The organism is Streptomyces sp. NPDC001848 (genome assembly GCF_042891915.1).
Taxonomy (GTDB): domain Bacteria; phylum Actinomycetota; class Actinomycetes; order Streptomycetales; family Streptomycetaceae; genus Streptomyces.
Window position 1 is genome coordinate 376,524 of sequence record NZ_JBIATP010000004.1, and the last position, 41,826, is coordinate 418,349.

32 protein-coding genes and 8 pseudogenes (1 of these 40 cut by a window edge) are annotated in these 41,826 nt (G+C 70.8%); 20 read left to right on the plus strand and 20 right to left on the minus strand.

Annotated elements, in window-relative coordinates; translation table 11 throughout:
• Window positions 1–98 (plus strand): annotated as a pseudogene (locus ACFYZJ_RS10705) (hypothetical protein); its annotated part reaches 163 nt to the left of the window's first position; the annotation flags it as partial.
• A 33-nt stretch (window positions 99–131) separates the two neighbouring features.
• Here ACFYZJ_RS10705 and ACFYZJ_RS10710 read toward each other — a convergent pair.
• Entirely contained in the window at window positions 132–1,394 is a 1,263-nt protein-coding gene (locus ACFYZJ_RS10710; protein ID WP_388565331.1) for a SpoIIE family protein phosphatase, read from the minus strand.
• Window positions 1,395–1,545: 151 nt separating this feature from the next.
• On the opposite strand from ACFYZJ_RS10710, the pseudogene ACFYZJ_RS10715 reads away from it, so the two are divergent.
• Window positions 1,546–2,183 (plus strand): annotated as a pseudogene (locus ACFYZJ_RS10715) (carbonic anhydrase).
• Window positions 2,184–2,207: 24 nt separating this feature from the next.
• Here the strand turns inward: ACFYZJ_RS10715 and ACFYZJ_RS10720 are convergent.
• Window positions 2,208–2,657: pseudogene (locus tag ACFYZJ_RS10720) on the minus strand (Sua5 family C-terminal domain-containing protein); the annotation flags it as partial.
• Window positions 2,658–2,724: 67 nt separating this feature from the next.
• Between ACFYZJ_RS10720 and ACFYZJ_RS10725 the strand changes: the two are divergent.
• Window positions 2,725–3,068: pseudogene (locus tag ACFYZJ_RS10725) on the plus strand (hypothetical protein); the annotation flags it as partial.
• Here ACFYZJ_RS10725 and ACFYZJ_RS10730 read toward each other — a convergent pair.
• On the minus strand, window positions 3,058–4,377 hold the full coding sequence (locus tag ACFYZJ_RS10730; protein WP_388565334.1) for a hypothetical protein: 1,320 nt from the start codon (window positions 4,375–4,377) through the stop codon (window positions 3,058–3,060). The pseudogene ACFYZJ_RS10725 and the gene ACFYZJ_RS10730 sit on opposite strands and share 11 nt — an antisense overlap.
• 475 nt (window positions 4,378–4,852) lie before the next feature.
• Between ACFYZJ_RS10730 and ACFYZJ_RS10735 the strand changes: the two are divergent.
• Window positions 4,853–5,099, plus strand: a pseudogene (locus ACFYZJ_RS10735) (transposase); the annotation flags it as partial.
• Window positions 5,100–5,174: 75 nt separating this feature from the next.
• Here the strand turns inward: ACFYZJ_RS10735 and ACFYZJ_RS10740 are convergent.
• Together ACFYZJ_RS10740 and ACFYZJ_RS10745 are read right to left on the minus strand one after the other, a co-directional pair.
• Window positions 5,175–5,459, minus strand: coding sequence for a DUF6233 domain-containing protein (locus ACFYZJ_RS10740; protein ID WP_388565590.1), 285 nt, complete (start codon window positions 5,457–5,459; stop codon window positions 5,175–5,177).
• Entirely contained in the window at window positions 5,369–7,075 is a 1,707-nt protein-coding gene (locus ACFYZJ_RS10745; protein WP_388565337.1) for a serine/threonine protein kinase, read from the minus strand. The genes ACFYZJ_RS10740 and ACFYZJ_RS10745 overlap by 91 nt, the downstream gene beginning before the upstream one ends.
• A 95-nt stretch (window positions 7,076–7,170) precedes the next feature.
• Here ACFYZJ_RS10745 and ACFYZJ_RS10750 point away from each other — a divergent pair, with 95 nt between their 5' ends.
• The 7 genes from ACFYZJ_RS10750 (at window position 7,171) to ACFYZJ_RS10780 (ending at window position 16,863) form a co-directional block, all read left to right on the plus strand.
• Window positions 7,171–7,809, plus strand: a complete 639-nt coding sequence (locus tag ACFYZJ_RS10750; protein WP_388565340.1) for a LuxR C-terminal-related transcriptional regulator — start codon at window positions 7,171–7,173, stop codon at window positions 7,807–7,809.
• 26 nt (window positions 7,810–7,835) lie between these two features.
• On the plus strand, window positions 7,836–8,672 hold the full coding sequence (locus ACFYZJ_RS10755) for a sensor histidine kinase (RefSeq protein WP_388565342.1): 837 nt from the start codon (window positions 7,836–7,838) through the stop codon (window positions 8,670–8,672).
• 14 nt (window positions 8,673–8,686) lie between these two features.
• Window positions 8,687–12,901 carry an FtsK/SpoIIIE domain-containing protein gene (locus ACFYZJ_RS10760; RefSeq protein WP_388565345.1) on the plus strand — a complete coding sequence of 1,405 codons (4,215 nt, stop codon included), beginning with the start codon at window positions 8,687–8,689 and terminating at the stop codon, window positions 12,899–12,901.
• Between the two features lie 170 nt (window positions 12,902–13,071).
• Window positions 13,072–13,377 carry a WXG100 family type VII secretion target gene (locus ACFYZJ_RS10765; RefSeq protein WP_388565348.1) on the plus strand — a complete coding sequence of 102 codons (306 nt, stop codon included), beginning with the start codon at window positions 13,072–13,074 and terminating at the stop codon, window positions 13,375–13,377.
• 82 nt (window positions 13,378–13,459) lie between these two features.
• Window positions 13,460–15,085, plus strand: coding sequence for a protein kinase (locus ACFYZJ_RS10770; protein WP_388565351.1), 1,626 nt, complete (start codon window positions 13,460–13,462; stop codon window positions 15,083–15,085).
• Window positions 15,086–15,286: 201 nt separating this feature from the next.
• On the plus strand, window positions 15,287–16,414 hold the full coding sequence (locus tag ACFYZJ_RS10775; RefSeq protein ID WP_388565354.1) for a hypothetical protein: 1,128 nt from the start codon (window positions 15,287–15,289) through the stop codon (window positions 16,412–16,414).
• 50 nt (window positions 16,415–16,464) lie between these two features.
• Window positions 16,465–16,863: a hypothetical protein gene (locus ACFYZJ_RS10780; protein ID WP_388565356.1), complete on the plus strand. Its 399-nt coding sequence runs from the start codon at window positions 16,465–16,467 to the stop codon at window positions 16,861–16,863.
• 110 nt (window positions 16,864–16,973) lie between these two features.
• Here the strand turns inward: ACFYZJ_RS10780 and ACFYZJ_RS10785 are convergent.
• The 5 genes and pseudogenes from ACFYZJ_RS10785 to ACFYZJ_RS10805 all read right to left on the minus strand — a co-directional run.
• A pseudogene (locus tag ACFYZJ_RS10785) lies at window positions 16,974–17,381 on the minus strand (fumarylacetoacetate hydrolase family protein); the annotation flags it as partial.
• Between the two features lie 379 nt (window positions 17,382–17,760).
• Complete coding sequence (locus tag ACFYZJ_RS10790; RefSeq protein ID WP_388565358.1) at window positions 17,761–18,636, minus strand: alpha/beta fold hydrolase; 876 nt, start codon at window positions 18,634–18,636, stop codon at window positions 17,761–17,763.
• Window positions 18,633–19,505 carry an alpha/beta fold hydrolase gene (locus ACFYZJ_RS10795; protein ID WP_388565361.1) on the minus strand — a complete coding sequence of 291 codons (873 nt, stop codon included), beginning with the start codon at window positions 19,503–19,505 and terminating at the stop codon, window positions 18,633–18,635. The genes ACFYZJ_RS10790 and ACFYZJ_RS10795 overlap by 4 nt, the downstream gene beginning before the upstream one ends.
• A gap of 36 nt (window positions 19,506–19,541) precedes the next feature.
• Complete coding sequence (locus ACFYZJ_RS10800; RefSeq protein ID WP_388565364.1) at window positions 19,542–20,267, minus strand: alpha/beta fold hydrolase; 726 nt, start codon at window positions 20,265–20,267, stop codon at window positions 19,542–19,544.
• 492 nt (window positions 20,268–20,759) lie between these two features.
• Complete coding sequence (locus ACFYZJ_RS10805; protein WP_388565367.1) at window positions 20,760–21,470, minus strand: AraC family transcriptional regulator; 711 nt, start codon at window positions 21,468–21,470, stop codon at window positions 20,760–20,762.
• Window positions 21,471–21,830: 360 nt separating this feature from the next.
• On the opposite strand from ACFYZJ_RS10805, the gene ACFYZJ_RS10810 reads away from it, so the two are divergent.
• Both ACFYZJ_RS10810 and ACFYZJ_RS10815 read left to right on the plus strand, forming a co-directional pair.
• Window positions 21,831–22,292, plus strand: a complete 462-nt coding sequence (locus ACFYZJ_RS10810; protein ID WP_388565370.1) for a PP2C family protein-serine/threonine phosphatase — start codon at window positions 21,831–21,833, stop codon at window positions 22,290–22,292.
• 95 nt (window positions 22,293–22,387) lie between these two features.
• Entirely contained in the window at window positions 22,388–22,885 is a 498-nt protein-coding gene (locus tag ACFYZJ_RS10815; protein WP_388565372.1) for an MgtC/SapB family protein, read from the plus strand.
• A 223-nt stretch (window positions 22,886–23,108) separates the two neighbouring features.
• On the opposite strand, the gene ACFYZJ_RS10820 is transcribed toward ACFYZJ_RS10815, so the two are convergent.
• Window positions 23,109–23,393: a DUF2855 family protein gene (locus ACFYZJ_RS10820; protein ID WP_388565375.1), complete on the minus strand. Its 285-nt coding sequence runs from the start codon at window positions 23,391–23,393 to the stop codon at window positions 23,109–23,111.
• Here ACFYZJ_RS10820 and ACFYZJ_RS10825 point away from each other — a divergent pair.
• The 3 genes from ACFYZJ_RS10825 (at window position 23,373) to ACFYZJ_RS10835 (ending at window position 25,788) form a co-directional block, all read left to right on the plus strand.
• On the plus strand, window positions 23,373–23,615 hold the full coding sequence (locus ACFYZJ_RS10825; RefSeq protein ID WP_388565377.1) for an acyl-CoA dehydrogenase family protein: 243 nt from the start codon (window positions 23,373–23,375) through the stop codon (window positions 23,613–23,615). The two genes, ACFYZJ_RS10820 and ACFYZJ_RS10825, sit on opposite strands and share 21 nt — an antisense overlap.
• Before the next feature lie 465 nt (window positions 23,616–24,080).
• Window positions 24,081–25,214: a site-2 protease family protein gene (locus ACFYZJ_RS10830; RefSeq protein WP_388565380.1), complete on the plus strand. Its 1,134-nt coding sequence runs from the start codon at window positions 24,081–24,083 to the stop codon at window positions 25,212–25,214.
• A 73-nt stretch (window positions 25,215–25,287) separates the two neighbouring features.
• Window positions 25,288–25,788, plus strand: coding sequence for a DUF6328 family protein (locus tag ACFYZJ_RS10835; protein WP_388565382.1), 501 nt, complete (start codon window positions 25,288–25,290; stop codon window positions 25,786–25,788).
• 99 nt (window positions 25,789–25,887) lie between these two features.
• On the opposite strand, the gene ACFYZJ_RS10840 is transcribed toward ACFYZJ_RS10835, so the two are convergent.
• The 4 genes from ACFYZJ_RS10840 to ACFYZJ_RS10855 form a co-directional block, all read right to left on the minus strand.
• Window positions 25,888–26,772, minus strand: a complete 885-nt coding sequence (locus tag ACFYZJ_RS10840) for a universal stress protein (protein ID WP_388565385.1) — start codon at window positions 26,770–26,772, stop codon at window positions 25,888–25,890.
• Between the two features lie 200 nt (window positions 26,773–26,972).
• Window positions 26,973–27,647 (minus strand): CBS domain-containing protein, encoded by a 675-nt coding sequence (locus ACFYZJ_RS10845; protein ID WP_388565388.1) that lies wholly within the window; start codon window positions 27,645–27,647, stop codon window positions 26,973–26,975.
• A 310-nt stretch (window positions 27,648–27,957) separates the two neighbouring features.
• Complete coding sequence (mgtA, locus tag ACFYZJ_RS10850) at window positions 27,958–30,684, minus strand: magnesium-translocating P-type ATPase (protein WP_388565391.1); 2,727 nt, start codon at window positions 30,682–30,684, stop codon at window positions 27,958–27,960.
• 201 nt (window positions 30,685–30,885) lie between these two features.
• Window positions 30,886–31,896, minus strand: coding sequence for a diacylglycerol/lipid kinase family protein (locus ACFYZJ_RS10855; protein WP_388565394.1), 1,011 nt, complete (start codon window positions 31,894–31,896; stop codon window positions 30,886–30,888).
• A gap of 1,090 nt (window positions 31,897–32,986) precedes the next feature.
• Between ACFYZJ_RS10855 and ACFYZJ_RS10860 the strand changes: the two genes are divergently transcribed.
• Both ACFYZJ_RS10860 and ACFYZJ_RS10865 read left to right on the plus strand, forming a co-directional pair.
• Window positions 32,987–33,412 carry a hypothetical protein gene (locus ACFYZJ_RS10860; RefSeq protein ID WP_388565396.1) on the plus strand — a complete coding sequence of 142 codons (426 nt, stop codon included), beginning with the start codon at window positions 32,987–32,989 and terminating at the stop codon, window positions 33,410–33,412.
• Between the two features lie 1,486 nt (window positions 33,413–34,898).
• Window positions 34,899–35,405, plus strand: a complete 507-nt coding sequence (locus tag ACFYZJ_RS10865) for a cytochrome c oxidase assembly protein (protein WP_388565592.1) — start codon at window positions 34,899–34,901, stop codon at window positions 35,403–35,405.
• Here the strand turns inward: ACFYZJ_RS10865 and ACFYZJ_RS10870 are convergent.
• Window positions 35,306–35,719, minus strand: a pseudogene (locus tag ACFYZJ_RS10870) (polysaccharide deacetylase family protein); the annotation flags it as partial. The gene ACFYZJ_RS10865 and the pseudogene ACFYZJ_RS10870 overlap by 100 nt on opposite strands.
• Window positions 35,720–36,161: 442 nt before the next feature.
• Here ACFYZJ_RS10870 and ACFYZJ_RS10875 point away from each other — a divergent pair.
• Window positions 36,162–37,334 (plus strand): alkaline phosphatase family protein, encoded by a 1,173-nt coding sequence (locus ACFYZJ_RS10875; protein WP_388565399.1) that lies wholly within the window; start codon window positions 36,162–36,164, stop codon window positions 37,332–37,334.
• A 70-nt stretch (window positions 37,335–37,404) separates the two neighbouring features.
• On the opposite strand, the pseudogene ACFYZJ_RS10880 reads toward ACFYZJ_RS10875, so the two are convergent.
• The 3 genes and pseudogenes from ACFYZJ_RS10880 to ACFYZJ_RS10890 all read right to left on the minus strand — a co-directional run.
• A pseudogene (locus tag ACFYZJ_RS10880) lies at window positions 37,405–37,530 on the minus strand (IS5/IS1182 family transposase); the annotation flags it as partial.
• Window positions 37,521–38,558, minus strand: coding sequence for a hypothetical protein (locus tag ACFYZJ_RS10885; RefSeq protein WP_388565402.1), 1,038 nt, complete (start codon window positions 38,556–38,558; stop codon window positions 37,521–37,523). The gene ACFYZJ_RS10885 and the pseudogene ACFYZJ_RS10880, both read right to left, overlap by 10 nt.
• Before the next feature lie 29 nt (window positions 38,559–38,587).
• Window positions 38,588–39,463 carry a patatin-like phospholipase family protein gene (locus ACFYZJ_RS10890; RefSeq protein WP_388565405.1) on the minus strand — a complete coding sequence of 292 codons (876 nt, stop codon included), beginning with the start codon at window positions 39,461–39,463 and terminating at the stop codon, window positions 38,588–38,590.
• Between the two features lie 294 nt (window positions 39,464–39,757).
• On the opposite strand from ACFYZJ_RS10890, the gene ACFYZJ_RS10895 reads away from it, so the two are divergent.
• Window positions 39,758–40,684 carry a YihY/virulence factor BrkB family protein gene (locus tag ACFYZJ_RS10895; protein ID WP_388565408.1) on the plus strand — a complete coding sequence of 309 codons (927 nt, stop codon included), beginning with the start codon at window positions 39,758–39,760 and terminating at the stop codon, window positions 40,682–40,684.
• A gap of 85 nt (window positions 40,685–40,769) precedes the next feature.
• Here the strand turns inward: ACFYZJ_RS10895 and ACFYZJ_RS10900 are convergent, their stop codons facing one another.
• Window positions 40,770–41,714, minus strand: coding sequence for a PfkB family carbohydrate kinase (locus ACFYZJ_RS10900; protein WP_388565411.1), 945 nt, complete (start codon window positions 41,712–41,714; stop codon window positions 40,770–40,772).
• Window positions 41,715–41,826: the final 112 nt, after the last annotated feature.

The following is a 41,826-nucleotide window of genomic DNA, read 5'->3' on the forward strand; positions in this document are numbered from 1 at the left end:
CCGACCCGCCCCGACGACGTGATCCGCCGCTGCTTCAAGGCCGTCGCCGGAGGCGATCGCCGAGGTCACAGTCTCGCCCTGGCAGCAGCAGGCGCTGACCACACGTTGATTCGGTCTCCATACCGTCCCGGTCAGGGCGGTCGGGTCATTGAGCCCAGGTGGACGACGACCATGGCGATGTCGTCGCCCGCGCCGCTGGTGACGTTCAGCCCGGCCAGCAGGGCGTCGGCGAGGTGTTCCGCGCCGAACCCGGTGCAGGTGGCGAGCATGTCGGTCAGGCGGGCAAGGCCGGTGTCGATGTCCTCGCCGCGGCGTTCGATCAGGCCGTCGGTGTACAGGATCAGGGTGTCGCCCGAGGTATAGGTCGTGTTGGCCTGGGGGCGGGGGACGTGTTCGGGGCGGGCACCCAGCGGCGGGTCGGTGGCCTGGTCGAGCAGGTCGCACGTGCCGCTGCGGTGCAGCAGGACGGGCGGGGGGTGGCCGGCGCTGCTGTAGATGAGCAGATGGCTGGGGCAGTCGACCAGGACCTGGACGGCGGTGGCGGCCAGTGCTCCCTCGACCGAGCGCGCGTACAGCCCCAGGACCTCCAGGGCCTGGGCAGGGCCGTGGACGGTGCGGGTGGCGGCGCTCAGCGCGCTGCGCAGCCTGCCCATGACGGTGGCGGCCATCAGCCCGTGGCCGACCACGTCACCGACCGCAACGGCGAAGCGGCCCCCGGTCAGGTCGACCGCGTCGTACCAGTCGCCGCACACGTTCAGCGATCCGGCCGCGGGCAGGTAGCGCACGGCGACGTCCGGGTGCCGGGCCAGGTCCGGGGACTCCAGCATGGCCTCTTGGAGGGCAACGGCGATGCGTCGTTCACGGGCGTGGGCCTGCCGCAGTTCCTCGTTCAGCCGCTGCAGTTGCCGCGCCCGGGCGTACAGCTCGGCTTCCATGGCCGCTTCCCGGCCGGGGCGGACCGACGGCAGGTGCGCGGTGCGGCGGGCGCGGACGACGTCGGTCATGTCCTCCGACCGGTGGAGGATCCAGGCGGCCTTGCCGTCCGGGCCGAGGACGGGCACGTTGATCGCGGTCCACCACCGCTCCTTGAACACCTCGGGGTTGCCGGCGACGGGGATGTCGTACTTCTGCAGCGCCATGTGATCGGTCTGGCCGGAGGACAGCACCCGGTGCAGGGAGGCTTTCAGCGTCTCCATCCCGTCGGCCCCCGGGTCGGCGGGGTTGTCCGGGAAGGCGTCGAAGAGGTACTGCCCGACCAACTCGGCCCGGCTGCGTCCGGTCACCTCGCAGAACGCCGGATTGGCATTGGCTATCACCAGGTCCGTGCCCAGCATCAGGCACGGGCTCGGAAGGACGGCGAACACCGCCGTGTAGTCGATCTCCGGTGCCGTCACACGTGTGCCCTTGCGAGGTGCTCCCTCTCCAATCTACGAGCTGCCCCGTCCCCACGCCCGCCGAGCTTCCTTACGCCCCTGCCCTGGGGCCCCGTCGGCAGCCATCCGTGGACCCGGCCGCGATATCGAGGGCCGGCCGTAGCCTTCCGCCATGACCGAGACCCAGGCGCCGACTCCCGATGGCGCCTTCGAGATGCTGCTGGCCGGCAACCACCGGTTGGTGGCCGGCTTCCCCGAACACCCAACCAGGACGCCGCACGCCGCGCCGAAACCGCCCCGGCCCAGAATCCCTTCGCGGTGCTCTTCGGCTGTTCCGACTCCCGGCTGGCCGCCGAGATCATCTTCGACCAGGGGCTCGGGGATCTGTTCGTCGTGCGCAACGCCGGGCATGTCGTCGGTGCGGAGGCGTTGGGAAGCATCGAGTACGGCGTGAGTGTGCTCGACTGCCCGCTGGTCGTGGTGCTGGGCCATGACTCGTGCGGGGCCATCGCGGCTGCCCGCGCCGCCGCCGACGGCGGCCAGGTGCCCGCCGGCTTTGTCCGTGACGTTGTCCAGCGGGTGGCTCCGAGTGTGCTGGCGGCCCGCGCCGCCGGACGCGACCAGCCCGAAGAGATCCTGGCCGAGCGCATCCGGCACACCGTCGACCTGCTGGAACGCTCCCGCGTCCTGGCCGAGCGCGTGGCCGCCGGCCGGCTCGCCGTAGTGGGCCTGTCCTACCGCCTGGCCGACGGCAGTGCACAACTGATCGCCACCCACGGCCTGACCGGGGCTGCTGCCCTCACACGGTGAAACCCGCTGCCGGCCGCCCGGTGTTCAGTGCTGCTGGAGGCCGGGGACCGAGGAGGGCCGGGGCCCTGCGGCGCGGCGGAGCCGGTTGGCGATCGCCAGTCCCAGGCCCTCTTCCGCCGGCAAGGACGCGACGATGAGATCGCACCCTTGCTGATCGAGTTCGCGCAGGAACCCGTACAGCCCGCGCGCATAGGCGGCCGGCGAACCGGGGAGCGCCACAACGGCGTGCACCTTGACCGCAGCGTCGGTGAAGGAGGCAGGCAGAAGGACCCCCACCTGGTGCCCCAGCTCCTGCGCGAGCTCCGCTTCGGCGATCACCTTCTCCGGCTCGACGAGGACAACCCGCGCACGCGGAGCGTAGTGGGACGGATACTGGCCCGGCACCCGGACAGGGCTCGTCGAAGGGACCGCAAGCCGATAACCCAGCACTGCTTCGATGTCCTCGCGCGTCACCCCGCCGGGCCGAAGGATGCTCAGGGTCTGGCGCCCGAGACCACGGTTTGCCCTTCGGTAGTTCGTCCGGGTGCTCGCCCGTGACTAGAGATTCCGGCTGCGCGAGCACGACCGGCCCGGAGCGGCGAACATCGGCCTGATCGACCTGACCGCCCGCTACGCCACGCCAGACCTTCAGGTGCTCAACGGAACCGTTCGCCCAGTCCACAAGGCGGACGTCGTGGTCATGGTGACCAAAGGCAGGATTACCAGCCCGGCCTCGCCTTCGCCCAGCACCAGCGTTTCCACCTCGTGGATCACCGATTGCTGGGGGAGTGGGCTGCAGGATCACGCCCTGTGGGAGTTCTGCCGCACCTGTCCCGTGCACCTCCCTTCATGTGGGCCGCGGCGATCGCGGGTCGGCGCGCCGGCACCTGGGCGTTCAGCCTGTGACCAGCGTCCAGTGCATGTCATGCAGGGTCTGCCCGATCGGCACGTAATACACGCCGGCCACGCACCACGGCGTCCTGCGGTGACCGTCGAGCACGGTGTCCCGGTTGTATGCGGGCGGGCAGGTGACCGTCCGATCGAGGGCTGTGATCATTCCGCGCGCCTCATCGGCCGTCTGGTTGCGGACGCTGGCGAAGACCGGTCCGCCGCTGTCGCCGTTGATCGCTGCGACACCGCCCGGAGTCGCAGAGGTGGCGTAGGCGAGGTCGACATCGGGGCGGTAGACGTGGTTCGGTCCGGTGACGCCGATGTCGGTCTGAGCGATCCGCACACCGCAGTGCACGCCGCCGTTGGCGCCGTCGGTGCACACGTAGTCGCCGACGTTGTTGTGGCCCCAGCCGACGACGGGCTTGGCGTAACCATCGGTGCGGCTCGCAGGGCCGTCGTAGAGCCAGCCGCGGGCCCGCTGCGACGCCGGCTTGATCCCCACCACGTCGTCCTGTGCGGACCGCTGGGAGGCGTCGGTGGTGCCGACCAGGTCGCCGCCCCACCAGGTGGTCCACCGGCCGCCGGCGGCCGAGCCACAATGGTAGGCGGACGTCAGCATGTACTGACCTTGGGCGTTCTTCACGCTGAAGGAGCCGGAACAGATGCCGCCGGTGGGGTTGCTCAGCGCCGAGGCTCCCGTCCAGGGCGAGCGGTCGTGCTGCCGGGAGGCCAGGTCCACGCTCTGCAGCCGGTGTATCGCGACGGTGTGCACCCCCGCCAGCCGGTCGGCGGCCGCGGCGACCCGCCGCGAGACGCTTTCCTCCGTGACCGCCATGGGGCTGTTCGCCCGACCAGTTGTGCTGTCATAGCCGACCTCCAGGCCGCTGCCGTCCACCGCGGGCGCGATGCTGGTGATGTGAACGGGGGCCGATACCCCTGAGATCCGCAGGTTCATCGAGGTGCGGCCGCGCAGCAACTTCGTTCGGGCCGCGTGGAGTTCGGCCTTGGAGTAGCGGGCGGGTGTGACCTCGGCGGTCACCCCGGAGGGCAGATGGGCGAGGATGCGCCGCACTCGCTGGGGCGGGGTGCCCTTCCAGTGCAGGCGCAGGTGGTTGTGGTCGGGGTCGACCTCGATGTCGGCGAAGCCGGGTATTCGCGCCCGGTCGGACTCGGAGAGTCCTTGAGTGATCTGATCGGCGACGGCGTCGAGTATCTGCTGGCGGTCGTCGACCCGCGCGGCTGCACGTGCGGCCGGCGCAGGTGAGGCGCCTGCCAGAGCCGGGACGACGAACGGCGCGGCGGCTGCGAAGGCAGCGGCGGGCACAAGGATTGCCATCCATCTGTGGCGTGCAGCGTGTTTCATGTACCGGTGTCTTTCTGATCAAACCCAACGTGACGGAAACATGTTCGTACGCTGCAGGTGCGGCAGGCAAAGCGGAAGTGACAGCTCCTACTCGGTACTTACTCATCCGGGTTGTCGTCGTGTTCTGCGCGCAGGTCGGGAACGCCCGCGAGCCGTACGCTGTCAGCCGCGGGTCGTACAGGCGCCGGCGATGGCGAACCCAGGAGAGGCGGACAGACGCTGTGGGAAGCGGCAATCGCTGTGTGCTCTGCGCCGTGCTCATGTGCTCTGTGCGGCCGAGCCGTGGAGTCACTCCGCCTGCTGGTCCACAACGACCCACCACAGCGGGCCTGTGGCACGTATTGCGCTGGGTGTTTCGCTGGACATTGGAGCACCACGCATTCCTCGTGCGGATGCACGGGGAAAGGTACTGGTCACCGACCTGAGCCGTCGGCGGCTCTGCGACGGCCTGAAGGGCCTGCCCGACGCGGTGGAGACGGTCTGGCCCAAGACGATCGTGCAGACCTGCGTGGTGTACCTGCTGCGGAACTCCTTCCGCTATGCCGCCCGCCAGGACTGGGACAGGATCGTCAAGCTCCTCAAGCCCGTCTACACGGCGCCGACCGAAGAAGCCGCTCTGGACCCGGTTCGCCGAGTTCGCCGACGCGTGGGGCAGGAAGTATCCGGCGATCGTGAAGCTGTGGGAGGCGACCGCCCTTCACGATCACACCCCCTTGCGGGTTCAGCCCGGCCTGTACGCCGGCCGGGGCTTTCCTGTCTCACTCGAGGATGCCGAAGGCTGTGTCGGGCCGGCAGTGGACGCATGGCGGTACCTGCTGGCGCAGGGCATCGATTGCCTGCTGCCGGGTCGCCGGACGGCACCGGCCGCTCCTGGCCGCCGCCCAGCAGTCACCGGCGTGCACCGCGTCCTGGCCGCTGTGAGTCGGCGGGCGGTCAGGTCTGGTCGCACCTGTCAGGCCGCGTGATAGGTGCCGTTCTGTACGTAGTACTTGCCGCCGCAGTTGTTCTGTTTGTAGTAGCCGTCCCGCCACACGCACACCCATGTGTACACGCCGGGGCCGTCCCAGTAGAAGTCCGTCGTGAGCGTGCCGGTGCCGTTTTGCTGCCGGGAGTCCTTGAACTGCTGGGTCGGGCCGCGGAAGTAGTTCATCTTGCAGTTGTTGCCCCAGGATTCCAGCAGGGCCTGGGTGTAGCCGTCACTGCGGTAGTTCATCCACGCCTCGCAGCCGTTGGACGACGCCACCGAGCCGGGGATCCAGGCGATCCGCGGGCCTGTGGCGGTCGGCGCGGGAGCCTGGCCGGGCGGCTTGGTGGTGGCGGTCGGCGCGGGGCCCTGGCCGGGCGGCCTGGTGGTGGTCGGCGCGCCCGCACCGCCGGCTCCGCCCGCACCGGCCCAAGGGGCGGCCTGTCCGCCCTCCGGCGGCGCGTGGCCGCTCGCCCCTGCCGGGGGGCTGCTGCCGGACCGCGACGGCGCCGAGGGCGAGGTTGCCGCGGGGGCCGAGCTGGAGGTGTGTGTGGAGATCCGGGAGCTGCGGGCCGGCCCCTTGTGTGGGGACAGCAGCCCGGCCGCGAGGGTCGCGGATGCCGCGAGGATCACGACCGCCCCTGCGGCGGCCGCCATCACCGTCCTGCGCCGCCGGTGCGGTGCTGGTGTCGGGGTCTGCCCGGTCTTGCGGGGGAGCCCGGCCTCGTCGCCGGCGCTGGTGAGTGGTCCGTCCGGTACCGCCGGCTCGTCCGTCGGCGCTGTCGCGGTGAGCACCTTTCGTTGGGCGATACGGGTCCGCAGCGGCTCCGGCCACGGCGCGGCGGCCCGCGTTGCTGTCACGGCGGCGGCCACCGCTGCGGCGTTCGGGCGCTGCTCGGGGTCCTTCTCCAGGCACTGCTCGATCAGTGTGCGCAGGTGTGGGTCGGTGTGCTCGAGGCCGGACAGGTCCGGTGGCTCGTGCACGACCCGGAACAGTACTTCGGTTGTTGTGCCCTCGCCGAAAGGGGGTCTGCCGGTGGCGGCGAACGTCAGTAGTCCTCCCAGGGCGAAGATGTCCGCCGCCGGCCCTATCACGCCCGTGCGTGCCTGTTCAGGGGCCATGTAGCTGGGTGTGCCCACGTGCTGGCCGGTGACCGTCAGCTGGCTGAGGTCGGCCGCGTGGGCCACGCCGAAGTCGATGAGCCTGGGGCCGTCGAGGTCCAGGATCACGTTCGACGGCTTCAAGTCCCGGTGGATGATGCCGGCGTCATGGATGCCCTGAAGTGCCGTGGCCACCCCGGCTGCCAGGCGCCACACCGCGGCCTCCTGCAGTGGGCCGTCGGTCTCGACCGCGTCGTCCAGGGGCACGCCGGGTACGTATTGGGTGGCCAGCCATGGCCGGTTGGCATCGGGCTCGGCGTCCACCAGAGCGGCGGTGAAGGCGGTGTCCAGCCGGCTGACCGCGGCCAGCTCGTGGGCGAACCGGCGCCGGAACTGCGCGCTGCCGGCCAACTCGGGGCGGATCACCTTCACCGCCACGTACCGTCCGTCGGCCCAGCCCAGATACACCCGTCCCATGCCGCCCGCGCCCAGCAGCGCGGCCAGCCGGTACCGTCCGACCCGTACCGGGTCGTCGGGCGTCAGCGGTCTGGCACCCAGCACGGCCAGTTCGGCATCGCTCAGCCCGGAGCTCATGATTCCCCCCTCGCCCTGCCCGACGGCGCGGCTCACCATACTGCGTGAGATTCCTATCAGTTGACGCCGGGTCAGCGCACTGTCACGATGGCGCGGTGGTGAATGTACGGGTGGCGATCGTCGATGACCACCCCGTGACCAGAGAGGGCATGGCGGCGTTGCTGGCGGGCAGCGTGGGCTTCGACGTTGTCGCCTCAGTGGACGATCTGGCGGCACTGCCCCGCGACGGCTCGGTGGACGTCGTCGTCCTCGATCTGTACCTGGCGGACGGCAAGCCGTCGACGCCGGCGGTGGCCGAGATCGCGACGTGGGCGCGGGTGCTGGTGATGTCCGCCTCGCGGGCCCCGGCCGATGTACTGGCGGTGGTGCGGTCGGGAGCGAGCGGCTACGTCACCAAGGACACCGGCAAGGAGACGCTGCTGGCGGTCCTGACGACCGTCGCGGCCGGCGGATTCTCGCTGTCGCCCCAACTGGCTGACGTGCTGGCCGTGGCGATCCCGGCCGTTCCTGCGGCGCCCGAGGACCCTTCGGCGCTGTTGTCGCCGCGGGAACGTGAGGCGCTTGACCTGATTGCGGCCGGGTTCACCCACGCGCAGGCCGCCCGGCGCATGAATGTCACCAAGGCCACGGTCGACACGTATGTGGAACGCATCCGCGTCAAACTGCAGGCCGGCAACAAGGCGGAGCTGACCAGGATCGCCCTGGCCGCGCGCCGCCCTGACAACACGAACTGACGCAGAAGCAAGGACGACAGCGGACGATGTCCGAAACGGGGGCTACGGGGGCCGATCGGCTCCCGTCGTTATGGATCCGCACCGCGCTGGGCGTGGCCCTGGTGGTGTGCCCGGCCGTGTGGTGGCTCGCCGGTGCCGGGGTGAAGGCCGGCGCCGCAGCGGGGCTGGCCGCCTTGGCCGCCGCGGTGCCGACCGTGGTGGCGGCACACACCGCCCGCGCGGCGGCCCGCGAGGCGGACCGCGCGACGGCGGCGGCGATCAACGCCGCCGAGGCGGCGGCCCGCGCCCAGGAGCAGGAGCGGCACCAGCGCATCCTGCACGACCGGGTGCTGCAAATCATGGAGATGCTGGCCCGCGGCGACCGCCGGTTTGACACGGGTGTGCGCGGCCAGGTGGCCGAGGAGGCGGCCTGGCTGCGCGACCTGGTGGAGACCGGCAGGGAGCGTGAACCGGGCAATCTGGTCGCGGAGTTGGAGACCCTGGCCCGCGCCTTCGCCCTGCAGCATCTGCGGGTCGAGGTGAACACCGCCGGCCTCGCTGCGGCCGGCAACCCACACGACCGGCTGCCGCGCTCCCACGTGTCGGCTCTCGTGGAGGCGACCCGCGAGGCGCTCACCAACGTCGTCAAGCACGCCGGCACCGATGTCGCCACCATCCGCGTCAACTACGGGTCCGGCGGGCTGGTGCTCACCATCGTCGACGCCGGGCGCGGCTTCGACGGTGAACCGGAGGCCGGCACCGGACTGCGGCGGTCGGTCATCGGGCGCCTCACCGAGGTCGGCGGCGCCGTGCTGATCGAGAGCGCCGCCGGCGAAGGCACCTCCGTGGAACTGCGGCTTCCCATCCCCGAGCAGGGCACCTGAAGAGTTAGGCACCGATGGAATTCGTCTACGACGACGGTGGGCGCAGAACCGAGTACGCCCTGACCATCACCGACCCCACCGCCACGGTCGCCGACCTGGCGGAGGCTCTCGGGCAGCCGCCCGTGGCCCTGGTGATCGACGGCCGGCTGGTGGCCGGCTCGGTCGGGTTGCCCGCCTCCGGGCTGGTGGCAGGCTCGGTCGTCGGACCGGCCGCCGCGGTCGCGGTGAGTCGGCCCGAGCCGCCGGCCCGTGAGGCATGGGTGATCGCCGGCCTGGACGCCGGGGGCCGGCTGCCGCTGCCCGTGGGCGAGACGCCGATCGGGCGGGACATCGCGGTGGGGGTGCGGATTGACCACTCAACCGTCTCCCGCCGCCACGGCCTGCTCACCGTGCCGCCCACCGGTCCGGTCACCGTGGCGGACCTCGGCTCCCGCAACGGCATCGACGTCAACGGCATGCTGATCACCGGGCCGACAGCGGTCGGTGAGCAGGACGTGGTCGGCGTCGGTGGCGGCGCGGTGCTGCGCGTGGTGGCTCCCCCCGGGGAGCAGCGGCGTGCCCGCGTCGACCCGGTGCACGGGGTGCGGCACGGCTGGCGGGTGCCGTTCCACCGCCAGGCCCGCAGCACCCTGCCGGCCCCCGTCGCGCTGGCTGTGCCGCGCGCCCCGGAGCGGCGGCAGCGTTCGCCGTTCCTCATCACCTCGCTGCTCGCACCGCTCGCTCTGGCCGCTGTGACGGTGTGGATGTTCGGCGACCTGCGGTTCGCCGTCTTCGCGGCGCTGACCCCGCTGGCTTATCTGGCCTCCGCTTTCGAGGAGCGGCTGCGCGGCAGGGGCGGGCGCCGCCGGGGCCAGCGAGCCTACCGCGCGGAGTTGGAGCGCTTTGAGGCCGAGGTGGCGCGCGAGCACGAGGCCGAACTGGCTCGCCGCAGGACCGCGGGGCTCGACCCGGCCGAGGTGGCGTTCCGGGCTGAGGCACCGGGAGCGGCGCTGTGGGAGCGGCGCCCGGGCTCCGAGGACTTCCTGAAGCTGGCGGTGGGCGTGGGCGACCAGCCCTGGCGGCCGGCCCTGGCCGAACCGGCCGGAAGTGAGCGGGAGGTGCCCACCGAAGTCGCCGAGGTGCTCGCCCGCTACGCCGAACTGCCCCGCGTCCCCGTCCACGTCGACCTCGGCACCACCCGGGTGCTCGGCATCGACGGGCACCGGGACGCCGCGCTCGCCGCGGCCCGGGCCCTACTGCTCCAGGCCGCGGTGGCCGCCGGCCCGGCCGACCTCGCCGTCGCGGTGTTCACCAACTCCGCGGGCGCGGCGTGCTGGGAGTGGACGAAGTGGCTGCCGCACCTGTTCGACCGCACCGAGGGCACCAGCCGGATGGTGGCGGTCGGCCGCGCCGAGTCCGACCGGCTCGCCGCCGAACTCCTGGAACAGCACCCCTTCCCCGACGCCGAGCGCGGGGTACTGCTGGTCCTTGTCGACGGCGCCGCCCTGCTGGAGGGACGCAACTGCCCGCTGCGCGATCTGCTCGCCGGGAAGGTCGGCGCCACACGTGCCGTGGTGCTCGCCGACCCGCTGCCGGCGCTGTGCGAGGTGGTCCTGACCGTGCGGGCCAGCGGCGCCGGGGAGCTGCGGCACGTCGCCACCGGTGAGCGCCGCGGCAGCATGCTGACCGCAGGCGTCGGCGAGGCGCAGGCCCGTGTGACCGCCCAGGCCCTGGCCCGGTTCGAAGACCCCGAGATCGCGCTCGCCGGAGCCGGCCTGCCCGCGCGGACATCGCTGCTGCCGCTACTGGACCTTCCCCGGCTGACCCCGGACGCGCTGCTGGATCGCTGGAAGGCTGCGGCCGACAGCCTGCGTGCCCGTACCGTGCTCGGCGTCACGGACGTGGGCCGGTGCGAGATCGATCTCGACGACGATGGGCCGCACGCGCTGATCGCGGGCACCACCGGATCCGGCAAGAGTGAACTGCTGCGCTCGCTGGTCACCGGGCTCGCCGTCGGCAACGACCCTGATCACCTCGTTTTCGTCCTCATTGACTACAAGGGCGGCGGCGGTCTCGAAGCGTGCGCCGGCCTGCCGCACGTGGTGGGACTGGTCACCGACCTCGATGAGCAGCTCAGCATCCGGGCGCTGCGCTGTCTGGAGGCCGAACTGCGGCACCGGGAGCGGCTGCTGCGGGCCGCCGGAGTCTCAGATTTCCGCCCCTACCAGCGGCTGCGCGATACCAGCCGCCCGGACCTGGAGTCCATGCCGCGCATGGTGGTGGTGATCGATGAATTCGCCACGCTCGTCAAGACGCTGCCGTCGTTCATCGAGTCGCTGGTGGACGTGGCCCAGCGCGGCCGGGCCCTCGGCGTGCACCTGGTACTGGCAGCGCAGCGGCCCGCCGGATCGGTCAGCGACGCCATCAAGGCCAACGTCAAACTGCGCATCGCCCTGCGGACGGAGACTCCGGAGGACTCCCGGGACGTCATCGACTCGCCCGCGGCCGTCGCGATCGGACCGCGGCAGTGGGGCCGGGCCTTCCGGCGGGTCTCCAGCGGCGAGGTGGAAGCCGTCCAGACGGCACTGGCCACCACCGTCACCGCCACCGGCACTGTGGGCGAGCGGCTGCGTATCGGCCCCTTCGTTTTCGGACACGGCGCGCCGAGCGGCCCGGACACCGAGGCCCCGCTGAGCGAGAACACCCCCACCGACCTGCAACGCCTGGTGGACTTGTCCCGCCAGGCGTTCACCGCGTGCGGCTACCGCGAACCGCGTAAGCCTTGGCCCGAACCGCTGCCGCGGCACGTCCCGCTCGCCGCTCTCGGCACCGCCGAGGCCGGCCTGCAGACCCCCACCGCGGGCCTGCCCGCCTTCGTGCTCGCCGACGACCCGGAGGGGCAGCGTCAGGTGCCGCTCGGCTGGGATCCGGACGCCGGCAACCTGCTGGTCTTCGGCGCCGTCGGCTCCGGCACCAGCACCGCCCTGGCCTCGCTGGTGCTGGCCTGGGCGCGCGCCCTGCCACCGGAGCGGCTGCACGTGTACGTGCTCGACCACGGTGCCGGCGCCCTCGCGCCACTGGCCGGGCTGCCGCACACCGGCGGCTGCGTGCCCAGCTCCGACCGGGAGCGGCTGGTGCGGCTCGTCGGCCTGCTGGGCAAGGAGTTGGAGCGCCGCAAGAGCAAGGGCGGGCAGGACTTCCCGCGCTGGCTGGTGGCCGTCGACGGGCTCGGCGCGCTGCTCACCGGCACCGAGAACGACCTGCTGCTCGACGAGCTTATGGGCCGGCTCGGGCAGGTCTACGCGGAGGGCCCGGCGGTCGGCATCACGTTCGCCGGCAGCGTCGACCGAGCCGGTGGCATTCCCGGCAGCTGGCTGAGCCGCACCGCGCAGAAGCTGCTGCTGCGGCTTGCCGACCTGTCGGACTATGGGCACTTCGGCGTCCCGGCGCGCGAGGTGCCGCAGGGTGCGCCGGGACGCGGGGTGGTCGCCGCCACCCGGCAGGTCGTGCACGTCGCGACACCGGGCGCGGACCTCGCCGCGGCGGTCGCCGCGGTGCGCGACGCCTGGCCGGGGGCTCACCACGTGCCGGCCATCCAGGTGCTGCCCGACCTCGTGCCGCTGACCGGGCTGAAGGCCACCGCTCGCGCCGGCGCACATCCGTGGACGATCCCCATCGGCGTGGCGCAGGAGAACCTGGAACCCGTCCATCTGACCGTGCACGAACACGACCACGTCCTGATCTGCGGCCCGCGCCGCTCCGGGCGCAGCACTCTGCTGACCACCATCGCGCTCGGCCTGCTGGCGGCTGTGGACGCCCCCGTCTTCGCCTACGCCCCGCGCAACTCTCCCGTCCGCGGGCTGCCTGCCCCCGTGCGGCTCGCCGCGGACCTGACCGAACTTGCCGCGCTGGTCCAGGAGAACGACCGGCCGCCGGTGGTGCTGGTCGACGACGCGGACGCGTTCGACGACTTCACCGGGCTGTTCCTGGCGCTCACAACCCATCAGGACCCGGGCATCCACGTCATCGCCGCCGCCCGCAACGACGGCGAGGTACGCAGCAGCATGCACTGGCTGACGTCGGTTCGGCGCGGCAGATCAGGAGTGCTGCTGATGCCCGACTCGCTCGACGGCGACCTGCTGGGCACCGGCCTGCCACGCCGACCCGCCCTTCGCATGCGGCCTGGGCGCGGCTACCTCGTTTCGGACGGCTCCTTCACCGCCGTCCAGGTCGCCGTGCCGGACGACTGACAACCCGCCATACAGCTCGTGTGGTGCACCGCACCACACGAGCCTGTCCGGCCAACGCACCACACCCTGCACGCTATTGCCGCATCGCGCCGCGGCCTACCTTCAAGTCATCGGAAACGGGGACCGGCACCGATCAGCGGGAGGCCGGCGAAGGAAAGAGGGTGAAGGCCATGGCGGTTCAGGTTCTGGTCGGGGCGAACGCACAGAGCGACGCGCAGCAGTTCCTCTCGGCGGTGCAGACGTTCACGCAGGAGTTGCACCGCATCCAGTCGGCCGGCCAGAAGCTCGCGAGCTCCGGCGAATGGCAGGGCAAGTCGGCCCAGGCGTTCGACCGCGACTTCCAGCAGTTCGCCAAGCAGGCGCAGCTGATGGGCCAGTCCCTGTCGAAGATGGCGCAGGGCGCCAAGACGGTCATCACCAACATCGACAACACCGACGCGCAGGGCGCATCGCAGATCGGCACCTTCCAGGGCTGACGCAGCCGGCCGCCCGCAGCTCCTCCGATGCGCCGGAGGAGCTGCGGGCGGGCCATTGACGCGACTGCGAGGAGGGAAAGCGATGGGACCGGCTTTGCGTGAGGACGAGGTGCGGGCGCTCGGCGCTGAGCCGCCGGAGCCGGGCGATCCGCGGCAGGTGGGGCCGTTCGTCCTGCTCGGCGTGTTGGGCGTCGGCGGGATGGGCCGCGTGTATCTGGGCTGGTCGGGGGGCACCCTGGCGGCGGTCAAGGTGATCCGCCCCGAGCTCGCGGACGACCCGCGGTTCCGGCGGCGGTTCGGCCGCGAACTGGAGGCGGTCAGGCGGCTGGACGCGGCGTTCACCGCCCCGCTGCTGGACGCCCAAGCGGACGCCGCCCGGCCGTGGCTGGCGACCCGGTACGTGCCCGGCATCGCTCTGGAGGACGCCGCCGGCTCCGGTCGGCCGCTGCCCGCCGAGGCGGTATGGCGGCTGGCCGCCGACGTCGCCACGGCGCTCCAGGGCATCCACGGCGCCGGCATCATCCACCGCGATCTGAAGCCGTCGAACGTGATCCTGGCCGCCGACGGCCCCAAGGTCATCGACTTCGGCGTGGCGCACGCCGCGGGCCTGAGCCAGCTCACGGTCACCGGGCAGCATGTGGGCACCCCGTCGTACATGGCGCCCGAGCAGGCCAGAACCGGGCAGGTCGGCCGCGCCTCCGATGTCTTCTCGCTGGGTGGACTGCTGATGTTCGCGGCCACCGGCCGGCCGCCGTTCGGCACGGGAAGCCCGACCGAGGTGCTGTTCCGGGTCGTTCACGAGCCGCCGGACCTCTCGGGGCTGGAGCAGGCCGACCCGTACCTGCGCGCGCTGGTCGAACGGTGCCTGCACAAAGACCCCGAGCAGCGCCCGCACGCCGCCGAGGTGGCCGCCGCCGCGCGGGAGCGGGCAGCGGGGACGGCCTGGCCCGATCCGCTGCAGGAGCGCATCGAGCCGCGCGCGGCACTGGCCGCCAAGGCGTCAGGGGGCGAGCCGGCCGCGCTGTCCGGCGGCGAGACCTCCGTAGGGGAGGGCGACGGCCTGCCGTGCCGCGCCCCGGTGCCCGCCCCGGCACCGCGCAGCCGTCGGCGGCTGGTACTCGCCGCGTCGCTGGCGGCGGTCTGCCTGGCGGGTGGCGGGATCGCGGCGGGCCTGCTGGTCCGGCACCCGGAGACCACCGCCTACACCGCCGCACCAGTGGCCACCCACCCGTCGTCGCCGGCGGTCCACGCGCCGTCCGGCGCCGCGCACCAGGGCGGTGCGGCGTCCTCGCAGACCCAACCGGCCGCTGACAGCGGTGGCTGGAATCCCGGTAGCGGGGGAGCCGCTCCTGCCACCGTCCCGGGGCCGGTGGCCGCCCAACCCGCGCCCGCGGCCCCGGCACCCGCCGATCCGGTGCCGGCTCAGCCCGGTCCCTCGCCGGCCGGCAGCACCGCGGCCCCCAGGAACCCGGCAAGTGGCTGCACCTACTACTCCGGTACCGCCATCACCCAGTACGGCGACGCCGGCCGGAACGTCGTCCAGGTGCAGTGCCTGCTCAGGTCCCACGGCTACAGCCTCGGCCACTACGGCGTGGACGGCCGCTTCGGCCCCGACACCCGCACAGCGGTCGAGCAGTTCCAACGCGCCCACCACCTGACCGTGGACGGCATCGTCGGTGGTGACACCTGGCGCGCGCTGCGGGCCTGACGCAGCTGATCCTTGGCGCGAAGACATCGAGCAATCGCCTGTCTCCAGCCAATTCCGATGGAGTCGCGAAGGTGGGGGGACATGGGAGGCCCAGTACGCGTCGTCGTAGGCGCAAGCGCTGCAACGTGCGCCCGAGAGCTCATCGCCGCAGCCGATCGGCTGGCGTCCGCCCTGCGACAGGTCTCCGCCACAGCTACGGCGTTGGCCGGGCAGCAGTGGCGCGGCGCAACGGCTGAGCGTTTCCGCGAGGAACACGCACACTTGTCAGGGATCGCAGATCGCCTCAGCTCCGCAGTGGAACGCATCGGACGCGGTGCGCAGTCGGTCATCGACCGGATCGACAGCGAAGACGCTGCCGGAGCAGCCGCCGCAAGCGGCTTCGAGTCAACACTGCCTACGGCGCCGGAAACAAGTGCCAAGTCATCCTCCGAGCCGTTGCCCCTGGCGCCGTTGCCAGGGATGGGGCCAAGCGGGCTCGGCGGCAAGAGCTTCTCTCCTGCTGCCTACGTGCAGCGGGGCGGAGTTCCGATGGCCCCCTACGCCGAGCCGACCGTCCACCCACCGGCCGATGGGGCGCCCTTATCCAAATTCGGGAAACCGCTGACGGTCAAGACGATCGGTAAGCGCCTTGTGTACATCGACGCGAACGGTGTGCCACATCCCTTGGCGAATTCACCCGACAACGCTGCTTCCCAGGCAGCACTCGACTTCATGAACAAGAAGCTGGAGCGGGAAGGCACGGCCTACAACAGTGTGACCCAAAGCGGCTCGCAGTACCTATTACAGGACGATACCGATCCGCTGGTCCCCAAGGGCCTCATCAATGGAAAGGTAACGGGCACGACCGCCGACATGATGAAGGTCACTTGGGAGCGGGGCAGGATCGTGAGCGTGGAAACGGTCGACGCGACCACCACCACCGGCGACAATCTCGATTCCATCGCGACCACAATCAACAACAAACTGCCATCTGGGCGAAAATGTCAGACCGAGAACGTGGTGTTCGTGGCCAACAGCGAGGAACAAGCAGAAAAAGTGGCGGCCAAATTTGCGACGAACCCCAACGTGCGGGTGATCCATCCGGAATCCGGGTTCGACTCCGGGGAGTTCGGAAATGCTCCCACTGCACAGCCGTTCGGCCCACCGTCCAGGGACCAGGCCGCAGCCCGGGCCCGCGCCCAGGCCGAGCTTGCGGCAGAGTTCGAGGCGGCGATGGAGGCCGAGGAACGATCCGGTGGGCTTCCCGGAGCCGAGGCGGGGGCAGAGGCAGAGGCGGAAGCCGAGGCGTTCGCCTTGGCTGAAGCCGAAGCGATGGCGGCGGAGGAGTAGAATCCGGGTCCGCCGCAGATATCTCTTTCAAAGACGGGAGAACAGAATTCATGAGCAGGTTTGCGGAAGTCATTGTCCTGGCGCGGGACGCAGAGGAAGTGATGGAACCGCTGACCCGCCCCGACCCGCAGCGGGAGTGGCATCAATGCTTTACACCCGTCGACGACTCGGTGTTCGCCGGAACCCGCACGGGGTCGCCTGAGTGCTACGCCTGGGTGATCCAATTCCAGCGACACAACTGGCGGAACCTCCTCCCTCATCTGGAGTCGCTCCCCTGGCCCGCTCCGCACTCCGTACAGATCCTCGTGCACGACGAGGAAGATGATTGCTTCGGGCTGTGGATGATCTACGACGGCCGCTTGATCGAGGTACCTCTTCCCCGGACCGAGCGAAAAATATTTCCCGACGTGAGCGTGACGGGGGTCCTGTCGAGGACCGACCGTTCCTGACCTCGTTTCCCAGCAGTCGCCCCTCGGGAAGTCACCCGAGCGCCCTCTGTGTTCGACGGCCGACAGAGGCGGTCCAGCAAGGGAAGACAAGGGATGGCCGGCCTCGCTCGTCAACTTCCCCTTGTGGGCGGTGGATCGCCGATGCCCTCGATGGAACTGACCAGTTCGTCGCCGGCGGCCAGCCAGCGTTGCGGCGTGCGGCCGAGGCCGACGCCGGACGGCGTGCCGGTGAAGATGACGTCTCCCGGCAGCAGCGGCAGTACGCCGGACAGCTTGGCGATGAGGGCGGGGACGGAGAAGATCAGGTGCCGGGTGCGGCCGCGCTGCATCTCTTCGCCGTTGACAGCGCAGGTCAGCTCCAGGTCGTCGGGGTCGTCGAACTCGTCCGGGGTCACCAGCCAGGGACCGGTGGGAGCGAAGCCCGGGTAGGACTTGCCGAGGCTGAACTGGGGAGCCGGGCCGTCCATCTGGAGGATGCGCTCGGAGAGGTCCTGGCCGACAGTGAGGCCCGCGGCCGCCCACGGCGACCGGTCGGCAACCCTGTGCCCGAGGTCCTGGGGCGTGTCGCTGGCCGCTCTCCGTCAGGACCGACCGCGGGCGGATCTGATTGGTGCGGGACCGCCGACCGGGCAGGGGCCCGTCCGGCCCGTGCCAGGATCCCGAAAGCACGACGGTGGGCCGCGGGACGGAGGCACGCGTGTGGTCGGACCCGTCCGGTTGACCGCCGTCGGTCGGGCGGCGTCCCGGCCGGAACGCCGCTGCGCCGTCGTGTGACCGCGAGCCGCGGCCACACGGGGAACGCTGAATACGAGGCGCCCGGGCACTTGACTGCCCACGCCCGGAGTGTGGTCTCGGTGCGCCCACCCTGCGGGGCCGCGCCCGCCGGGCCGACTGCCGTCAGCCCTCCCAGCCCGTCAGGAAAACGAGGAGTTCCGCGTTGACGACGTCGGGGCGTTCCTCCTGGCAGAGGTGTCCGCACTGGGGAATGGGCACGTCGCGGACGTCGCGGGCCATTCCCTTCCAGACGTCCAGGACGTCGTAGGCCTGCCCGACGGCGCTGAAGTCCTCCCCCCACATGGTGAGCACCGGGCAGTCGATGAGCTGGTCGGCGTCCTCCTGGTCCTGGGCCACGTCCTCGGCCGCCGCGCGGTAGTCCATGCAGGAACCGCGTACGGCCCCGGGCTGCTGGTAGGCGTGCACATAGACCGCGATCTCCTCCGCTGTGAGCATCTCCGGGTCGTACGACCAGCTGCGGTAGAAGTGGGTCAGCCAGATCTCCTCACGGCCCGCGATCAGGGCCTCGGGGAGGTCGGGGACGCCGAGGAAGGTGAAAAACCAGTAGCCCTGCCGGGCCAGGCTCACGTCATAGGTGTCGGCGATGATCCGGGTGGGGATGTTGTCCATGGCCACGAACCGGTCGATCCGGTCACGGTGGTCCTTGGCGAACCGGGTGCCGACGCGTGCGCCGCGGTCGTGGCCGATCAGGGCGGTCCGCTGATGGCCGAGGTGATTCATCAGCGCCAGGAGGTCGTTGGCCATGGTCCGCTTGTCGTAGCCGGAAGCGGGCTTCTCCGTGTCGCCGTAACCGCGCAGATCCGGTGCGATAACGGTGAACCGCTCGGCCAGCACCGGAATCTGCTTACGCCAGCCGTACCAGGTCTCCGGGAATCCGTGCAGCAGGTAGACCGGCGGCCCTTGCCCGGCGCTGACCCAGTGCTGTCTGATTCCGTTGAGCTGGGCGGTGTGGTGGGTGATGCCTGCCCGTTTTGTCATGACTGACCATCGCCTTCGTCATGAATGAGGACTGCGCGGGCGGCGCGCTGGATCAGCTCGGTGACCGGACCTGGGTCGCTCACGGCGACCGCGTGTGGTGCGCGTACCGAGACGGTGTGGGCGCCGGCCCGGGCCGCCATCCACCGCTCGGCGGCCGGCGGGATGTTGCGGTCCTCGGTGGCCACCAGGTACCAGCTGGGGATCTTCTTCCACGCCGCCGCGGTGGCAGGCTCCTTCAGCGCCGCCAGGGTGATCGGTCGCTGGCCGGCGGCCATGGCCTGCGCGGTGGTGACGGGCACACCGGCCGCGAACTGCTGCCGAAAGAGCGGCTGCTGGATGACCAGTTCCTCCCCGTGACCGCCGCCCGGCAGAGGGTAGTACTGGGTGGAGGTGGCCTGTGCCAGCGTGCTCCCGGGGAACTTGTCCGTGAGCGCGAGGGCGCTCTCCCCGACGTCGGGGACGAAGGCTGCGATGTAGACGAGCGCCTTGACCTGGCCGGTCTCGGCGGCGGCGTGACTGATGACCGCCCCGCCGTAGGAGTGACCGACGAGCACCACCGGTCCCGTGACGCTGTCCAGGACGCTGCGGATGTAGGCGGCGTCGCTCGCCAGTCCGCGCAGAGGCAGCGCGGGCGCCAGGACGCGGTGGCCCTGCCGCAGCAGGCGCTCGATCACGCCCTTCCAACTGGAGGCGTCGGCGAACGCGCCGTGGATCAGGACGATGGTGGGCCTGCCCCTGTGTCGGCCCGGCGCGGCCGGACCGCCGGTCGTCGTCGCCGGCATCGAGAACGCGCTGCCGGCGCTCGCTAGCGCCGCGGCGCCCGCCAGGAGGGACACGGTCACGGTACGACGTGACAGAGGTGTGTTCATCACTCGCTTCCTGCTCGGTGGTGAGGTGATCCGGCGTCAGCGGGAGGTGGCCCGGACGGCTTCCTCGATCAGCTCGACCACGCGCTCGGGGTGGGCGAGCATCACCAGGTGCGAGGAGTCGACCTCGACGGTGGTCATGCCGGCGCGCTGGTAGCCGTAGCGCTCCACGTCGGGGTTGATGGTGTGGTCGGAGGATGCGACCAGACCCCAGGACGGCTTGGTCTTCCACGCCGCTGCCGGGGCCGCCTCGCTGAACGCCTGTGCGGCCAGTGGACGCTGGGAGACGGACAGGACGGAGGCGAGGTGTGGGTCGACGTCGGCGGCGAAGATGGACGGGAACTTGTCCGGCTCGACCGACACATCGGTACCCGCCGTGGCCGAGCCCTCGATCGGGAAGGGGGTGTAGACGAGCGCCTTGGCCAGGTCGGAGTCCGGGAAGCGGCCCTGCAGCTCGCCCAGGCTCTCGCCCACCTCCAGCGCGTAACCGGCCAGGTAGACCAGCGCCTTGACGTTGTCCTCCGTGCCGGCGACGGTGATGACGGCGCCGCCGTAGGAGTGGCCCACCAGGACGACCGGGCCGGGGATCTGCCGGACGATCGATGCGACGTAAGCGCTGTCCCCGATCAGGCTGCGGTTGGGTACGGCCGGAGCCACCACGTCCAGACCGCGGGCGATCAGTTCGGGAATGACGCTGGCGTAGCTGGAGGCGTCGGCGAAGGCGCCGTGGACCAGTACGACGGTCGTCTTGTTGGAAGGAGACATCAGGAACTCCGTTGTAGGTGTGGTTCCAGCCGACTGATGCGGGAGGCGCCGGCCGTGCAGAGGTGTTTCCGGCCCCGGTCGGGAACGTTTCCGGGTGGTCGCCACCGGTTCGGCGGAGACCCGGCCGGGACGCCGCTGCGTCGGGTGACCGCGGGTCGCGGCCACACGGGGAACGCTACGTACGGGATGCCAGGGTGCTTTGACTGTCCGCGCACGCAGGGTGGTCTCGGCGTGCCCGCGCCCGGCGGGACAGCGGCGGACGACAGTGAGGGGGGTCGCGCGTCCACGCGTCTGGGCACTTTCCCCGTCGGCATCACCGGGCAATGCCTCACCCCCAGTGGGGTGCCGTCACATGGGCGCCTCAGCACCGGGTGCTCGTCCGTTGCCGAACGCAACTGCGCGACGAGATCGTCGCGGTGGTTTCCGCGGAATAACCGCTGGCCACCCGGTGCGTGTTCCCGTCGAGATGCTCGTCGGCAGGACTCTCGTCACTTACGGTCCCGACAGGGTTCTGAGGCCGAGGTTCGAACGTTGATGGCGCGCGTAGGCCTTGACCCGGGTGAGCAGGGTGTCGTCCATGGCCCACCTGACGGTGGCGGTCTCTTCGCCGTGAGCGGCCGAGAGGAGCAGCGCGCGCACGAGGTCCGTGGTGGCACTCGCGAGAGCCGGCGTGCCGGGATCACCTTCGAGAAGGCCCGGATCGCGCCACAGGCCGCGCAGATGTTGGAGAACCAGGTCGTGGAGCGGGCTGGCGCGCAGTCGATGGGACGCCTTCACCACCACGTCCACCGGCACGCCGAGGCGGTGCAAATCGATCATGATGGACTGGGAGGCTCCGTCGCCGGACCAGCCGTACAGGCAAGGTGACAGCTCGTGGAAAACGCAGATGTCGTCCAGCCCCAGCAACCGTCGCCGGCCCGCCACTTCGGCGCGGTGGACACCCTCGGTCTGGAGCGAGACGGCGATTATGGGACGGCTTCGGTGATGGCGTACGTGCCGTTCCGTCCGCCGCACCTCGAAGCCCGAATTGCGGGTGGCGAAGAGGTCGAGGTCCCCCACCCGCCACAGTTCCATGCGCGCGTGGACACCAGTCTCGGGCTCCTCGTGGAAGATGTCATTGGGCACCATCGAATCCGTCAGCGCGTGACGAAACGCCTCCACCCGCTCGCGCGGCGCAACCGTCCCCATATCGAGCAACAGCACACAGACCCCTATCAGCAACCCCCACCAGGTCGATGTTCTGCATCATGGGCAGCGCGCCCACTCTCGCCCCCTCTGTACCGGCTGACGTGGCGCTCTGAGAACAAAACTGTGCGCCGGGAGGCAATTCGCCAAGCGACCAGGCGCCCACGAACGGGCGCGCCGGAACCGACAACGCCCGGCCTGACGGCCATCAGCATCACGCGCAGCGCGGCTGGGGTTGCCGTCCGAGGCGGATCGTTACGGCTGGGCCGGTGCGTTGATCCACTGCGGCACCTGCCCACGGGGAAGGAAGTTCTGCCATGGCCGATGGGCCGATCCTGGTGCTCGAGGCAACCCGCTGGCAGGGCGCGGCTGTGACCGATGTGCTGCGCCGTCCTCGCCCACCTCGACCGGGCCCTCGCCGCGATCACTGACCAGCCCGTCACCACGGCATGCCTCGCCCGCATCGAACCCGCCCGGCGGGGCGCCTGGGCACTGCGCTGGAGCACCGCAGGCCACCCACCACCCCTGCTGCTCGCCCCCGACCGCAGGGCTCGCTACCTGCATGCCGACCCCGACCTGCCCCTCGGGGTCGACACCGCGCAGCCCCGCAACGACCACACCCATCCCTTGCCCGCCGGTGCCTCCGTCGTCTTCTTCACCGACGGGCTCATCGAACACCCGGCACACCCCATCGAGACCGGACTGGAGCGCCTGGCCGCTCTGGTCACCGAACATGCCGCCCTGCCCCTGCAGGACCTCGTCCAAGAGCTGGCCGACCACCACCCCAGCGATGGCCACGACGACATGGCCGTTCTCGCTGTCCGTATTTCGTGTGCCTGACAAGCATGAGGAAACGGCCGCTCCCAACCCGCCGACGCACTCGGCTCGCGCGCGGCGCTGGCCGGGTTCCCGGTGCCGACGCGTTTGAATACCGCATGATGTCTGACCTGCCTGCCCTCCGCCATGTGCTGGTGGCCTTCGCGTTGACCTATGTGCTCGGCTTCGAGCGCAACCTGCGCGGATCACCGGCCGGCGATCGGACCTTCTCGCTCATCGGAGTCGGGGCGGCTTTGGTGGCGGCCCTGGCGTTGCGGGGCGCGCCCAACGCGCTGGCCGGTGTGATCACGGGTGTCGGGTTCATCGGGGCCGCGCTCACCTTCCGCCCGACCGAGAGGAGCGGAGAAGTCGTCCACGGTGTCACCACTGCCGCAGCGGTCTTCGCAGCGGCAGCCATCGGAGCTGCCGCGGGCCAGGGCAGGATCGCGCTGGCCGCCCTTGGTACCGTCCTGGCGCTGCTGGCCCTGGAGATCCGGCATCTGCCGGTCCTCCGACTGCTTGACGGCCGACGGTGGGCGCATCGATTCAAGGACGACGATGTCATGGTCACCCGGTCTTCCGGGCAGCGTGCGGACCGGACGGATCCGGCTCGCTGAGCCAGGCAGGCGGGTGTGGGGCCACCTGGTTCGTCGTTGGCGTTGGACCCGAGGCTGACAACAGGATTCCGGGAAAGCCGCAGCGGGACGGCGCCTTGCCTCAGGGCCACGGGATCGCACGCACCCGGTACATGTGGATCGAAGCCGGAAAGGGGGCATGTCAGTAGCCGCCGCGGCTCTTTCCAGCGTTCACCAGGACCTGGCCTGGGCCGGGCTCGGGTAACTAGGAGGTGATGACGTGACCGGTCCGCGGCGAGGTCCGCCCCGACTGGACCTCGCGCCAGACCCGTTCGAGGCTCTGGGGGCCCTTGCTGTGCACGATGTCGACCCACCCCTCGGTTACGGGCAGGAACTCCTTCCATGCCTCGGCGAAACGGTGGTCCAGCCCTTCCCGCCCCCAGTCGCCGATGCGCTTGCGCATCTGGTCGGGGGCGAAGAACATGCCCGGCCCCGTCTCTGCAAGGGTGCCGGCGGGCGTGGGTTCCTGGTGGGTGATGCCGACGACCACCTGGAGGATTGCGGGGGCGGCGAGGCGCGCGACTACCGGTACAACACCGTGCTGGCGGAGGAGCTGGCCAAGGTGAATGCGGCACTCTCCTCCTGCCTGGGCATCCACACCGACATCGTCGCCCCGTACCTGGTCGATCCGACAACCGAGTGGCAGAAGCGCCGCCGGCTGCCCGGCTTCTGCTTGCACCGTTGCCCCCTCTCCTTTCCCCTTCTTGTTTAGGAAGGCGAACGGTTCCCTCCCACCGGCGGGTGACCACCCCCCCGGGGCCGCACCGCGGGACGTGGGCGAGCGAACCGTCCGGCGCGCAGACCCCTACAGCGCAGGCTGGGTCGCCTCCGACGAGAAGCCCGTCGCGGCAGTGACCGACAGTGCCACTGCGGACGCGGTGACGGCGACAACAACATGAACCAGCTCTAGGGGCACCGCCACACGCACTGGATCACGCCGCCGCAGCCTGCGCCCGCGTCTGCGTCGCTCCCGATCCGCTGACGCCCTCGGCTCGAGCGCGGCGATGGCCGTGTTTCGGGTGGCCGCACGGTTGCCCGCCCCTATACGCCCACAGGGGGTACTCGGTGCAAAAGGGCGGCGAGCGGCTCGGGGAACAGGTCGTCTGTGCAGGAAACGGAGCCGCGCGATCCGAGGATGTCGCTCCTGCCCTTTCAGGTTCGAGCAGGGAGAGACGCCGTGCGGGCGACCATTAGGCTGGGGCGGATCGCTGGGGTCCGGATCGGGGTCCACTGGAGCGTGCTGCTCATCTTCGGCATCATCGCGTTCGGCCTCGCGACGGGCCGTCTTCCCCAGGCATATCCGGGCCATACCCCGGTGGTGTACTGGTTGGCGGGCCTCGGGGCTGCCGTGGTCTTCTTCGCCTCTCTCCTCGCCCACGAACTGGCGCACGCTGTGGTGGCGCGGCGCAACGGGGTGGCCGTGGACGACATCGTGCTCTGGCTGCTCGGCGGAGTGGCCCGGCTGAAGTCGGAGGCTTCGAACCCCGCGGCAGAACTGCGGATCGCGGGTGTCGGCCCACTGGTCAGTCTCCTGCTGGGCGGGCTCTTCCTGCTGGGCGCCTGGCTGCTCGACCTGGTGTCCGCGCCCAGGCTTCTGGTCGAGGTCGTGACCTGGCTTGCCGGCATCAACCTGCTGCTCGCCGTCTTCAACGCCCTTCCCGCCGCTCCACTCGACGGCGGGCGGCTGTTGCGCGCCTTTCTGTGGTGGCGTACAGGAGACCGGCTTCGGGCGACTGCCGGGGCCGCCGCGGCGGGACGCGTCCTTGGCTGGCTGCTCGTCGCGCTGGGGCTTGTGGTGTTCATGAGGGGCGGCGGGTTCGGTGGGCTCTGGCTGGCCCTGATCGGCTGGTTCCTCATCGCGGCCGCAACCGCCGAGGGACGGCAGGCGCAATTGCGTGCTGTACTGGCCGGCGTCCCCGTGCGAGACGCCATGACGCGGGATCCGCTCACCGTGCCGGCAGCCCTGACGGTCGCGGACCTGCTGGGCGACCCGCGGTACCGGTACCGGCACTCGGCGTTCCCGGTGCGCGGTGTGGACGGGGCACCGGTCGGGCTGGTGACGCTGGACAGCGCCAGGCAGGTGCCGTTCGAGAAGAACGGGACGGTGACGGTGGGCGAGGTAATGGTGCCGCTGTCGCGGGCCTCCGTAGCGGGCCCGGAGGACTCTTTGGCGGATCTGCTGCCCCGCATGGAGCCCGGCGCCGAGCACCGCGTCCTGGTGATGGACGAGAGCAGACTCGTCGGCATCCTGTCGCTGTCGGACATCAGCCGTACGGTGACCTGGCTGATGAACCCCGCATCGAGGCGGTGAGAAATCGGCTCCGATCGCCACCGGGCGTTTCTCCGCCACGTGCGTGAGGGGGACAAAGCGGATACTCGTTGATATGGCCGACGGACCAGCCCACCAGGGACGGCACGAGACACCCCTGGAGCGTGCCGACCGCAACTTCGCCGAGGTGCTGCAGGAGCTAAGGGTCACCCAGACCGGGGTGCAGATCCTCTTCGCGTTCCTGCTGACGCTGGCGTTCGCCCCGCGCTTCCCGATGCTGGACACAGTGCAGCGCGCCACGTACGTGACGACGCTCCTGCTCGCGGTGCTGGCCGCGGCCCTGTTCACGGCGCCCGCCGCGCTGCACAGGGCTCTGTTCCATCAGCATGCCAAACCCGTCATCGTGCGCGTCTCCTCGCGCCTGGCCAGGATCGGGACGTGGGTGCTCATGCTGGCGTTCACCGGGTCGGTGCTCCTGGTGGTGGACGTGTCACTCGGCCGGATGGCAGGGATCGCGGCCGGTGCGGGGACCCTGCTGGTGTGCGTCGGGCTGTGGCGGATCCTGCCTTGGGTGGTGCGGCGCGTGATCGTCGCACCACGGAAGGGACGACGATGAACGCAGGCCCAGGGAGCTGCCTGCGGGGCACGTCCGCGCCGGGACATGGACTGCCGTTTCGTGTCCGGCATGAGGAGCTTCTTTCGGGTGCGTCGGAGACTACTGGCCGGGCGCATGCGGGACGGTGATGACCGGGCAGCGTGCGTGGTGCAGGACGCCCTGGCTGACGGAGCCCAGCAGCATGCCGGTGAAGCCGCCGTGCCCGCGTGTGCCCACGACCAGGCCGAGAGCGTGCTCTGCCGCCTTGGTGAGGACCTGTACCGGGTGGCCGTGCACGACCTCGTGGTGCAGATCCACCTCCGGATGGGCGGCGCCACGCCCGGCAACCGTTTCCGACAGCACCCGACGGCACTCCTGGACGGCCGCGTCCTCGTTCAGGACTCCAAGATGCGGAGGGTGCCACACGTACAGGGCACGCAGGACCGCGCCGCGCAGGGCGGCCTCCTCGAAGGCGAGGTCGACGGCGGCCGCGGAATGAGGGCTGCCATCGACCCCGACCACGAAGTACGGCGGCTGCTGGGTGATGTGCTCCGGCTCCGGTACGACCACCACAGGGCAGGGTGCGTGGGCGATGAGCGGCAGGCTGACGGCGGCCGAGGTGAAGAGCTCCTGGAGAGCCCTCAGATGCCAGGATCCGACCACTACCTCCTTGGCGTCCTGTGCCTGTTCACACAGCACCCACGCCGGGTGTCCCTCCGCCAGCAGCCCGGACACCTGCACTCCGGGATGTCGGGACTCGACGGAGGCCACCGCATCCTTCACCAGGCGATCCCCCGTCGCATGCAGCGCCTCGTTCCACTCCTCCCAGGACGGGCGCCCGCCCGTCGGCCGGTACCCGGGGGTCGGCAGGTTCTGCGCGAGAACCAGCAGCAGCGGCAGGCGGCGCCGGTCTGCCGCGTCGGCAGCCCAGGCGAGCGCCATGCGTCTGCCAGGATCGGGGTCGAGGCCGACCACCATCGGGGTTCGTCCTTCCGTACGTGTCATCGCCGACTCCCCAGCTGTTCCACATTGTTCTGCGACAGACCTGTCGGCCGGGTGCGAGACCAGTAGCACCGGCCATGGCGGCCGGTGTTCTCTCGTCCGGAGCGATGGTGCATCCACACGCCTTCGCGGGCTCGTCGTGCGCCAGTGCCGCTTCCCCGGGTGGCGCCGCCCCTGCCTGCTCCGTCCCAGCCTTGGATGCCTCACGGGGCGGTGCGGTGGCCTTCGGGGTCGTCGTTCCGGTATGTGATGTGCTCGGCGACCGAGACCACGCCGTCCACGTTTCGGCACAGCCGCTCGATGACGGGGATCAGGCTCTTGGACTCGACGGGTCCGCGGAGGGTGACCTGACCCTCGCGTACCTCGACCGTCACCTCTGTGGGAGCGAGGTGCATCGTCTGTTGCAGCACGTCGTGGGTGATCTCGTCGCGGATGGCGTCGTCACGGCGCAGGAAGATGCGCAGCAGGTCCCCGCGGCTGATGATGCCCTGGAGCTTGTCCGTCTCGTCCACCACGGGCAGCCGCTTGACGTTGTGGACCGCCATCAGGCGGGCCGCCTCGACTACGTTCCACTCCGGGCGCGCGCACACTGCGGGAGCAGACATCAGTTCCTCGGCCCTGGCCCCCTCGGCTTTGGCCCGCTCCCAGGCCTCCAAGTGCGGAATGGGTGTCCGGCCGGACGGGTCGGCCTGGTCCGCGGCCTTGCGTAACAGGTCGGCCTCGGACACCACACCCATCGGGCGGTCCAGCTCGTCCACCACGGGCACGGCGGTCACATCGTTCTCCGCCAGGAGCTTGACGATCTCCTTGAACGGCATGTCACGCCGCGCCCGGACGACCTCCCAGGTCATGAGCTCTCCGACCGTTCGGTGATGCATGTCCGCGCTCCCTTTCCAAGGCATGACAGCCGGTCGCGGTCACGTGCCCACGGTGCCAGGCGTCTGTCGCCCACAGGTGAGCCGCTCAGAGCCCCTTGTCCACAGCCACATTGTCAGGCAATGGCCGCGACCACGCGATCTCACCTCGGTGGATCAACCGCGCCGCCGTGCCGGCACTCGACATCCAGACCTGACCGCCGAGGCGCCGCCGGCCGTCTGCGCACCGCACCCGCGTCCTTGCGCTGTAGAAAACACGACCGCCCGGAGCAATGCTGAGTCGCATCGCGGGCGGGTGCACGATTCCGGCGGATCACGCAGACGGGGTCCGAGGAGTGGGCGAGTGGAGTGACGCGGTGGTGGCCGTCGGGTGTGGACCGTTCGCCGGCGGACGGCGGGGGGCTTGCGGGTGCGGCAGCCGGGTGACGGTGCTGAACCGGGCTGCGCGGCGACGCAGGTGCCGGTGACCGACGGCCGGTCGGGGCCGAGCCGGGGCACGCGCGGTCCGGTAGAAGATCCGCTTGCCGAGCTCGACGAGGAGGAGGTAGACGACGACCATGGCACCCACTGCGGCGAAGAAGGCGGTCGGCAGCAGCTGGAAGCCGAGGACGGGGGCCAGTGGGGTGGCGGGCAGGGCGGCGCCGAGGGCGACGACCCCCAGGGCGGTCAGCGCCAGGAGCAGGCTGGGGTGGCTGCGCCAGAAGGGGATGCGGCGGGTGCGGATGGCGAAGATCACGAGGGTCTGTGTGGCGAGGGACTCCACGAACCATCCGGTGTGGAACTGGGCCGCGTCGGCGTGGAAGACCCCCAGCATCACCGCGAAGGTCACGAAGTCGAACAGCGAGCTGATCGGCCCGAAGCACATCATGAAGCGCCGGATGAAGGCGATGTCCCAGTGCGCCGGGCGGCGTACCTGCTCCTCGTCCACCTCGTCGGTGGGGATGGCGAGCTGACTGGTGTCGTACAGAAGGTTGTTCAGCAGGATCTGTGAGGGCAGCATCGGCAGGAACGGCAGGAACAGCGAGGCGCCGGCGGCGCTGAACATGTTGCCGAAGTTGCTCGAGGTGCCCATCAGCACGTACTTGATGGTGTTGGCGAAGATCCGCCGCCCCTCGGCGACCCCGTCTGCGAGGACCCCGAGGTCCTTCTCCAGGAGGATCACGTCGGCCGCGTCCTTGGCCACGTCCGTCGCCGAGTCCACCGAGATGCCCACGTCGGCGGCGTGCAGCGCGAGGGCGTCGTTGACCCCGTCGCCGAGGAAGGCCACATCGCCGCCGGTCCGCCGCTGCAGGCGCACGATGCGGGCCTTGTGCTCGGGACTGACCCGGGCGAAGACGGTGGTGTGCCCGATCGCGGTGGTGAGCCGCTCGTCGTCCATGGCGTCGAGCCCGGAACCGGTCAGTACAGCGGCGTCGGTCAGCCCCAGGTCATGGCAGACCTTGGCGGCCACCGCGGGGTTGTCTCCGGTGACGATCTTCACGGTGATGCCGAGCGCGTCCAGCCGCTTCAGTGCTTCGGCCGCGTCGGGTTTGGGCGGGTCGAGGAAAACCAGCAGACCGGCCAGGTGCAGGTTGTGTTCGTCGGCGGCGGTGAGTGCGGTGGCTGGGTGGGCAGGCCTGGTTGCCACCGCGACGACGCGGTTTCCGGCGGCGAACTCGGCGTCCAGCGCCTCGCGGACCGGCTCGGGCACCTCCGGGCAGCGTTCCAGTACCGTCTCCGGGGCGCCCTTGGTGATGAGCACGGTGGCACAGGTGGGGTCGGTGACGGTGACGGAGATCATCCGCCGCTCATGGTCGAAGGGCAGGACGCCGGTCCGCCTCCAACCGCTCAGCGCCGAGCGCTGGGCGGCGGCGGCCGGGGAGTCCCAGAGGGCGTCGTCGAGCGGGTTGCCGCCCACGGGCCGGCCCTGGTCGTCCACGTCCGATTCGGTGCACAGCAGTCCCCAGTGCAGCACTTCCTCTGCCGAAGTGCCGGCGACGGGTACGGCCCGCATGAAGTCGATGCGGCCCTGGGTAAGGGTTCCGGTCTTGTCGGTGAACAGTACATCGACGTCGCCGAGGTCCTCGATGCACACCAGCCGCTTGACCAGGACCTTGCGTCGGCTCATCCGCCGGGAGCCGGCGGCGAGGCTGGTGGAAACGACTGCGGGGAGCAGTTGCGGGGTGATGCCGACCGCGATGGCCAGGGAGAACAGCAGGGCGTCGATCATCGGCTTGTGCAGGGCGACGTTGATGATGAAGATCGACGTGGTCAGTGCCCCGGCGACGTACACCAGCAGCATCGAGAACCGGCGCAGCCCCACCTGGAACTCGGTCTCCAGCTGGTGGCCGCTCAGCCCGGCGGCGATCTTCCCGAACTCGGTCTCGGCGCCGGTAGCGACCACGACACCGCGGCCACTTCCGGAGTGGACCACGGTGCCCATCAGAGCGCATCCGCTCAGGTCGGCCAGCGATGTGCCGGCCGGGACCGGGGCGGTGTTCTTCTCGACCGGCAACGACTCACCGGTCAGCACCGACTCGCTGCACTCCAGCCCGGCTGCCTGAAGCAGCCGTAGATCGGCGGGCACGATGTCGCCGAGCCGCAGCTCGACCACATCGCCCGGAACCAGACCGGTGACCTCCACCTCTTGGGGCCGCCCATCGCGCAGCACGACCGCACGGTGACGGATCTTCGCGTGCAGCGACTGGGCAGTCTTCTCGGCCCGGTACTCGTTGACGAATCCGAGTCCGACGGAGAGCGCCACGATCACCCCAATGATCGCTGCGTCGCTGCGCTCCCCGACGAAGTAAGACACCACGGCTGCGGCCAGCAGCAGACCGAGCAGCGGCGACCGCACCTGATGCCACAGCACGAGCCACGCCCGGGCCCGGTGGGAGTGGACGGCGTTCGGTCCCCAGCGCTTGAGCCGTCGTGCTGCCTCCTCCGACGACAGGCCACCCTCCGTCATGTGGAGATCACGGAGCACCTGTGCGGTGGGCAGGGCGGCCGCCGAGGCAACACACCCCCCGGCCCGCGGCCGGGCCCGGACAGTGGTCACCATCAGCGACCACCACCTGGGCGTCTGCCCTCCCACACAGAGGAACGCGTCGGCACAGGGCCGGACGGATGTCTGGCTGTGCTGAACCTACGGTGGGATGGGCGCGCACGCGGATCGTTTGGCAATCGCCTCATAGTCCCACCTTCTGCCCTCCTCCACTCATGCCCCAATGGGTCATTCGGGCCCGTTTTCGTGGCCTGCTGCTCACCGTGCGGCGTGCTTCGGCCAGTCGGTGTGACGGCCATGGGGCCGCCCGACCAGTGAGGCCGCCCGCTGGACGACGGCCCATCCCGGCGGCCGCCCGGCGTGCCGGGCGCCCGGTCGATGGCGGGGCACCCGTACCCGCAGCGTGCCGGGACTGATCCGGCATCGCACGGGAGTCGGTAGGGTGACGGCTTCGCCGTCCAGCCCGACGGGGACGACCGGGGCATCGGCGTGGATGACAACGTCGTCAGGTGTGGCGAGACGGGTCAGCCCGTGCGTCGGCCCGCTTCGCCGCCTGGCGGCCGTTTCGGCGGGCGTTTCCGCCCTGGCGGCCAGTACTCCCAGGAGCCCGGAGTCGAGCTGCGCACGCCTGCCGAGCCCGGCCGGGTCATCGACCTGGTAAGGGTTGTTACTCACCAGCACGGCGTCCGGCCGGTCCACCGTGAGCAGCCCGGCGCATACCACCAGCTCCGGCCCTTGGTGGCGGGCAAGGAATTCAGGGAGGATCCGCAGCATCGTGCCGATCTTGTCCTCGCGGTAGGCCGGGTCCTGCACCAGGGCGGCATAGGCTCCGAACGACACGTTGTTGACGAACGCCCGCTCACCTGCGAAGCCGAGATCCACCCGCAGCTCGACGCCGTCTGTGAGGGCCTGCAGCGCGGCCGGAGGGTCCTCACGGTCCAGGCCGAGGTCCATCGCGAAGTGATTACGGGTACCCGTCGGAACGACCATGAAAGGAACACCGCTCTCCGCGGCCACCGCGGCGACAAGTGCCTGAGTGCCGTCTCCGCCGGCCACTCCCAGCAGATCCGCACCGTCATTCACCGCGCGTCGAGCCACAGCGGCGAGGTCCTGAGGCCGGGAACGATCGATCAGGAAAACCTGAGCCCCCAGGGCACGGGCTCGGTCCGCGATCCGGAACCGGCTCGCCTTCCCCCTTCCCGAATGGGCATTCACGATCAGATAAGGCCACCGCGCAGCGGCCACTGGTCCCGACGCCTGCTCGGTCACGGCGCGAGCCGACAGGCCGCGTTCATCAGCCGGCGCACATCGTCGGCGTCGGGAGAACTGATGTGTCCACACCGGCAGCTGGCGGCGCCGTCCACCACAGGCCCGGCCGGGCGATCGCACCCGCGGCCACCGCATCCATGGCATTTCCTCCGACAGTTACGGCCTACGGCACCAGCTTGCGGCTCGGCCTGAGCATCCGCACCCGGGACCGCACACGGTCGACCCACCACTGCGGTTAAGGTCCACCGCGCCCTGACATTCACGCGGCACCGGCTCCCAGGGCGCGTCCGGTGGGTGGCGTGGGCGCAAAGCCCTGTCATATGGCGGTCGGTCGATATCTGCGTGTACCGGCGGCGGACGGCGGCGAGAAGCGCGCGTGCGCCGACGTCCGCCGGTTGCGGCGGCGCCGTGGCGGAGCGTGTGTCGAGGTCCTTCTGCGCCCGGCATCGAACCCACGATGGCTCCCGCGGAAGTGCCCAGGATGACATCCGCGGTAGACGTATCCCAGCCGTGATCGTCCTCCAGGGCGCACAGCGCGCCGATCATCCACGCTGCCTCAGGCTCCCGCCGGCCCCGAACACCAGACCCCTGCGCCCGCTTGAAGAGCACGAGGCCCACAGTCTTCCCAGTCTTCACAGCCTGTCGGTCGTGGCCTCATCTCCAGTTGCAACCTCTCACACATCCGGCGTCGAACCCCACGGCCACTCGGCCTGCGTCTTGCTCGATGCCGCCGTGGGAGCAAGAGCTGCTCGTCGTGGGCACTCGAGGCCGCGCCTTGTTGACTGCCACGCCTCGTCCCGAGGTGCCGGTGGAGCCCGAGAGCATGACCACCCTCGGCTCGACGTGGAGCTGCGCGGCGGTCTGCGCCGACTGGAGGGCGAGGGGCTCTCCCAGGCCGGGGATCCAGCCGCATAACCCCGTGTCCGACATCCGGGTCAGGGCACGGGGGGAGCCGATGCCGGGCTTGGTGGTGACCGCTTGGGCCAGTGGCGGTAGCGAATGCAACTTCCATCACCTGAATAGCGGGCTCCTGAAGTGTGTGTTCGACTTAGTGAGAGCCCCTTTTGTAGGCAATCGGGGAGGCAGGATCATGACGGAGACGACGGACCGCATCACCCAGCTGACGGATTGGGCGAAGCACGCACAAGAGCAGGTGCAGAATGCCATCGCCAAGAACCGGGAGCAGTTGTCGGCTGCTGTCGAGGAGGCTCAGCGGGAGGCGGAACAGCGGGCAGAGCAGCTGCGCCGTGAGACAGCCGAGCAGAAGGCCGCTGCTGCTGCGTCACTGGAAGAGGCAAGCAACAAGTGGCAGGAGCATGTAGCGACGGTCAAGAGCCGTTTCCAGGAGCGCAAGGCTGAGCTTGATGTGAAGCGCGCCCAGCACAACGCGGACGATGCGGAGTACTACGCGTCGTTCGCGATCGACTACGCCGCCGCCGCGATTCTGGAGGCGGAATCCGCTGCTCTCGAAGCGTTGCTGGCCCGTTCGGAGGCCGACGCCCTGGCCAACAGGTAGAAACAAGGTCGGCGGGACGCTTTGGCGACGGCCCGAACGTAGAACCGTGGATGCGACAAGCAGGGAACACGTCGGTCAGCACGTCGCAGACCCGGCTGTCATGCGCCCCGTGACCAGGTCGGTGCGGTGGGCTGTCAGCAGCGGCAGGTCGGCGGTGGGGCTCGCTGATGGCGAGGTGCCCCACCGTCGGCGGTCCCGGCGTCGGCAGCGGACCCGAGCGACTGCCCTTCACCTGGGGCAGTGCGACGCGGTGGGCATAGCGCTGAGTCTCGCGGGCGCCCCGGTGTTCTCCCACGAAGCCCGCGTCGAGTACGTGAGGTGACGAACCTACAGATGGGCCGCGTGTCGCCCCGGCTCCGCAATGCAGGGCGTCCGTTGCGTGTCAGCACGCGACGCGGGGTGCGCTTGCTTTGCGAGTGTCCGGTGGGCTTGTTGCAAAGCGCAGGCACTCCACCAGGAGCGGCGCGCCTCTCGACTCGGCCCTGCGCCTTGATGATGTGCTGACGCGGTCAGTGATCAACGGCAGGAGGAGTGCCGGGGGTTACGCCCCTGCCCCGGCCCCTGCCGGGGCAGTCTGCGCTCGTCCGGCCGTCGGTCGAGGCTGCCGGCACTGCGTCTCGGCGGCGGTTCCGTCGCCGCCTGCGCCGTCGCGCGGCGGTGAGGGCCGTTGCCTGAGTCGCCGGAGTCCGTATCGACGCACCAAGAGGGCTTGACGACAAGCCGCTTGTCACGGTCGAGCCGGGTGCGGTGGTTGGGTGCCGTTGTGTTGGTGGGGGCCGCGGTCGGCGTGGCTGTCTGGCGCCGGCAAGAGCTTGTTCAGGCGTTCGGGCTGATCTCCCGGGTGTGCTGGTCCCGGCTGGCAGTGGCCGTGGGGTGCGAGGCGCTTTCGCTGGCGTTCCTCGCCGCTGTGCAGCGTCTGCTGCTGCGGGTGGGTGGGGTGCGGTGGAAGCTGCGGCGGACGATCGCAATCGCTGTAGCCCGCAACGCGGTCGCCGGCACGCTGCCCGGCGGCGCTGCTTCGCCACCGCCTGGGTGTACCGGCAGATGAGCCGCCGGGGTGTGGAACCGGCGCTGGCAGCCACAGTGCTGGCGGTCGCCGGGAGCCTTTCGGCGCTCGGCCTGGCGACCTTGGTCCTGCTGGGGATGTTCCCAGGCGGCAGCGCGCCTCGATCCTCGCACCAGGTCGCAATTCGTCGTCGGTGGCCGTTCATTGGCTATCCGCTGAGTCGGGCCGGTGTCCAGGGCGTGCAGCGGCTCGCTGCCAAGACCGCAACCGGTTGGCGGTAGTTGACGGCGGCGCGCACCGCGGGTGGATGGTCCTTCTCACAATGACCCTGTCTCAAGCGGCCAGCTCAGGACGGCATGCCCTGCCGGCCCGGCGATGTGCACACGCTGCGTGTCGCCGGCGGTGTGCACGATGTTGGTGACCGGTGCCGCGGTGAGCAGGCAATGCACGAGGCGTCCCGTGAGGGGGTCCCACAGCCGCATGCCGGTGCCGTTGCCGGCTGCCAGCAGCCAGGACCCCGAGGGCTGGGGGAGTGCGGTCATCACGGCGGTGTACGGGGCGCACTTCCTGCTGTGGGAGTGCCTGTTCGCGTACGCCATCGCAGGCCCGGATCCCGCTCGGACCCGCCTCGGCGCACGAGCCCGGCTGGTGTGCCTCGGCTGCGCCATCGCCGTCCACGCGGTCATCGCACGGATGATGTACGGCGCGTTCTGGGTCGACATCCGCTCCCCCTTTCCCCAGGTCCAGGGCGGCGTGGAGATCATGTACCACGGCGGCGACATCGCCGAACTCCTGCTGGCAGCCGCCCTGGTGGCGCCCGGAACACCGGCCGCCTCGCGGACATGTGCGTCCATCGCCCCGAACGGCGGCCGGAAGAGCGTCGGCCGGTGGCCGGTGACGGAGGCGATCTGCCGTGCCGCGGTCTCTGTCTCGTGGCCGACTCGGGCCCGGGACAGCAGGGTCAGGTGGGGGTGCGTGGCGGTGTGATCACCGATCGCGTCGCCGTCGCGGTATTCCCTGAGCACGTCCGCGCGGTACTGCAGTGCGTGCGGCCCGATGAGGAAGAACGTGCCGACGACGTGCATGTGTTCGAGAGTGTCGAGGACGGCGTTCGTGTACTGCGTCGGGCCGTCGTCGAGGGTCAGGGCCACGCATCGACTGGTCCGGCAGTCGACCGAGTGCGGATGCGGCGCGGCGGCTGTGGTCGTCGCCACGGTGCCGGGTGTGGACGCGGTGAGCGGGAGTGCGGTGGCGGCGACAGCCACTGCTCTGCGGTGCCGCCGGTGCGACCTGGCAGTCATCGTGGTACCTCGCCGGACACGGCCGCGCGCGTGCAGGCGGCCTGACTCCTTCCGATCGATCGCACGGTCCTGCGCGCGTCGACGAACGACCGGAAACGTGAGGAGAGGTGCAAGCGGTGCCCGCGGCCCCGGGGGGAGCGACCGACTGAAGGGGATGAAGACGACGCCGTCAGGGGCGGCGACAAGACCCGCCCGATCCCTCCGACTCTTTCCGATCAGCGCTGCCTGTAGGCCGACCGGCAAGATCAAGCTCGGCGACGAGGTGCAGGCCGGAGCTGCACGGAATCCGGCGGCAGGGCACCGGGTTTTCCGCGAATTGTCGTGACTCTGTCATTGCCCGGTCTTGCCGCGAGGTTCACCTCCCGTTCTCCCGGGGCGCCTCACCGTGGTTCGCCGACCTTGCCAGGCTGCCGCCCGGCCTTGAGACACAGGAGAAACAGACATGGGCAGAAGAGCAGCCGTAAGTCGGAAGATCGCTCTGGGAGCGGCCGCAACCGTGGCGGCGGCGAGCAGCGTCGTCGCCGGATCGGCCTCCGCGACACCGGCACAGCCGAAGACTTCCGAGGGCGCCCCGGCGCACATCTTCTACATCATGATGGAGAACCACGGGTTCTCCCAGATCATCGGCAACACCGCCGATGCTCCGTACATCAACCATCTGGCCGCCCGGTACAACGTGGCGAAGAACTTCCACGGGGTCACCCATCCCAGCCTGCCCAACTACCTGTCCATGTTCTCCGGCTCGTTCCAGGGCATCTGGGACGACTGCAAGGCGGGGGCGGACGTCACCTGCGCGCCGGAGGAATTCGTGCCGGGTTCGGGTGACTCGACCGACACCGCGTCGCTGACGCCTTCGCAGGTGGCCGGCGCGAGCAAGACGCCGCACATGTTCTCCGGCAAGAACCTCGTCGACCAGTTGGAGGCGAAGGGGCGGTCCTGGAAGGCGTACATGCAGTCGATGCCGCAGGCCGGCTTCGAGGGTGAGTACGCACCGACGGTCAACGGCACGACCGTGAAGCTGTACGCGCAGAAGCACAACCCGTTCATGTACTTTTCGGACGTCAACTCGCCGGGTAACCCCAGGCTCCAGCGGGTCGTCCCGTTCGAGAAGAACTTCGACGCCGACCTGGCCGCAGGCACCGTCCCCGCCTTCAGCTGGATCAGCCCCGACCAGTGCCACGACATGCACGGCGTGTCGCCGAGCAGTGCGGACCGGATCGGCCTCCCCGCCTGCGGCACCCCCGCTTCCGGCCTGGACCACGGTGCGATCAAGTTGGGTGACCAGTTCCTCAAGGACACGGTCTCCAAGATCATGAGCTCCAGGACGTGGCAGACGTCCAACTCGAGCATCGTCATCGCCTGGGACGAGAACGACTACTCCGGCTACTCCGGCGGGCCGGGCAGCCCGGTGGGAGCGGGTTCCGCGGTGCTCGGTGGCGGAGACGCCCCCCTGCTCGTGATCAACTCCCAGGCAGGTCCGCACAAGGTGTCCGACGTGCCGGCCGACCACTACACGGTTCTGGCGACGATCGAGCGGTTGTGGCACCTCGGCTGCCTGGAGAACACCTGCTCGCCCCGGACCTCCGGCTCGCTGGAGAACCTCTTCACCAACTGAGGCTCCGTCTCTCCCTGCGCCCCGACCGGGGCGCAGGGCATGTCCAGGACGATGCGAGTCGTCGGCCTCGTAGGACCACGCGCGAGACGTCGATGAGGCCGGCGTCATCGAGTCGGTGCAGCACCGCCTCGTGCAGTCGGCCCCACACCCCGGCCCGCGACCGGATCAGGAACCGGCGGTGCGCGGTCACGCGTGCGTCGCGTCCGGGGTGGCGTGGTCGGCGATCCAGCGGTCGACGCGGGCCCACTGGCTGAGCAGCCACTCGCTGCGGGCGTCGTCGCCCGACGGGACACGGCCGGCGGGTATGCGCCACCAGTGCGCCCGCACGGCGTCACGCAGCGGCAGCCTGGTCCAGGCGGTGCGCGCCGAGTGGACGACGTCGAGGCCGGTGTGGGCGACGAAGACCACGTCGGCCGCAGGCGCGGCGGCGATCGCGGCGAGGGCGCCGGCGTCCAGCGGCGGCAGCACATGGTGCATGCGTTCCGCGCGGGACGCCCGGCGCGGCAGCCCCCGGCGGCGCAGCGAGGCGATCGCGCGTCGGCGGCGGCGCGGCGTGAAGTTGCCGCCCTCCGGGAAGATCACGAGTGCGTCGCCCGGGCCCAGCCCCGCCGCCAGATCCCCGATCGCGTCCTCGGCCCGCCCGTCGAGGGGCGGGAGGAAGCAGTGGGGGACCCGCCCGATGAGGACGTCGAGTGCGGGGTCGGCACGCAGGGTGCGCTTCAGGACGGTGTGGGGACGCAGCCCGGCGTCGCTGAGCAGTGTCTGGAGCAGCAGGAACGAGTCGCCGACCCCGGCGTGCCGTACGAACACCAGGACCGGCGCCGCCGTGTGTCCGTGCGCGACCGGAAGCGGGGGCGTCACTTCCACCCGAAGGCGGAAGACTCGCTCGCTCGCCCGCCGTAGCAGCCGCAGCACTCTCTCCAGCACGGTGAACGCGTCAGCGGCGTCCGCGGCGCGCCGCTCCGCGCGGTCCCGCCAGGTGGGCACGCGTCGCGCCCACAGGCCGGCGGCGGTCACCAGCCCGGCCAGGTCCACCAGGAGATACAGGAGGGCGAACCCGGTGATCCGCACCGGCCGCCACGCGCCGCGTGTGGCGAGCGAGACCGGCGCGCAGAGCACGCCCGCGGAGACGAGGAGCGCGGCCACCCCGGGGACGAGGGCGAGCAGCAGCGCGATGGTGGTCGTACGGCGCAACCCGGTGACCACCGGGCCGGCCAGCCGCACCGGAAGTCCTCGATGCGCACCCGCACCGGTCATGGCGCGCCGTCGGGTGCGCTGAGAACGGTATCGAGGTACCGGGAGGAGGCCGCGTAGGCACGCTCGATGCGCTCGGCGGTCCGGCCGAAGGTGCGGTACCGCAGCTGTCGCAGGCTGGCCGTGCCCTCCCCGGGATCGGAGCCCGACGGCAACACGCGGACCGTGACGCCGGGCGGCAGGTCCGCCATGTCGCGGGCGAACCGGTGCCGACGGGCGATCTCGAACGCCACCAGCGCCACCTGCCAGGGCGCGCGTGGCGGGGAGAGGGCTCGCTCGATGCGGCCGACCTGCAGGACGTAGACCTCGGTCGCGCCGAGGGCCACCGCGCGGCCTACGGGGATGCTGTTGACCAGGCCGCCGTCGAGGAAGTGCTCGCCGTCCAGCTGGACGGGCGGCAGCAGCCCGGGCACCGCGCACGAGGCGAGCACGGCGTCCACCAGCGACCCGGCGGCGAACCAGTGCTCGGCGGCCCGTTCGATGTTCGCGGCGACGCACTGGAACGGCAGGACCAGGTCCTCGATGCGAGTCACCGAAAGGTGCGAGGAGAGCAGGTCGCGCAGCGGCGCCGGATGGTACAGGTGGGTGCCGCTGCGCACGGCGGTGCTCAGCCGCCCGAGCAGCGATCCGGAGAACACGCCGGCCCGTCCCAGACCGGTCCACAGGTCCGCGAGCCGGGCCACCGACGCCCGTGACGGGTCGGCCGCGACGGCGGCGCCGTTGATCGCGCCGACGGAGGTGCCGACGACGAGGTCCGGGTGCACGGCGGCGGCGAACAGCGCCTTGAGCATGCCGACCTCGTAGGCGCCGAGTGCACCGCCGCCGCCCAGGACGAAGGCGCGGGTCGGTGGACGGGTGGGCCGACTGTCCTCCATGGTCGAAGGGTGCCCCGGCACGGCGCCGCCAACCGCTGCAGGCTCCCTCACGGACCGCGACGGCGGCCGTGAGCACCCGGCGGCTCCGGCACGGTAAGCGATGCCCGCCGGGGCCGGCCGGTGTGCGTGCCGCGGTGCCGCATGCCGAGGAAGGCCGAGGAGCGGGGTCGGCGTGGCGGCGACCCCCGGCAGGACGCGCTTCGTCCAGGTCACCCGAAAGGCGACACATCACTGAGGGCAGGGCGGGTAAACGGGCTGCGCACGCCTCATCACGGGTCGGGAAGGACGGGGTCCATGAGCAGGTCGGACGAGACCGCCGTCCCGGAGACCGCCGGACGCGCGCGCGTGGACGCGGTGCGCGGGGGCCGCCGCGGGAAAGCTCCGTGGTGGGCCGCGTTACGCCGGACGCCTGTGGCCATCTGGAACGACGACGTGACGGACTGGGCGGCCGCTCTGACCTACTACGCGGTCCTGGCGCTGTTCCCCGTACTGCTGGTGCTCCTGTCGGTGCTGGGGCTCACCATGCCCACGGCGAAGCCCGAAGTGATCGACCGGGTCACCCGGGTGGTCCCCGCCGAATCCAGGAGCCTGGTGCGCGGTGCCCTGCTGCAGATGGCCGACCAGTCCTCCGCGGCCTGGCTGGTCCTCTTCTTCGGCGCGGCGGGAGCCCTGTGGTCGGCCTCCAGCTATCTGAGCGTCTTTCGCCGGGCCCTGCACGCCATGCACCACGTCAGCGCGCACCGGCCGGTGTGGCGGACCGCCCCGCGCATCGTCATCACGGCAGTGGTGCTGATCACCCTGTTGCTGAGCACTACGCTCTCGCTGTTGCTGAGCGGCAGTCTGGCGCGCCGTCTGGGCCGGGCACTCGACATGGGCACGGTCCCCGAGGCCGCATGGGACGCGTTGCGCTGGCCGGTGCTGGCGGCGGTGGCCGTCGCCCTGGTCCTGGTGCTCTACCGCTCCGGCCCCGCACCCTCGCGTCCGCTGCGCAGAATGGCTCCGGGGGGCGGCCTGGCGATCGTGCTGTTGCTCTCGGCCTCCTTCGGTTTCACTGTCTACGCCTCCCACGCGAGCACGTACCACCGCCTGTACGGCTCCCTGGCAGGGGTGGTGGTCTTCCTCGTCTGGCTGTGGCTGTCCAACCTCGCCCTCCTCGCAGGTGCCCAGTTCAACGTCGAACTGGCCAAGCAGGCCGACCGCGCGGCCGTGCGCAACCCCTGAAGGGAGTGTCCGGCGGGGCGGCGCTCGCCTCGGCGGGATCGGCGTGCATGGTCTGCGAGACCGTCATGCTCGCTGGTGCGACGGGCTACGGCTGCCATTCCGCGGCGGGTGCGCCGGTGCGGTCGAGCGGTGCCCGGACAGGTGTCTCGGGGGCCGCGGGCCTGAGTGACGCGGTAGGCCGGCCGTGGCCGAAGGCGGCCTCGACGAAGCACTGGTCGTGGGCCGACTGCGCGCCGTGCCGCAGGGCGCGTTCCACAGCGGGACGGGACGGCGGTGCGCTGCGGGACCAGCCGTCCCGCAGCAGGGACACCGCGAAACCGGCGAGGAACGCGTCGCCGCAGCCCATGGTGTCGGCCATGGACCGCGCGTCCGCCGCGAACGCCGGCGCCGTCACCGCGCTTCGGCCGTCGTACACGGTGGCCCCCGCCAGGCCGCGCGTGGCCAGGACCATGCGTGCCCCGCGCGCCACCACGTCCTCCAGCAACCGCTGGGTGGCGGCCTCGTCCAGGCCCGAGCAGGACAGCAGGGCCAGGTCCAGATGCGGGCAGACGCGGTCGAGGTAGGCGGGGGTGCGGAACTCGTCGTCGTCGGAGAGGTCGAAGCTGACCAGCGGGCCGGCCCCGGCGAGCTTGGGCAGTTCGCTCTCGGTGTGCGAGTACACGCTGGAGTGCACGAGCGAGAACGACGCCGCGTACGCCAGCAGGGCCTCGTCCAGGACCAGCGGTTCCCGTACGGTGACGCCCCCGCCGTTGTAGCCGAGGAACACCCGGTCGCCGCCTTGGACATGGAGGGTGGAGACGCCGGACTCGCCGTGGCGTACCACGCTGCTCTCCACCGCGACGCCTTCGGCCGCGACCGCCGTACGGAGGAAGGTGCCAAGGTCGTCATCTCCGAATACCCCCAGATAGGCGGTGTCGAGACCGAGACGGCGGGCGTAGACGGCGACGTTGACGCAGTTGCCGCCCGGGTAGTCGATGCCGCGGTCCACGAAACGGTCCACGACGTTGTCGCCGAAACCGAGGATGTTCATCAAGTCTCCAGAAGCGTGGGCGCCGCGCGGGTGCGCGGCGCCCGCTCGGGGGGGCGTGGCGGGGGCCCGGCCCCCGCCCCGGGGGGGGGGGGGGCCGCGGGGGGGGCGCGGG

Coding starts and splice junctions, on each gene's coding strand:
- ACFYZJ_RS10770 (WP_388565351.1), top strand. CDS start 13,460: ATGGGACCGGCTTTGCGTGAGGACGAGGTGCGGGCGCTCGGCGCTGAG.
- ACFYZJ_RS10815 (WP_388565372.1), top strand. CDS start 22,388: ATGATGTCTGACCTGCCTGCCCTCCGCCATGTGCTGGTGGCCTTCGCG.
- ACFYZJ_RS10865 (WP_388565592.1), top strand. CDS start 34,899: ATGCCGGTGCCGTTGCCGGCTGCCAGCAGCCAGGACCCCGAGGGCTGG.
- ACFYZJ_RS10790 (WP_388565358.1), bottom strand. CDS start 18,636: ATGACAAAACGGGCAGGCATCACCCACCACACCGCCCAGCTCAACGGA.
- ACFYZJ_RS10810 (WP_388565370.1), top strand. CDS start 21,831: ATGTGCTGCGCCGTCCTCGCCCACCTCGACCGGGCCCTCGCCGCGATC.
- mgtA (WP_388565391.1), bottom strand. CDS start 30,684: ATGGTGACCACTGTCCGGGCCCGGCCGCGGGCCGGGGGGTGTGTTGCC.
- ACFYZJ_RS10780 (WP_388565356.1), top strand. CDS start 16,465: ATGAGCAGGTTTGCGGAAGTCATTGTCCTGGCGCGGGACGCAGAGGAA.
- ACFYZJ_RS10875 (WP_388565399.1), top strand. CDS start 36,162: ATGGGCAGAAGAGCAGCCGTAAGTCGGAAGATCGCTCTGGGAGCGGCC.
- ACFYZJ_RS10765 (WP_388565348.1), top strand. CDS start 13,072: ATGGCGGTTCAGGTTCTGGTCGGGGCGAACGCACAGAGCGACGCGCAG.
- ACFYZJ_RS10900 (WP_388565411.1), bottom strand. CDS start 41,714: ATGAACATCCTCGGTTTCGGCGACAACGTCGTGGACCGTTTCGTGGAC.
- ACFYZJ_RS10895 (WP_388565408.1), top strand. CDS start 39,758: ATGAGCAGGTCGGACGAGACCGCCGTCCCGGAGACCGCCGGACGCGCG.
- ACFYZJ_RS10840 (WP_388565385.1), bottom strand. CDS start 26,772: ATGACACGTACGGAAGGACGAACCCCGATGGTGGTCGGCCTCGACCCC.
- ACFYZJ_RS10860 (WP_388565396.1), top strand. CDS start 32,987: ATGACGGAGACGACGGACCGCATCACCCAGCTGACGGATTGGGCGAAG.
- ACFYZJ_RS10755 (WP_388565342.1), top strand. CDS start 7,836: ATGTCCGAAACGGGGGCTACGGGGGCCGATCGGCTCCCGTCGTTATGG.
- ACFYZJ_RS10740 (WP_388565590.1), bottom strand. CDS start 5,459: ATGGGTGTGCGTGTGGCGGGACGGCTACTACAAACAGAACAACTGCGG.
- ACFYZJ_RS10800 (WP_388565364.1), bottom strand. CDS start 20,267: ATGTCTCCTTCCAACAAGACGACCGTCGTACTGGTCCACGGCGCCTTC.
- ACFYZJ_RS10745 (WP_388565337.1), bottom strand. CDS start 7,075: ATGAGCTCCGGGCTGAGCGATGCCGAACTGGCCGTGCTGGGTGCCAGA.
- ACFYZJ_RS10795 (WP_388565361.1), bottom strand. CDS start 19,505: ATGAACACACCTCTGTCACGTCGTACCGTGACCGTGTCCCTCCTGGCG.
- ACFYZJ_RS10845 (WP_388565388.1), bottom strand. CDS start 27,647: ATGCATCACCGAACGGTCGGAGAGCTCATGACCTGGGAGGTCGTCCGG.
- ACFYZJ_RS10760 (WP_388565345.1), top strand. CDS start 8,687: ATGGAATTCGTCTACGACGACGGTGGGCGCAGAACCGAGTACGCCCTG.
- ACFYZJ_RS10835 (WP_388565382.1), top strand. CDS start 25,288: ATGGCCGACGGACCAGCCCACCAGGGACGGCACGAGACACCCCTGGAG.
- ACFYZJ_RS10890 (WP_388565405.1), bottom strand. CDS start 39,463: ATGGAGGACAGTCGGCCCACCCGTCCACCGACCCGCGCCTTCGTCCTG.